We start from the raw sequence: 55997 nt of genomic DNA, 5'->3' as shown, positions 1-55997 counted from the left end.
GCACGTAGAGCACGCCGCCGCGCGCGCGCACTTCCTGCAGGTTGCTCTTGAGCTTCTCGAGCAGGGTGTCGTTCGGGGCCACCGCCACGACCGGCATCTCGCTCGTGACGAGCGCGAGCGGGCCATGCTTGAGCTCGCCGGCGGCGTAGGCCTCGGCGTGGATGTAGGTCACTTCCTTGAGCTTGAGCGCGCCTTCAAGCGCGATCGGATAGTGCAGGCCGCGGCCCAGGAAGAGTGCGTTGTCCTTGCGCGCGAAATCCTCGGCCCAGCCAATGATCTGCGGCTCGAGCGCGAGCACCGACTGCAGCGCCACGGGCAGGTGGCGCATTTCCTTCAGGTAGCGCGCCTCGTCGGCCTCGCTGAGCCGGCCCTTGCTCTGCGCAATGGCCAGCGTCAGCAGGAACAGGCCGGCCAGTTGCGTGGTGAAGGCCTTGGTCGAGGCCACGCCGATCTCGACGCCTGCGCGCGTGATGTAGGCGAGCTTGCATTCGCGCACCATGGCGCTGGTGGCCACGTTGCAGATGGTGAGCGTCTGCTCCATGCCGAGCGAGCGCGCATGCTTGAGCGCGGCGAGCGTGTCGGCGGTCTCGCCCGACTGGCTGATGGTGACCACCAGCGTCTTCGGGTCGGGCACCGATTCGCGGTAGCGGTATTCGCTCGCGATCTCGACCTGGGTCGAGATCTTCGCGATGCCCTCGAGCCAGTACTTGGCGGTGCAGCCGCTGTAGTAGCTGGTGCCGCAGGCGAGGATGAGGATCCTGTCGATGTCCTTGAAGACGCGGTGCGCGCTCGCGCCCGTGGCGCCGTCCTGGCCGATGCCGTCGAACAGCTCGGGCACGATGCCGGCCACCCCTTCGAGGGTGTCGCCGATCGCGCGCGGCTGCTCGAAAATCTCTTTCTGCATGTAGTGGCGGTACGGGCCCAGCTCGGCCGCGCCGCTGTGCGCCAGCACCGTGCGCACGGTGCGCTGCACGGGCTTGTGGTGGCGGTCGACGATCCAGTACTTGCCGGGCTGCAGGTCGACGACGTCGCCCTCTTCGAGGTAGACGATCTGGTCGGTCACGCCGGCCAGGGCCATGGCATCGCTGGCAAGAAAGTTCTCGCTGCCGTCCTTGCCCGCGCCCAGGATCAGCGGCGAGCCGGCGCGCGCGCCCACCACGCGCTGCGGCTCGTCGCGGCAGATCACGGCAATGGCGTAGGCGCCGTGCAATTGCAGCACCGCGGCCTTCACGGCGTCGAACAGATCGCCGTCGTAGAGGCTGTCGACGAGGTGGGCGATGACCTCGGTGTCGGTCTGGCTCTCGAAGACGTAGCCTTTGGCTTCGAGCGCTGCGCGCAGCGGCTCGTGGTTCTCGATGATGCCGTTGTGCACGAGCGCGACGCGGCCCGGCCGCGCGCCCTGCGCATCGGCGCCCGGGCCGTGGCTGAAGTGCGGATGGGCGTTGTGCACGGCCGGCGCGCCGTGCGTGGCCCAGCGCGTGTGGGCGATGCCGGTCAGGCCTTCGACGTGGTCCTCGCGCACCTGCGTCTCGAGCTCGGCCACGCGCGAGGTGGTGCGCGATCGGGCCAGGCCGCCCGCATGCACCGCCACGCCGCAGGAGTCATAGCCGCGGTATTCGAGCCGCTGCAGGCCCTGGACGAGGACCGGAACGATGTTGCGATGGGATGCCGCGCCGACGATGCCGCACATGGTGTTGCCTTTGACAAGTATGAGAGCTGAACCGAAACAGCCGTCGATGGTAGGCAGCATCACAAGAAATATGCATTCAAAAACGAATGCATACCTGGTTATTTATCCCACGTCACCGGTGATCTGAAGTTTTATTTCATAATCTACTGATATATGGAACTGGACACCATCGATCTCCGCCTGCTTGAAGCACTCCAGCGCGACGCCTCGCGCACCAACCAACAACTGGCTGCCGACGTGGGCGTCTCGCCGCCCACCTGCCTGCGCCGCGTGCAGCGACTGCGACAGGAAGGTCTGATCGAGCGGCAGGTGGCCTTACTCTCGCCCGACCGCCTTGCGGCCGCGCAGGGCCACGGGCTGCAGGCGGTGGTCGAGATCTCGCTCGACCGCCAGGACGCCGCCGCGCTCGACGCCTTCGAGGCCCGCGTGATCGAAGACGACGCGGTCCAGCAGTGCTGGCGCGTCTCGCCCGGGCCGGATTTCGTGCTGGTGGTCGCCACGCGCGACATGCCCGGCTACGGCGCCCTCGCGCAGCGGCTCTTCACGGCCGATGCCAACGTGCGCAACGTCAAGGCCTTCTTCAGCCTGAAGCGCGCGAAGTTCGAGCCCCGGCTGCCTATTTCTTCTTTTGCGGCCGCTGCCAGTCCGGGAAGCTGACGGGCTTGCTGCGCGCCACCGTGAGCGCGCCGGGCGCGGTCGACTTGTTGACCGTCGAGCCGCCGCCGATGGTGCCGCCCGCGCCGATGGTGACGGGCGCCACCAGCACGCAATTGCTGCCCACGTGCACGTCGTCCTCGATGATGGTGCGGTGCTTGTTGGCGCCGTCGTAGTTGGCCGTGATGCTGCCCGCGCCGTAGTTGACGCGCCGGCCCACGGTGGCGTCGCCCAGGTAGGCCAGATGATTGGCCTTGGCGCCTTCGGCCAGGGTCGAGTTCTTGACCTCCACGAAGTTGCCGATGTGCACCTCGGCGCCGAGCTGGGCACCGGGCCGCAGCCGCGCGAAGGGGCCGACGAGGGCGTTCTCGCCGACCGACACGCCCGCCTTCTCGCCGTCGATGTGGGTGAACGGATGGATCACCGCACCCGCCTCGATGCGTGCATTGGCGATCACGCAGTTGGCACCGATGCGCACGCCCTCGCCGAGGAACACCGCGCCTTCGAACACGCAGTTGACGTCGATCTCGACGTCGGTAGCGCAGGCCAGCGTGCCGCGCAGGTCGAAACGCGCCGGATCGGCGAGCCGCACCCCCTGCGCCATCAGCGCATCGGCCTGCCGCAGCTGCCAGGCGCGCTCGAGCGCGGCGAGCTGCGCGGGGCTGTTGATGCCGGCGACCTGCAGCGCATCGGTGGTGACGTGCGCCACCACGGGCACGCCATCGGCGGCGGCGAACTTGACGATGTCGGTGAGGTAGTACTCGCCCTGTGCATTGCGGTTATCCAGCCGCGCGAGCCAGCCCTTGAGCAGCGCCGCGGGCACGGCCATCATGCCGCTGTAGACCTCGCGGATCGCGCGCTCGGCCTCGCTGGCGTCCTTCTGCTCGACGATGGCGCGGACCTCGCCCCCGCCCTCGTCGCGCACGATGCGGCCGTAGCCCGTGGGGTCGGCGAATTCGATCGTGAGCAGCGCGAGCCGCCCGCCCGCGCTGGCGGCGATCAGCGCGCGCAGCGTGTCTTCGGCGATCAGCGGTACGTCGCCCGAGAGCACCAGCACGGTGCCGTCGTCGGGCAGCAGCGGCATGGCCTGCTGCACCGCATGGCCGGTGCCGAGCTGCGGTTCCTGGCGCGCGAACTGGAGGGTGCCGCCGGCGGCGGGGGCGGCCATGGCGGCCTCCACCTCGGCCGCACCATGGCCGGTGATCACCACCACATGGCGCGCGCCAAGGCGCGCCGCGGTGTCGGTCACGTGCGCCAGCAGTGCGCGCCCGGCCAAACGATGCAACACTTTGGGCAGCCTGCTCTTCATGCGCGTGCCCTTGCCGGCTGCCATGACGACCACGTCGACCGGCCCCTGGTTCTCTTGCGAAATCTGATTCATGCGTCTTTCTACTCGAATGTCGTGTTGCCCCAAGCTGGCGCGAATTATCGGCGTGCTGCTGGTGGCCGCCGCGCTCGGAGCCTGCAGCACGGTACGCCTGGCCTACAACAACCTGCCCGAACTGAGCTACTGGTGGCTCGACGGCTACCTCGATTTCGACGGCGCGCAGACACCGAAGGTGCGCGACGAACTCGCGCGCCTGCTCGAGTGGCACCGCCGCAACGAGCTGCCGCGCGTGGCCGCCCTGCTGCAGGATGCGCAGGCGCTGGCGCCGGGCGAGGTGAGCGCCGACCAGGCCTGCCGCATGGCAGAGCAGATCCGCGAGCGCCTGCTCGCGGTGGCCGTGCAGGCGGAACCCGCGATCGCCGACATCGCGCTGGGCCTGGGTGACGCGCAACTGCAGCAGCTCGAACGCAAGTACGCGAAGATCAACGCCGAATACCGTAAGGAATGGCTGGACCGCAGCAAGGCCGAGGTGCACGAGCGGCGCTACGACCGCTTCCTCGAGCGCCTGGAAGACTTCTACGGCCGGCTCGAACCCGCGCAGCGCGACCTGCTTCGGCGCCAGATCGCCCAGTCGGTGTTTGACCCGAGGCTTGCCGATGCGGAACGCCGCGTGCGGCAGCGGGAGATGCTGGCGCTGCTGCGCGGCTTCCAGGCCGAGCGGCCGCCTGCCGCCGAGGCACGTGCCGCGGTCCATGCGCATGTGTTGCGCATCGCCGATCCGCCGCCCGGCCCCTGGCGCGAGCACCAGCAGGCGCTGCTCGAGGAGGGCTGCCGCAATCTGGCGGCGCTGCACGCCACGGCCAGCGCGGGCCAGCGCGACAAGGCGGTGCAGCGGCTGCAAGGCTATCGGCAGGACATCAGCCTGCTCATGGCGCGTTGACGTGCGGTGATGCGCGGCACAGCGGCGGCGCGGGCCTCGGCCAGGCGTTCCTATCTTCGGCAGTTGGTCGGCATCATGCGCCGCCGGCACGCAGACGCTGCAGTTCGGCTTCGGCCAGATCCAGCCGCACCGCACCCTGACTCACCAGCGCACGCGCCACATGTTCGATCTCGTCGCCCACAGCGCCCGCCATCATGGCGATGTTCTGTGAATGCAGGGCCATATGGCCCTTCTGGATCCCCGCCGTCGCCAGCGCCTTCAAGGCCGAGAAGTTCTGCGCCAGACCGACAGCCGCGATGATCCGCGCCAGCTCCTGCGCCGAAGTGACGCCCAGGATCTTCAGCCCCAGCCTGGCGGTGGGATGCAGCTTGGTGGCGCCGCCGACCAGACCCACGGCCATCGGCACCTCGATGGAGCCAGCCAGGTCCCTCTCGGCCGTGACTTCCCAGCGTGTCAGGCTGCCATAGCGACCCTGGCGAGCCGCATAGGCATGGGCACCGGCCTCCACCGCGCGGGTGTCGTTCCCCGTCGCCAGCACGACGGCGCTGATGCCGTTCATGACACCCTTGTTATGGGTCGCCGCCCGGTAAGGATCGGCGTCGGCGAAGTGGTAGGCCGAGATCATGGCGTCACGCACAGCTTCGCCGCCGATGTCGGCCAGTCGCCAGGTACAACGCGCCCGCGCCAGGCGCCGATCGGCAAGGTTGGAGAGGATGCGCAGGTTGGTCTTGCCGCCGGTCCAGCCGGCGATGCGTGGCGCCAGCTTCTCGGCCATGGTGTTCACGGCATTCGCGCCCATGGCATCGCGCGTATCGACCACCAGGTGGGTGATGACCATGGGTCCACCCTGGGTCTGGATCACGCGTACCTCCAGATCACGGAAGCCGCCGCCCAGCCCCACCAGCACCGGATCGCAACTGTCGCAAAGGGCCTGGATCTCGTCCCTTTGCTCGAGGATCCTGATGCGCGCGTGCTCGGGGTCGCCGACGCCGGTCAGCTGGATCTGGGCAATCATCTGCGTGCCGGACATGGACGTGACGAACCCTCCACTGTCATAGGACTGGCGCGCGGCATTGCAGACCGCCGCCACCACCGAAGACTCTTCGGTCGCCATGGGAATGAGGCGATCGACGCCGTCGATCTTCATGTTGGTGGCGATGCCCACCGGGATGTTCATGGTCCCGATCACGTTCTCGATCAGGTGGTCCGCCAGGTCGGCCGACAGGTTGCCGGTGTCGAGCAGGTGGGCCTGTTCTGCGGCGTCGAGCGCAGCGAACGCTGCCACGGCCTCGATACGTTGCGGCATCGGCAGCTTGTGGAAACCGCCGATGCGGCTGCTTGGAGCTTGTGTGTTCATGGTCTTCAGGGGGTGGTGAACGCTCAGCGCGCTGTCATGAGCTTGGGAAGGAACGTGACGAGATCGGGGAAGGCGGCACAGATCAGCAGGCCGACGAACTGCAGCGCGAAGAACGGAAGGATGCCGCGGTAGACCGCACCCATGCCGATGTTTCGAGGCAGCGTGCCCTTGATATAGAAGAGCGTGTAGCCGAATGGCGGGCTGATGTAGCCCATTTGGATGGTGATGGCGTAGAGCACGCCGAACCAGAGTTCGTCGAAGCCGAGCAGGCGCACGATCGGCAGGAACACCGGCACCGTGAGCAGGATGATCCCGAGTTCGTCGAGCACGGTCCCCAAAAACACCAGCAGCAGCATCATCGCGCCAAGGATCAGCCAGCGGTTGACCTCCAGCCCCTTGATGATTTCGAGCAGCGTGTCCGCCCCGCCCAGGCCTGTGAAGATGGCCACATAGGCCTTGGCACCGAGCGTGATCCACAGGATCATCGACGTGGCCTTGAGCGCATCGAATCCTGCCTCGCGCAGCATGCCCAGGCGGCGCTTGAGAGCGGCTGGAATCAACGCGCCGGCCACGCCCACCGCGGCCGATTCGGTGGGCGTGGCGACACCGAAGAAGATCGATCCGAGGATGATCACGATCAGCATCGTCGGGAACACCAGCGCCTTCAAGGCCAACAGCTTCTCGGGCCACGTTGCGACATGGGCGCCTTTGTCGAGCGGTACCCACTCCGGCTTGAGCCAGCTCACGATCAGGATGTAGGCGATGTACAGGCTGGCCAGGATCAGGCCGGGAACGAGTCCGGCAATCAGCATCTGGCCGATGGATATCTGCGCCGTGACGGCGTAGACGATGGTCAGCACCGAAGGCGGAATCAGGATCCCGAGCGTTCCCGATGCGCAGATGGTTCCAAGTGCCAGTTCGGGCTTGTATCCCCGGCGCAGCATCTCGGGCAGCGCGAGGATGCCCATGGCCGTGACGGCCGCGCCGACCACGCCGGTCATCGCGGCCATGACTACGCAGATGATCACGGTCCCGATGGCGAGCCCTCCGCGCAGGCGGCCGAACCAGAGTTCCATCGCCTTGTAGAGGTCTTCGATCACGCCGGCGCGCTGCAGGATGCAGGCCATCAGGATGAACAACGGAATGGCCAACAGCGCTTCCGACTTCATGGTGTCGAAGATCTGCAGGACCAGAACGATCACCGCATTCGGCTCCCACAGCGTGACCGTGAAAAGCAGCGACAGGCCGCCAAGCACGAAGGCGATGGGCAGTCCGCTGAGCATGAACAGCGTGAGACTGCCGAACATCATCAGCAAAATGAGATTGGCACTCACAGCGCGACCCCCTCACGCGCTGCGGCCGCGTCCAGCGGGTGGCCGAACCAGGCATACACCCACTCCGCGAGCGCCTGCAACAACATGAAGGCCAACGCCAGGGGCACGGCCGCCTTGACCGGCCAGATCGGCGGATTCCATGCCGAGAAACTGGTTTCCCGGTAGGTCCAGGCGCTCCACGCAGAGGGCACGCTGAAGTACAGCAGGATGGCGCAGAAAATCACGATCACGGGGTAGTTCACCAGGTCCAGGCGGCGCACCCAGGCGGCGCTCAGCCGCTGGCGCACGAGATCCAGAGCGACATGGCCCTTGAGGTGCAACAGGTAGGGCCCCCCGAACAGGAAATAGGGGCCGAACAGCAGCACGGCCAATTCCATGCCCCAGACGGTAGGCGCGTCGAAGACATAGCGCGCCACCACTTCATAGAGCATGACGGGAACCACCACGGCCATCAGCCACACCGTGGCCTGAAACAGCCAGCGGTTGAAGGTGGTGATGGCCGAGGCGGGAACGGACAGCCAGACGGGCATGCCGAACTCCTCGAAAAGGGAATGAAGACCGGCACCCGGGTGTGCCGATCGGTGAGGCGTCAGGTCAGGCCAGCAGGCCCAGTTCCTTCATGAAGGCGATCTGGCTGTCCAGAATCTTCGTCGCCAGCGGATCGCCCTTGGTAGCCGAGCGCCAGGCCTCCATCGCCTTGGGCCGGGCCGCGGCGATGTCGGCCGCGCTGAAGCGGATGATCTCGCATCCCTTGGCTGCGTACTTGCTCAGCACCGTTGCATCGCTCACCAGGATGTGCTGACGCAGCGCGGCGGACACCTCGCGCGCGGCAACTGCCAGCGCCGCCTTGAACTCGGCAGGAAGTTTCTCGTGGGCCGCCCGGTTGGCGACGTAAGCGGTCGCGGTGGTCGGTTGATGAAACCCGGGCACCACCACGTACTTCGCCACTTCGGCCAGTCCGGCCTCGAAGTTGGCCGTCAGATCGCCCCGGTCCGCCATGTCGATGACGCCCTTGTCGAGCGCCGAATACACCTCGCCCGTGGGCAGCGGCGTGACGGACACGCCCATGGCGCCCATCACCGCCGACGCCAGCCCGACGAAACGACCTTTCTTGCCGGCCAGATCGGAGATCTTTCGGATCGGCACCTTGGAGTGCAACGGCTCCTGCCCGTAGACAGTGGGCGCGATGTAATGCAGGCCGGCCGGTGCGTACGCCTGTCGCGCCATCGCCAGGCCGCCACGCTCGTAGAACCAGGCCTCGTACTCGTCGCTTTCCGCGAAGCCGAACGGAATGGTACTGGTGAAGGCGAAGGCCGGAATCTTGCCGGCTTCGTAGCCATCGAAGGTCTTCATAAGCTCGAAGGCCCCGCCGCGCACGGCATCGAAGGCCTGCGCCGCCGGAACGATCTGACCCGCGGCGAACAGGTTGATCTTGAAGCGGCCACCCGTCAGCTCGGCAACGCGGGCCACGAAACGCTCCTCGAATTTCTGCGGTGTCGTTCCGCCGTCCCACAACGCCTGCATGCGCCACGTCACGCTGGCGCCTTGGGCCTGCGCCAACAGAGGGGTGGCCACAACGGTCGCGGCGAGAGCGGATTTGATGATCTGGCGGCGAGCCATCGGCGGTTGGGTCATGTCACTGTCTCCGTAGGATGATGGATCCCCGATCGGATGCCGGGGCTTCGCGTCGCAGCGTCCACGGTGGGGCAAGCCCCGTCCTCGCTGCGATCGCGGCCAGTCTATGAGACAACGCAGCCCGGAAGGGATACAGTTTGGGCACAGTTCGATGAACTGTATCCACCCACCAATGGGAACAGTCCACTCCCTTCACGAAGTCTCCATGGTCACCCCACCATCCGGCACGAAGGTCGAGGCGCTCACGCAGAAGCTGCTGCGCGCGATCGAACACGACGACCTGCCCGCCGGCGCCCGCCTGCGCTCGGTGCGAGACACCGCCCGCGTGGAAGGCCTCGGCATCAACACGGTTGTCGAGGCCTACAACCGGCTCGTCGCCCGCGGCCATGCCGAGTCGCGACCCGGGTCCGGCTACTACGTCCGCAAGATCACGCGCACCCGCGCCTCGGCCCCGGCGCCGCACGTGGCGGCGGCCGTGGACGTGGTGTCGCTGCTGCGGGAGCAGCTGGAACAGCACTACGAGGTGCGCGTCGGCGATGGCCGCCCGCCCGCGTCGTGGATGGAGGGCTCCGAGCTCGGCAGCCACCTGCGTCGCGCGCGTGCGCATGGCCTGTCGGACATCGAGCACGGCTATGGCACGCCGTGGGGCTACCTGCCCCTGCGCGAGACGGTGGTCCGCCTGCTCGGCGAACGCAGCATCCAGGTGCATGCGCGACAGGTTCTGCTCACGCAGGGCGCAAACCATGCACTCGACCTGATCGTGCGCCATCTGCTGGAACCGGGCGACAAGGTGCTGGTGGACTCGCCCGGCTACTACCCGCTCTTCGGCAAACTGAAACTCGCCAAAGTGGAGATGCTGGGTATTCCTCGCATGTCCGACGGGCCGGATCTCGATCTCCTGCAGAAGTACCTGCATCTGCACCGGCCCAAGGTCTTCTTCACCCAATCGCTCGCGCACAACCCCACGGGCGGCTCGATCAGTCTGCCGAAGGCCCACAAGCTGCTGCAGCTTGCGGCGGAATTCGACTGCCTCGTCGTGGAGGACGACCCGTTTGCCGATCTGCTACCCGCGTCCGCCCCTCGCCTGGCCGCGCTGGATCAGCTCGAACGCGTGATCTACGTGAGCAGCTTCTCCAAGACCTTGTCGGCAGGTCTTCGGGTCGGCTACATCGCAGGCGCCGTCGAACGCATCGCCGCGATCTGCGACCTCAAGATGGTGACCGTGGTGTCCACTTCGGACTTCGTGGAAAGGGTGGTGCACCAATTGATTTCGGCCGGGCAGTACCGGCGGCACCTGAATCGACTCAAGACCCGCCTGGCCGAAGTGCACCGGCCCGCCATCGGAGCGCTGGCGCGCGCAGGCGTTCGCGTGCATGCGGCCGATTCGAACGGCTACTACCTCTGGGGCGAATTGCCTGCGTCCGTCGACGAACTCAAGCTCACGCGCGAAGCCGCTGCCAAGGGCATATTCCTCGCGCCGGGGTCCGTGTTTTTTCCCGATCGAAACAATCATCCGCCGGCATTGCGAATCAATGTGGCCTATGCGAGCGACGCGCGCTTCCTGCGCTTTTTGCGGTCGGCGCTCGGGCAATGAAGGCGCCGGCGGCGTTCGCTCCTCCGGGCAGCTTCTGCGACAGCACCTAGCGCCCGAGCGCGACGAGCTTGAACACGGCGCGCGCCGTACAGACCACCTCGCCCGCACTGTCACGCACATCGCCTTCGCAGAAGACGGTGCGCGCGCCGCCGCGCAGCACGCGCGCTTCGATCAGCAGGTCGGTCGTGGCGGCAGCAAGAAAATGGGTGCTCATCTCGACGGTGATCACGCCCTGCCCAAGCGGATCGTGCGAGCGGGCGGCCGCGCTCAGCGTGAAGTCGAGCGCGCTCATCATGGCGCCGCCATGCCCATGACCCCGGCTGTTGACCAGCTCGGGACGCATCGGCAGCCGCGTGCGTGCGCAGCCGGGCTCGAGCCCCACGGCCTCCAGGCCGATGTGCCGCATGAACGGCACGTCGATGCCGAAATAGCCTGTCTCGGCGACGCTCATCCGAGCTCCGCGATGGCCTGGCCCTCCGCGATCCGGTCGCCGACGGCAACGAGCAGCCGGCGCACGACGCCGGCTGCCTCGGCCTCCACCGGGATCTCCATCTTCATCGACTCGACGACGATGAGGACCGCACCGGCTTCGACGGCGGCACCTTCGCTGGTTTCGATGGCGGCAACAAGGCCGGCAATGGGGCTTTCGACTGTGGTCATGGCAGGTTCACTGAGGGAGAAGATGGGATGGCGGCCACGCGCTGGGCGATGCCGGTGTCGATGCGGCCGGCCCGAAAGTCAGGGTCGACCAGCACGCGCTGGATGAACGGGATGTTGGTCTTCACGCCTTCGATGCGGGTCCGTGCCAGTGCCGCCTGCAGGCGCGAGATGGCCTCGGTCCTGTCGTGGCCGTGCGCGACGAGCTTGGCCACCATCGGGTCGTAGAACGGCGTGACGCAGCTGCCCTCGGCATAGCCGGTCTCCACCCGCACGCCCTCACCCGAGGGCAGCGCGACGCGCGTCAGCCGCCCCGGCGAGGGCAGGAAGCGCACCGGGTCCTCGGCATAGATGCGCGCTTCGATCGCATGGCCGCTGGCCTGCGGCGGTGCAGGCAGCACGCGCTGCATGGGCTCGCCGGCCGCGAGCCGGATCTGCGCCTCGACGATGTCGATGCCGGTGATTTCCTCCGTCACCGCATGCTCGACCTGCAGGCGGGTGTTCATCTCGAGAAACATGAACCCGTCCCGCGGCGTGTAGAGCGTTTCGACCGTGCCGATCACGTCGTAGCCGATGCGCGACAGCAGCGCCGACAGCAGTCGCCGCATGTCGGCCAGCTGCGCCTCGGGAATGCCTGCGGGGCGCGCCTCTTCCACCACCTTCTGGTGGCGGCGCTGCACGGAGCAGTCGCGCTCGAACAGGATGCGCACCTCGCCGTGGCGGTCGGCCAGCACCTGGAATTCGATGTGGCGTGGTGCCTCCACCAGTTTTTCGAGGTACAGCTCGGCCGATGCGAAGAACTTGGCAGCGATGCCGCTGGCCTTGGCCCAGGCGGCCGCCAGTTCCTGCGCATCACGCGCGGGGAGCATGCCGATGCCGCCGCCACCGCCGGCCGGCTTGACCAGCACCGGGTAGCCGAGGCGCACCGCCGCGGCCAGGGCCTCGTCGCTGCTCGCGAGCACACGCGAGCTGGCGGCCTGGGGCATGCCCTGCGCGGCCATGAAATCGCGCGCCTGCGTCTTGTGCCCGAGCACGCGCAGCCAGTGCGGCGACGGCCCGACGAAGCACAGGCCCCGCGCCTGCACGGCCTCGGCGAAATCGGCGTTCTCCGACAGGAATCCGTAGCCCGGATGCACCGCGTCGGCACCGCTCCGGTGCGCCACTTCGAGCAGGCGCGCCTGGTTCAGGTAGCTCTCCCGGGCGGGCGCAGGGCCGATCGCGAAAGCCGCGTCGGCAAGGCGCACGTAGGGCAGCTCGGCGTCGACCTCGGAGTAGACGGCCACCGCCTCGATGTTCATGCGCTGCAGCGTGCGGATCACGCGTGCGGCCACCGCGCCGCGGTTGGCGACCAGCACACGGCGGGGAAGGCGTGGTGCGTTCATGCGGCCTCCCCCGCCGCCACGGCCGCCACGGCATCGACGATGACCGGGGTTGCCGCCCCGCGCGCCACCAGCACCGGGTTGGCGTCCACCGACTGCACGTGGCCGGCCTGGGTCAGCATCCAGTCACCCAGGCGCACCATCATGTCGGCCAACGGCGCCAGCGCCACGGCCTGCATGCCGCGAACGGCGGCGAAGGCCGGCGCCAGCCTCAGCCGCTGGATGGCGGCGAGCGCCTGGTCGCGGCTGAACGGCGCGACGAGGAACTGCACGTCCTTGCGCACCTCGACCAGCACACCGCCGTGGCCGATCATCACGACCACGCCGAACGACGGATCGACATGCGCACCCAACGCCATTTCGAAATCGGCCTGGTGCTGGGCGCCCAGCAGCAGGCCGCCGTCCTGCGCGCCGAGGTCGCGCAAGGTGGCGGCAAAGTCGCGCCATGCCTGCACGGCCTGGGCCGGTTCGCGGATGTTCAGCCGCACCAGCCCGTGCTCCGACTTGTGGGCCACGTCGGCCGAGATGCCCTTGGCGACGAGCGGTGCCGGCAGGGTGTCGAAGGCGGCACGCACCGCTTCTTCGGTCGTGGCGACCGCATGGCGCATCACGGGCAGCCCTGCGGCTTGCAGCAGCGCCAGCGTGGACGGCTCGTCGAGCATGACCGCAGGCCGCTCGGCAATCGGGAGCGCGACGCCCACCGGGGAGGCCGACCCGGCCTGCGCGGCGAGCAGCGCGAGGCCGCGCAGGGCGGCACGCTCGCTCCAGAAGGTCGGCACGCCTCGCGCCTGGAAAGCCGCCGCCACCCAGTCCTGGTTCACGCTGACGGCCACGGGCACGCCGCTGTCCTGCGCGAAGCGGCTGGCCTGCGCGGCGAAATCCGCGAAGTCGTAGCCCTCGCCGCCGATCGGGAACCCGACGTGCACCAGGTCGACGGCACCGCTGCCGGCAAGCGCAGCCAGCGTGTTGCCGAAGGTCTCGGGCTTGCCCAGCAGGGCCGTGGTCATGTCGATGGGATTGCGCGCGTTCACGTACGGTGGCAAGGCCTGCTTCAATCTCGCGAGGGTGGCAGCGTCGAATGGCGCCATGCACAGGCCGAACTCCTCGGCCGCATCGGCCGACAGCACGCAGGTCGCACCCGAGTTGCTGATGCTCACCACGCGCTTGCCGCGTGCAGCAGGCTGCGACAGGAACAGCGGTGCGTAGTCGATCGCTTCACGGAAGTCGGCGAGCCGCCGAATGCCGTGCTGGCGCAGGAAAGCGTCGGCCAGCGCGTCTTCGCCCGCCAGGGCACCGGTGTGCGAACTGGCCGTCGCCTGGCCGGCGCTGGTGCGCCCCGCCTTCACCACGAGGATCGTCACACCGCGCTCGCGCCCCCTTCGCGCCGCTTCAGCGAGGCGGTCGGCGCGGCTCAGGGTCTCGACGTAGAGCACGACGAGTCGGATCTGCGGGTCGTCCATCAGCGCCAGCACGGCTTCTGCGGCGCAGACGTCTGCTTCGTTGCCGGTGGAGACCATGTAGCGCACGCCGACGCCTGCGCGGCGCAGCCCGCCATAGAGGATCGCGGCCCCCGCGCCGCTCTGGCTCACGATCGCCACCGGACCGTCAGCGGGCGGGCTCTCGTTGATCATGGTCGAGAAATTGAGGATGGCCCCCGTGGCGAAGTTCGCCACGCCCTGGCAATTGGGGCCGAACAGGCGCAGGCCGCCGCGCCGCGCACGGGCGACCAGGTCAGCCTGCTGCGCGCGCCCGGCTTCGCCCATCTCGGCAAAACCCGACGAGTAGATGACCGCCGCCCTGGCACCCGCGGCGGAGCAGTCGTCGATGGCGGCCGCCACGTCCTCGCCGGCAACGCTGATGACCACCACGTCCGGTGCCTGCGGCAGCGCCTTCAACGACGCGTAGGCGGGCAGGCCCTGCACCTCGCTGCGGTTCGGGTTGATCGGGAAGACGCGGCCCGCATAGCCATGGCGGCGCATGTAGTGGATCGGCCGGCCACCCGGCTTAATGGGGTTGTCGGAGGCGCCGAGGATGGCCACGGCGCCGGGGCTCAAGGTTTGCAGCAAAGACACGCGAACCTCGTTTCAGTCCAGCGAGATGGCTTCGCGCTGGATCACCTGCTTCCAGTCGGCCACTTCCTTGGCGATCCGTTCGCCGAAAGGCCCGGGCGGCAGCATCGCCATGTCGCCCTGGCTGGTGAGCACGTTGCGTGCGCGCTCGTCCTTGAGCATGCCCTGCGTCGCCTCGTACAGGCGCTCGACGATGGCCGGCGGCGTTCCGGCCGGCGCGAACAGGCCGGCCCAGAAGGTGACGTTGAAGTCGGCATAGCCCGCTTCGGCCATCGTGGGCACGTCGGGCAGCTGCTTCATGCGCTTGGGCGCGGTGACGGCCAGCGGCACCAGCTTTCCAGCGGCGATCTGCGGCAGCGCGCTCCAGGTGTCGAACTGAAGGGCCAGCTCGCCGCTGAGCACCGCCAGCTGCGCCTGCGAGGCGCTCTTGTAGGGCACGTGCGTCGTCTTGACGTCGGCCCGGTTGCTCCACGACGCGAAGGCCAGATGCGCGATGTTGCCCGGGCCCGCCGAGCCATAGCTGATCTTGTCGGGATTGCGCCGGGCGTATGCGATCACGTCCTTGGGTTCGCGGATCTGGTTCTTGCTTGCCCAGGCGGGGTTGGCCGCCAGGATGAAAGGCGCGTCGAGCAACATGGCGACGGGCGCGAAGTCCTTCGGCTGGTAGGTGATCTTCTTGTAGATCTGCGGATTGATCGTGATGCTGCTCGAGTTGGTGACCAACAGTGTGTAGCCGTCGGGCGCAGCCCGCGCGGCCTCGCCCACGCCGATGGCGCCGTTGGCGCCGGGCTTGTTCTCCACCACCACCGGCTGGCCCAGTTGCCTGCCGAGCTGGTCCGCCACGCTGCGGGCGATGGTGTCGGTGAACGAACCGGCCGGAAAGCCGACCAGGATGCGGATCGGCTTGCTCGGCCAGTTGTCCGCCTGCGCCTGCGCCGGCGCAATGGCCAGGCACGAGGCGGCCAGGCCCAGCGCGGCGAGGATGCGGCGCGTGGACGGACGGCGATGCGTTTCGGTCATGTTCTTGTCTCCTTCTTGGTTGTTGATTCAGGGGCGCAGGCCGAAGCGGGGAGCTCCCGGCTCGCGCAGCGGCGCGGCCAGATGGACGAATTCGCCCAGCAGCCGGCGCGTGTCGCGCGGGTCGATCACCTCGTCGATGCCGAAGGCTTCGGCGGTCCGGAACGGCGAACTGAGGCTGCGCACGCGCTGCTCGATCTCGGCGCGCTTTTGCACCGGGTCGTCCGCGCCTTCGATCTCGGCCTTGTAGGCCACCTCGAGCCCGCCCTCGATCGGCAACGAACCCCAGTTGGCCGACGGCCAGGCGTAGCGGAAGTTGAAGCGCCCCATGTGCTGGTGGCCCGCCGCGGCCACGCCGTAGGCCCGCCGGACGATCAGGCTGCACCACGGCACCGTGGCCTGGTACACCGCCGCCAGCGCGCGCACGCCGTAGCGCATGATCCCGGCCTTCTCGGCCTCCACGCCGATCTGGAAGCCGGCGATGTCCACCAGGTTCACCACCGGCAGATGGAAGGTCTGCGCCAGGTCGACGAAGCGCGTGAACTTCTCGGCCGAGAGGCCATCCCAGCCGCCGCCATAGAAATACGGGTCGCTCGCGACCACGGCCACGGGCCAGCCGTCGATGCGCGCCAGTCCGGTGACGATGGCGCGGCCCCACTGGCGGCCGGTCTCCAGGAACGAACCGCTGTCCACCAGGCATTCGACGATCGGCCGGACCTTGTAGACCTTGCGGCCGTCGCGCGGAATGGCGGACAGCAGCCATTCGTCGCGGCGCGCGGGGTCGTCGCGCACCTCGCCGCGCGCGGGCAGTTCATGCACGGAAGACGGCAGGTACGAGAGAAAGCCGCGCACGCGTTCGAAGGCCTCTTCCTCGGTCGCCACCTCGTCGTCGACCACGCCGTTGCGCGTGTGGATGTGGCTGCCGCCGAGTTCGTTCTTGGTCACCGTCTGACCGATGCGCGCCACCACGGGCGGGCCCGCGTTGAACACCTGAGCGGTGTCCTTGACCATGACCGAGTAGTGGCTCGAGGCGACCCGTGCCGCCCCCATGCCCGCCACCGAGCCCAGCGCGAGCGACACGACGGGCACGGTGGAGAGGTTCTCCACCACCTGGCTCCAGACCTTCATGGTCGGCACGCTGGTGTAGCCCTTGGTCTCGATGTTGCGCACCGAACCGCCGCCGCCCGTGCCGTCGACCAGCCGGACCATCGGCAGTCGCAGGTCGTGCGCCATCTTCTCCGCGAAGATGAGCTTGTCGCCCACGGCGCCGTCGTTGGCGCCCCCGCGGACCGTGAAATCGTCCCCCACCACGACCACGGTTCGCCCGCCGATGCGCGCGCGGCCCATGACGAGGTTGGACGGCGTGAAATCCACCAGGCGGCCCAGGCTGTCGTACTGGCCCGAGCCCGTCAACGAGCCCACTTCCACGAACGACTCCGGGTCGGTGCAGCCGGCGATGCGTTCGCGCACCGTCAGCTTGCCTGCAGCTTTGTGCCGCGCCACCTTGTCCTCGCCACCGAGCTTCGCGGCCAGCGCGCGGCGGTAGGCGATCTCGTCCACTTCGGGTTGCCAAGTCATGTGTGTATGTCTCCTGGCCATTGCTGCGCAGGGACCGTGCCAACCGTGTAAGTCGTTGATTTCAAAGGCGACTGCTGGGCGGGCGCGCGAGACACGTCCACGACAAGGACACAACGAAGACACTGCTAGAGTGGGTGTCCGCAGCAAACACACGCCGCAAAGACATGCCCGTTCATCCCACGGACCACCGTTTCGGCCTGCTCGCCTGGCATAGCGGCGAGCAAGCGCCGGCCGTGCAGCTGGGTTCTGCGCGCGAACCGCTGCTGCGCGCGGCCGTGGCCAAGGCCGTCGCGAGCGCGCGACTGGCGCAGGCCGACCAGGGCCAGCCGTCCGGCGCGGGGCGCCTGCTGCATGTGGAAACGCCAGGGCCACGCGGCATGTCGCGCCATGTCGTCGTCTGGCTGGCGGATGCGGACACGGAAGTCGCGCTGGTGCGGCCGGCCGACGAATCGGCCGCGCTGTTCGACCTCGCGGCGAGCGTGCCTTTCGCGTACGCCATCCTCAACATGTTCCTGACCAATCCGTACCAGGCCATCACCGTGGCCGACCTCGACGGGCACATGCGCTACATCAGCCCCGTGCACGAGAAGTTCTTCGGCCTGGCGCCGGGCGTGGCGGTGGGGCGCCGTGCGGAAGACGTGATCCCCAACTCGCGACTGCCCCACGTGGCACGCAGCGGCAGGGCCGAGATCGGCGAGCTGCAGGAACTGGGGCGCGGCGTGAGCCGCATCGTCAATCGCATGCCGATCTTCGAGGGCGGCGCCGTGGTCGGTGCGGTGGGGCAGGTGAGCTTCAGCGGCGTGGAGGCCGTCAACCGCATGCAGCAGCGCCTGAACCAGCTGCGCGACGAGGTGCAGCACTACAAGCGGCAACTCAGCGAACTCCAGGGCGGAACGGCCGCGGCAACCATCATGGTGGGCAGCAGTGCGCCCATGCAACGGCTCTCGCGCGAGATCGACGCCGTGGCGAGGCTCGACGTGCCCGTGCTCATCCTCGGCGAGAGCGGCAGCGGCAAGGAACTGGTCGCGCAGGCCCTGCATGCACGTGGGCGCAGCGCCGATGCGCCATTGGTCAGCCTGAACCTGGCCGCCCTGCCCGCCACCCTCATCGAATCCGAGCTGTTCGGCTACGAGGCCGGCGCTTTCACGGGCGGCAAGAAGCAGGGACAGCCCGGCAAGCTCGAGCAGGCCGAAGGCGGCACGCTCTTTCTCGACGAAGTGGCCGACATCCCGATGGAGATCCAGGTCAAGCTGCTGCGCGTGCTCGAAGACCGCCAGGTGCAGCGACTCGGAAGCCAGTTGAGCCGGCGCATGAACTTCAGGATCGTGGCGGCCACGCACCGCGACCTGCGGGCGCTGATCGACAGCGGCCGCTTCAGGCTCGACCTGTTCTACCGCCTCAGCGGCGTGGTGCTGAACGTGCCGGCGCTGCGCCAGCGCCTCGAGGACATTCCCGCACTGGTGCAGCGCTTCATGCAGGCGTTCTGCGAGCGCAACGGCATCGCCCAGCCAGGCATCGCGCCCGGCGTGATCGGCTACCTGGCGCAGCAGCGCTGGCCCGGCAACGTCCGCCAGTTGCGCCAGCGCGTGGAAGAAGCGCTGGTGTTCTGCGACGGCAAGCTGCTCGGCGTGGCGGACTTCGCCCGCCATCAGGATCCGCTCGCCGATGCGCAGCGGATACCGGCGCAAGATCTTTCGTCCGTGTCTGTGACGCGGGCCGGGTCGCCGGCCGGCGGGGCAGTGGCACCGCTGCGGCAGGTCGAATGCCAGGCCATCCTCGATGCGATCGCGCGCTGCGGCGGCAACAAGAAGCTGGCGGCGCAGGAGCTCGGCATCTCGCGCTCGTACCTCTACAAGGTGCTGGGCAGCAGCGCGCGCGCCTGACCGCGGCCTCGGGCCCCTAGATCAGCGGCGTCGGCCGCATCGGCCGTTCGAAATAGTCGCCCAGCCTTTCGAGCGCATGCGGCTCCAGGATGCGCAGCCAGCCGGCATCGAGCTTGTAGAGCCCGAGCGCCTGCAGCTTGCGCAAGGTCTTGTTGGTGTGCACCAGCGACAGTCCGAGCGCATCGGCGATGTGCTGCTGGTTGAACGGAAACTCGACCCAATCGTCGCGCACCATGCCCACACGTTGCGCGCGCCGGTACAGGTGCATCAGCAGCATGGCCACGCGCTCGACCGCGTTGCGGCGGCCCGCGGTCACGAGGTTGTCGTCGACGAGCTTTTCCTCGCGCGCGGCGAGCCAGGTGATGCTGTAGCCGAGCTTCGGCTGGCCATGGAAGAGTTCCCACAGCCGGGCGCGCGAAAAGGCGCACAGCGTGGTGTCGGTCACGGCCTCCACGCCGTGCGTCTGCCCATCGGCGAATTCGTCCTGCAGCCCGATGAAGTCGCCAGGCAACAGGAAGCTCAGGATCTGGCGCCGGCCGTCGCTGAGCGTCTTGTAGCGGAAGGCCCAGCCGGCGTAGAGCGTGAACAGCTCGGGACTGGGCCGGTGCTCCTCGATGATCGCGCGCCCGGCCGCGACCTGGCGCGAGCCGATCCTGAAGGACTGGATGGTGGCGAGCTCGTCCTGCGATGCCGGCAAGAAGGCGTCGAGCCGGCGCAACGCGCAGTCGTCGCACGGGTTCGGGCCCGCGGGCGGCGGTGCAGGGATGGCGTAGTCCTCGAATTTCACGCCGCACTATAGGTCTTTTGCCTATGTCTTTTCACATTTCGCGACACTTCGGAGGTGCCTAGACTTCATACGTCCCTTGCCTCCGAACGCATGACAGATCACCAAGCACTTCACGAAATCTTCTACTGCAGCCTTCTGACGCAAGACCTGCCGCCGACGGCCGTCGGCACCATCGTGACCCAGGCCCGCGCTCGCAACGCAGAACACCGGATCACCGGCCTGCTGGTGTTCGACGGCATGCGGTTCTGCCAACACCTCGAAGGACCCGTGGAAGCCGTGGAGACGCTGATGCACCGCATCGCGCATGACCCGCGGCATACGGAGGTGCGGGTGCTCTACCGCGGCGCATTGGACAGCCGCCGCTACAGCGGCTTCGGCATGGGCCTGGCCGAGAGCGAAGGCCCCGACCTGATGGCCGGCGTCCATGCGCTCGACGGCGAGGCGGCGCTGAAGCACTTCCTGGCGCTGCGGCCCAGCTTCGACATCAGCATCTGAATTCCGGGCAGCCAAAAAAAAAGGCGGCCGAGGCCGCCTTCCGTCCGTGGGAAACACGCGCTGCCCGACGGGCGGGCTCAGGCCGGGTCCCACGAATAGGTGGCGCCGTAGCCGTCCCAGGCTTCCATCACGATGCGCCGGCCCCCAGCCACCGTGAGCGACTCGCCCGGTGCGAGCACGAGGTCTTCGCTTGCGCTGGCCGCGTTGGCGTCGGCCGTGACCCAGACGCGGCCCTGCTTGATGCGCAGCACACTGGCGGTGCGGGCACGCAGGCTCATGGCCTCGCCGGGTGCGATCTGCCAGGCGCCACGGCGCACGGCCGGCGGCACGGCAGCGTTGGTGCGGGCAGCACCTGGCAGGGAAGCGAGCGATTCATTGGTGCAGACGGCGGTGGACATAAAAGACTCCTTGGCTGGGCCGATGCGCGATGACAGGACGGGAAGAAACAGGAATTGGCGCAGTTCGGGAATGAATGATCGTTTCCGGGCCGTTGGCAGTCCAATGAAAACGAAGTAGCCTACTGATTCCGAATCCGCATCAATGCCCGGCATCCACCCTTCCCCATCCATGCAGCACTCGCAAACCCACCTGCGCTCCCGCCCGATCTCGGCCGGCCACCTGCGCGCCTTCGAGGCGGTCGCGCGCCACCTGAACTTTCGCGCCGCCGCCGAGGAAATGGCGCTCACCCAGTCGGCGGTCAGCCGCCAGATCCAGTCGCTCGAGGAAGAGGTGGGCGTGGCGCTGTTCCTGCGCCACACGCGCGCGGTGGAGCTCACGAGCGCCGGTGCGCAGCTGCTCCTCGCGGTGCAGCAATCGCTGCCGCGCATCGACATGGCGGTGCGGCAGATCCGCCAGAGCGCCGGGCGCAAGAACGTCTCGCTCACGACCTTCGCATCGTTCGCATCGATGTGGCTGATCCCGCGGCTCGAGGCTTTCCAGCGCGACAACCCCGAAATCGACATCCGCATCGACGCCAGCGACGTCGCGGTCGACCTCGAAGTGGCCGACGTGGACATCGCGCTGCGCTACGGTCCGCGCGAGAGCATGCCGGCCTCGGCGCTGCGCCTTTTCGGCGAAACGCTCACCCCGGTGGCGAGCCCGTGGCTGCTGAAGAGCAGCCCGCCGGTCAAGACGCCGGCCGACATCGCGCGCTTCACGCTGATCGAAGCGGGCGACGCGCACCGCTCGCACCTCGAATGGCTGACCTGGCGGCGCTGGTTCGAAGTCAACGGCCTCGAGCGGGCGCAGCCCCGGCGCTGGCTCTATTTCAACTACGCCTACCAGATGGTGCAGGCGGCGCTCACCGGCCAGGGCGTGGTGCTGGCGCGCAGCTCGCTGATCGCCGAAAGCCTGGCCAACGGCGACCTCGTCGAGGTGCTGCCGCAGCACCGCATGGATTCACCGATGGCCTACTGGCTCATCGCCGGCCCGCGCCAGGCGCTGCGGCCCGAGATCAAGGCGTTCTCGGACTGGCTGCAGGCGCAGGCCGTCACCACGCGCGAAACAATCGGCGAGGTGCCCGACCCCGACACGGTCGACAACATCGACTGAAACCGGCGTTTTAGCCGACGGGCCAAACGACGCCGTTGTCATTCAGGATCGCGTCGAGCGGCAAGTCGTGCGGCTCGGGCTGGTAGTCCTCGAGAAACGCATTCGTGAAGCCGAGGCCGACCGTGAAGGGCCGCGGCTCGAGCGCGTCCAGCGTGCGGTCGTAAAAGCCGCCGCCGTAGCCCAGGCGGTAGCCGCCGGCGCTGTAGCCCACGCAGGGGACGAACAGCAGCGTGGGCACGATGAGTTCGGTGTCCTTGGGTTTGGGAATGCCGTAGGCGTCCTCTTCCATCTGGCAGCCCGGGTACCAGGCGTGGAAGGTCAGCGTCTTGTGGACCTTGTTCATCACGGGCAGGCCGATGCGGCGGCGCTGCGGCTCGTCCATCAGCTCGCCGTCTTCCTTCCAGCGGTGCAGCGCGGGCAGCGGATCGAACTCGCCCTTGATCGGCCAGTAGGCGCCGATCACCGTGTCGGGCCGCCCCACGAGCCAGATGCGCATCACGCGCTGCAGCAGGTCGGCCCTGGCCAGCCGGTCGGGCATCGCGAGGCGCTGCTCGATGAGCGCCTTGCGCAGTTGTGCCTTGAGAAAACTTGCGGTCGCCGAGGTGCCGGCATCCTGTGACTTGTCCATAATCCCCCGATGCAGTTCCCGAGCATTTTGGCACCCAAGCACCGCGGCCCGCGCCGAGCGGCCTCCGCGCTGGTCTTTTCCACCGTCCTGGCCACCGCCGCCCTGCTCGCGCAGGCGCCCGCGGCAGCGCAACAGGCCAACAGCAACGACGACCTGTTGGTCCAGATGAAGCAGGCGTTCCAGCGCGGCGACAAGGCGCGGCTGGCCGCGCTGCTGCCGCAAGCCCGCGGCCATGCGCTCGAACCCTGGGCCGCCTACTGGGAGCTCAAGGCGCGGCTGAAAGAGGCCCTGCCGAACGAAGTGCAGGACTTCTTCGCGCGCTATCCCGGCTCCTACCAGGAAGACCGGCTGCGCAACGACTGGCTGCTGCTGCTGGGCGAGCGCCGCGACTGGGACGGCTTCTCGGCCGCCCTGCCGGGCTTTCGCATGAACGACGACCCGCAGGTTCGCTGCTACGCGATCCTCGTCGAGTCGCTGCGCACCGGCACCGCCACCCAGGCCCAGGCCGACGAGGTGCGCCGCAACTGGCACGGGCAGAAAGAGGCGGACGACGGCTGCCTCACCGCGGCCGACCGCATGGTCGCAGCCCGGCTGATGTCGCCCAACGACGCCTGGAAGAAGGCGCGCCTGGCCATGGAAGCCAATCGCGCGCAGGCCGCACGCGGCGCCGTGGCCATCGCCGCACCCGACGCGCTGCCGCTGTTCGAAGAGGTCAATGCCAGCGCCGCGAAGTTCCTCGCGGGCCGCGCCTTCGTGGCCGCCAAGTCGCGCAAGGAAATCGTCGTGCTGGCGCTGATCCGCATCGCCATGGCCGACCCCGAGCAGGCGGCCTCGCAACTCGACGGCAAATGGGGGCCGATGCTCTCGGCCGAAGAACGCAACTGGGTCTGGGGCACCATCGGCCGCCAGGCCGCGAACAAGCTCTCGCCGCTGGCCGGCAGCTACTTCGCCAACGTCACGAAGAACAGCGATCTCTCCGACGACATGCTCGGCTGGCGCGTGCGCGCCGCACTGCGCGCCAGCCAGTGGAAGGAGGTGGCGCCCGCCATCAACGCCATGAGCGAGAACGCCCAGCTGGAGCCGACCTGGATCTACTGGAAGGCGCGTGCGCTCAGCGCGGCGGGCGGTGACGAGCGCCGCGCCCAGGCGCGCGAGCTGTACCAGAGCATCGCCGGCACGCGCGGCTTCTACGAAATGCTCGCGCTCGAGGAGATGGGCCAGCGCATCTTGGTGCCCACGCGCCCGGCGCCGCTCACGGCCGAGGAGAAGAACGCCGCGCGCACCAATCCGTCGCTGGCGCGTGGGCTCTACGCGATCTCGATGGGGCTGCGCTCCGAAGGCGTGCGCGAGTGGAACTACGCCACCAACCTGCACGACCGGGGCGGCATGGACGACCGCTCGCTCCTGGCCGCGGCCGACCTGGCCTGCCAGCGCGAAGTCTGGGACCGCTGCATCAACACCAGCGAGCGCACCAAGGGCGCGATCGATGCCGAGCAGCGCTTTCCGATGCCCTTCCACGACACCGTGCTGCGCAAGAGCCAGGAGATCGGTCTCGACCCGGCCTACGTCTACGGCCTGATCCGTCAGGAAAGCCGCTTCATCATGGACGCCCGCTCGGGCGTCGGCGCCTCGGGCCTGATGCAGGTCATGCCCGCCACCGCGCGCTGGACGGCGCGCAAGATCGGCATGACCGATTTCACGCCGGGCCGCATCAACGAGCGCGAGACCAACATCACCATCGGCACCGCCTACCTCAAGCTCGCGCTCGACGACTTCGACGGCTCCATGGCGCTGGCCGCTGCCGCCTACAACGCCGGCCCCGGCCGGCCGCGCAACTGGCGCAACGGCCCGGTTCTCGACGCCGCGATCTGGGCCGAGAACGTGCCCTTCAACGAGACGCGCGACTACGTGAAGAAGGTGCTCGCCAACACCACCAACTACGCGGCGCTGATCAGCGGCCGTCCGCAGTCGCTCAAGGAGCGCCTCGGCCAGGTCGGCCCGCGCAATGTGGCCGAACCCGAACCCAACAAGGATCTGCCCTAGATGAGTTGGACCACCGAGGTGCTCGACACGGTTGCGGCCGAGTTCTCGGACGCGGCCGATGTCGCCCAGCTCACGCGCATCGTCGTGCGGCTGATGCTCGCGGCGGTGCTCGGCTTCATGCTCGGGTTCGAGCGCGAACAGCACGGCAAGGCGGCCGGCGTGCGCACCCACATGCTGGTGGCGATCGGATCGGCGATGTTCGTGCTGATCCCGCAGCAGTCGGGCATCGAGCCGGCCGACATGAGCCGCGTCATCCAGGGACTGGTGGCGGGCGTGGGCTTTCTCTGCGCCGGCACCATCCTCAAGCAGGGCCGGAACGAACACCAGGTGCAGGGCCTGACCACCGCGGCCGGGCTCTGGATGACGGCGGCCATCGGCATGGCCTGCGGGCTCGGGCGCGAGGTCACGGCGGTGACGAGCGCGCTGCTGGCGCTGGCGGTGCTTTCCGTGGTGCCGCGCCTGGTCCACCTGGTCGAGCGCCTGGTCGGCCCGCCGCGCGACCCGGGCAAGCGGCGCGTGATCGCTGCGCCCGAGGACGAGCCGCCGCGCTGAAGCGCGCATGCGCCGGGCGCGCACCGCGCATCAATCTGCCGCGGCTTCGGCATCAATGCGGACGCGCAGGCTCGTTAGCATCGAGGGCCTTCCTTTTCCTCTGATCCGCAGGACCACACCATGCGCAAGCTCTACGTCGGCAACAAGAACTACTCGTCCTGGTCGATGCGGCCCTGGGTGCTGATGAAGCAGGCCGGCATTCCGTTCGAAGAGGTCAAGGTGCGCTTCGATTCCTTCGAGGCCGATTCGCAGTTCAAGCAGATCATCGCCAGGCTCAATCCGGTCGCCAAGGTGCCGGTGCTGGTCGACGGCGAACTCGTGGTGTGGGACAGCCTGGCCATCGCCGAATACCTGGCCGAGACTTTTCCCGAGAAGCAGCTCTGGCCGAGCGCCGCGGCCGATCGCGCCCGTGCGCGCAGCATCTGCGCCGAAATGCATGCGGGCTTCGGCAACCTGCGCACGCTGTGCGGCATGAACATCGAGGCCTCGCTTGCGCACGTGGGCGCGCAACTGCTCAAGGACCATCCCGCGCTCGGCGCCGAGGTCGAGCGCATCGTGCAGATGTGGAGCGGCCTGCTCGATGCGCACGGCGGGCCGATGCTGTTCGGCGAATTCGGCATCGCCGACGCCTACTACGCGCCGGTCGGCGTACGCATCAAGACCTACGGCCTGCCGGTGCCGGCCGCCATCACCGCCTACATCGCGCGCGTGCAGGCGCTGCCCGGCGTCAAGGCCTGGATCGACGACGCGCTGGCCGAGAAGGACTTCCTCGACTTCGAGGAGCCCTACCGGCAGCAGCGCTGATGCGCCGCTGGATCGACGCTCAGAACCTGTAGGTCGCCGACAGGTAGGTCACGATCGGATTGAGCTTCAGCCGCGCCTCGCTGGTGGCGATCGGCAGCCCGCCGAGCGACGTGGTGGTGAGCGTGGCCTTGGTCTTCAGCGGGATGTACGAGACCGAGAACGAGACGCCCCAGTGCTTGTCGAACTGGTAGGACGCGCCCACGTTGAACACCGGCGCGAACGAGCTGTCGAGCTCGGCCGTGGTCGAGGTCGACATCGGCGGCCGGCGCAGCTGGCTGCCGAGCGCACCCTGCAGCCCCGGCGTGAGCTTGACGTCGCTGTACCAGACATAGGTGGCGCCCAGGCCCACGAACGGGCGGAAGGCATCGTTGGCCTGGTTGAAGTAGTACTTGCCGAGGATCGTCGGGCTCCACTGGCGCGCCTCGCCGAGTTCACCCACGCGGCCGAGCGTGCCCTTGCCGTCGAGCTTGAATTTCGGCGGCACACCCAGCACGCCTTCGACTGCCCAGTGGCTGTCGATGAAATACACCGCGCTCAGGCCCAGCGTGTCCGAGTCGCTGACCGATGCGCCCGAGCCGGCGACCACGCTGCGCACCGGCGCGGTCAGCGTGAGCGGCTTGCTCGAATCCTGCGGTGCCAGGTGGAGCCAGCCCGCACCGACGACCCAGTCGCCCGCGTTCTGCGCCCATGCGCCGCCCGACGCCAGCGCACCGCATGCCGCCAGGGCCCACATGTTTTTCTTCATCATCTGTTCGCTCCTTTTGGTTAAGAACTTTGTAGTAAGCAGCCTTGCCAGAGACGGCGACTGCGTTCCGCGAGAAACGGCGAAGGATCGTCCGAGGCATCAACAAATTATCGAACGGTCGTTCTATTTTTACATATGGGATATCCCTAAACTTGGCGCCATGAAAACCTACCTCGTCGGCGGCGCGCTGCGCGACCGGCTGCTCGGGCGCCCCGTGACCGACCACGACTGGCTGGTGGTCGGCGCCACGCCCGAGGAGATGAACGCGCGCGGCTTCCTGCCCGTGGGCCGCGACTTCCCGGTGTTCCTGCACCCCGAAACGCGCGAGGAATACGCGCTCGCGCGCACCGAGCGCAAGAGCGCGCCGGGCTACCGCGGCTTCACCATCCACGCCGCGCCCGACGTCACGCTCGAGCAGGACCTCGCGCGGCGCGACCTCACGGTCAACGCGATCGCCATGCCGGCCGAGTTCGTCGAGGCCGACGGCAGCTTCGAGCCCACCCCCGACAAGCTGGCCGATCCCTTCCACGGCCGGCGCGACCTCGCGCAGAAGCAGCTGCGCCACGTGACCGACGCCTTCCGCGAGGATCCGGTGCGCATCCTGCGCGTGGCGCGCTTCGCGGCGCGCTTCGATGACTTCGCGGTGGCGCCCGAGACCATGGCCCTGATGCGCGAGATGGTCGAGGCCGGCGAGGCCGACGCACTGGTGCCCGAGCGCGTCTGGCAGGAACTGTCGCGCGGACTCATGGAAGCGCGCCCCTCGCGCATGTTCGAGGTGCTCCGGGCGTCGGGCGCGCTGGCGGTGCTGCTGCCCGAGGTGGACCGACTCTGGGGCGTGCCGCAGCCCGCGGCGCACCATCCGGAAATCGATGCCGGCGTGCACCTGATGATGGTCATCGACACGAGCGCGCGGCTCGGGGCGCCACTCGCGGTGCGCTTCGCCTGCCTCATGCACGACCTCGGCAAGGGCACGACCGCCGCCGACATGCTGCCGCGCCACATCGGCCACGAGAAGCGCAGCGCCGAGTTGCTGCGCGCGGTGTGCGACCGCTGGCGCGTGCCCGTGGAGATCCGCGAGCTGGCCGATGTGGTGGCGCGCGAACACGGCAACATCCATCGCAGCGGCGAACTGGGCGCTGCGGCGCTGGTGCGGCTGCTGGAGCGCTGCGACGCCTTGCGCAAGCCGGCGCGCTTCGCCGATGCGCTGTTGGCCTGCGAATGCGATGCGCGCGGCCGGCTCGGGTTCGAAGACCGCGCCTACCCGCAGCGCGAGCGGCTGCTGCGCGTGCTGGCGGTGGCGACCGGCGTGGCGACCGATCCGGTCGCACGCGCCGCGCAGCAGGCCGGCGCCGCGGGACCGCAGATCGGCGAAGCGATCCACCGGGCGCGCGTGGAAGCGGTCGCGGCCGCGCTCGACTGACAACTTTGTAAGCGCTCGCGCCCGCCTCCGGGCACGTCCGGCTTTGGCCGACATGGAACCTGCTAGGCCCGTGTTATGGTCGTTGCCAGATGCCAATGTCTTCCAAGTTGCCACCTCCGTTGGGCCAAGACGGCGCCCTCTTTCTCGATTTCGATGGCACCCTGGTCGGCCTCGCGCCAACCCCTGAATCGATCGAGATTCCTCCCGCGCTGGTTCCACTGCTCGAAGATCTGAGTGACCAGCTCGGCGGTGCGCTGGCGGTGGTTTCGGGCCGCCAGATCGACGCCATCGACCGCTTCCTTGCACCGCTGCGGCTGCCTGTCGCGGGCGAGCACGGCGTGCAGCGCCGCGACGCCAAGGGGCGCATGCAGGAGCAGCGCCCACCCGATCTCATTCCCATCCTCGATGCCGCCAACGAGTTGGCGCGCGTGCACGAGGGGCTGCTGGTCGAACGCAAGCACGCGGCCATCGCGCTGCACTACCGCCTGGCGCCGCAGCTCGAGGCCGTGTGCCGCGACGCGATGTCGCGCGCCATCGCCGACCGTCCGCTGCTCGAACTCATGCATGGCAAGTTCGTGTTCGAGATCAAGCCCACGGGCGTCAACAAGGGCACCGCGATCGACGCCTTCATGACCGAGGCCCCGTTCGCGGGGCGCGTGCCGTTCTTTGCCGGCGACGACACCACGGACGAAACCGGCTTCGCGGTGGTGCAGCCGCGCGGCGGCATCGCCATCAAGGTCGGCGCGGGGCCGAGCATTGCACAGCACCGCCTCGAGTCGCCGCGCGCCGTCTACGAATGGCTGGTGCAGATGCGCGACCAACTGGCTGCAGCCCCGCACAAGAAGAACGAAGATACCTGAGCAGAGGAGCGACCGGATGAGTGAACTGCAGTTGCCGAAGGCGCCCGAGGACCGCGCGGGCACTTCGCTCGCGGGCGCGGCCGGGCCCGCCGACAAGGCCCCGGTCGATCCCCGCGCCGCCACCTCGGCCGTGCCGCGCGGCTTCGCCCCGCCGGCCGAGCCTTCGCTCGACGTCGGCGTGATCGGCAATTGCGCCTACAGCGCGCTGGTCGACGCCCGCGGGCGCATCGTCTGGTGCTGCCTGCCGCGCTTCGACGGCGACCCGGTCTTCAATGCCCTGCTGCACCCGGGCGACGAGGCCGGCGCCTGGGCCATCGAGATCGAGGACTTCGCCTCGAGCAAGCAATGGTACGAGCCCAATACCGCCGTGCTGCGCACCCAGCTGTTCGACAGCGCCGGCCAGGGCATCGAGATCACCGACTTTGCGCCGCGCTTCTACAGCCGCTCGCGCTACTTTCGCCCGCTCATGCTGGTGCGCCGCGTGCGGCCGCTCGCGGGTTCGCCGCGCATCCGCGTGTCGCTCGATCCGCGCTTCCAGTGGGGCGCCTCGGCGCCGGTGGAGGTCACGCGCGGCAGCAACCACATCCGCTACGTCGGGCCCGACGTGACGCTGCGGCTCAACACCGACGCCTCGATCTCGCACATCCTCGCGCGCCAGCCGTTCGTACTCTCGCGCGAGTACAACTTCATGTTCGGCGTCGACGAGACGCTGCTCGACGGCATTGCCGATACCGCGCGGGCCTTCGAGCAGGAAACCATCGCTTACTGGCGCACCTGGAGCAAGCGGCTTGCGATTCCGTTCGAATACCAGGACGCGGTGATCCGCGCCGCGATCACGCTCAAGCTCTCGCTCTACGAGGACACCGGCGCCATCGTCGCCGCGATGACCACGAGCATCCCGGAGGCGCCGGGCAGCCAGCGCAACTGGGACTACCGCTACTGCTGGCTGCGTGACGCCTTCTTCGTGGTGCGCGCGCTCAACTCGCTGAGCGAAGTGGGCACCATGGAGGACTACCTGCGCTGGCTCGGCAACGTGGTGATCGGCTCGCACGGCGAGCACATTCAGCCGCTCTACGGCATCGGACTCGAGCGCGAACTGCCCGAATCCATGGTCGAGCACCTGCCGGGCTACCGCGGCATGGGGCCGGTGCGCGTGGGCAACCAGGCGCAAGAGCACTTCCAGCACGACGTGTACGGCAACATCGTGCTCGGCGCGGCGCAGGCCTTCCACGACCAGCGCCTGCTGAGCCCCGCGGGCGTGGCGGAATTCCCGCACCTCGAAGCGGTGGGCGAGCAGGCGATCCGCGTCTACGGCACGCCCGATGCCGGCATGTGGGAGCTGCGCACCCGCGCCCGCGTGCACACCAGCTCGGCCCTGATGAGCTGGGCCGCCTGCGACCGGCTCGGCAAGATCGCCCATGCGCTGGCGCTGCCCGAGCGCGCCGCCTACTGGCAGGGCCATGCCGCGCGCATGAAGGAAGAGATCCTGGACAAATCGTGGTGCGAGGAGCGGCAGGCCTTCGCAGAGAGCTTCGGCGGCCACGAACTCGATGCGAGCATTTTGCTGATGGTCGAGGTGGGCCTGATCGACGCGCGCGATCCGCGCTTCGTCTCCACCGTCGACGCCATGGAGAAGTCGCTCTGCGACGGCCCCTACATGCGCCGCTACGAAGCGGCCGACGACTTCGGCAAGCCCGAGACCGCCTTCAACATCTGTACCTTCTGGCGCATCGACGCGCTTGCCAAGATCGGCCGCAAGGCCGAAGCACGCCAGATCTTCGAGACCATGCTCGCGGCCCGCAATCCGCTCGGCCTGCTCTCCGAAGACACGCATCCCGTCACCGGCGAGATGTGGGGCAACTTTCCGCAGACCTATTCCATGGTCGGCATCATCAACGCGGCGATGCGGCTCTCGGCGCCCTGGGACTCCGCCATATGAACCGTCTTGTCGTCGTATCCAACCGCGTGGCCGACCCACGCAAGCCCGCGGCCGGCGGCCTGGCCGTGGCACTCGGCGAAAGCCTGCAGCAAAGCGGGGGGCTCTGGTTCGGCTGGAGTGGCCAGATCGTCGAGGAAGGTCCCACCGGCGAAGGCGAGCTGCATGTGCAGCAGGCCGGCAAGGTCACGCTGGCCACGCTAGACCTGAGCCGTGACGACCACGACAGCTACTACCTCGGCTACAGCAACGACGTGCTGTGGCCGGTCTTCCACAACCGGCTCGACCTTGCCCATTTCGATGCCGGCTTCATCGGCGGCTACCGGCGAGTGAACCAGCTGTTCGCGCGCAAGCTCATGCCGCTGCTGAAGGAAGACGACATCATCTGGATCCACGACTACCACCTGATGCCGCTCGCGGCCGAACTGCGCGCGATGGGCTGCAAGCAGCGCATCGGCTTCTTCCTGCACATTCCGCTGCCGCCGCAGATCATCATCGCGGCAGTCCCGCAGCATGAATGGCTCATGCGCTCGCTGTTCTCCTACGACCTGATCGGCTTCCAGGCGCAGCAGGACGTGCAGCACTTCGAACACTACGTGCGCAACGAAGCCAACGGCGAATACCTCGGCGACGACATGTACCGCGCTTACGGGCAGACGGTGCGCTGCAGCGCGTTCCCGATCGGCATCGACGTGGACGAGTTCACGCGGCTCACGCATGCCAAGGAGTCGCGCGACATGTTCGACACCATGCGGCGCGAATACTCGCAGCGGCGACTGCTGCTGGGCATCGACCGGCTCGACTACTCCAAGGGCATTCCGCAGCGCGTGCGCGCCTTCAGCGAACTGCTCGCCAACTACCCCGAGAACCGCCGCAGCGCCACGCTGATCCAGATCGCCTCGCCCACGCGCGAGACGGTCGACGCCTACGGCGACATCCGGCGCGAACTCGAGTCGCTGTGCGGTGCGATCAACGGCGACTACGGCGAACTCGACTGGATGCCGGTGCGCTACATCCACCGCATGGTGGCGCGCAAGCGCGTGCCGGGGCTGTGCCGTGCCGCCGCCGTCGGACTCGTGACGCCGCTGCGCGATGGCATGAACCTCGTCGCCAAGGAGTACATCGCGGCTCAGGACCCGGAGGATCCGGGCGTGCTGGTGCTCTCACGCTTCGCAGGTGCGGCCGAGCAGCTCAAGGAGGCGCTGCTGGTCAACCCCTACGACACGCACCGCACCGCCGAGACGGTGCAGCAGGCACTGCAGATGCCGCTCGAGGAGCGCCGCGAGCGCCACACGAAACTGCTCGCGCGCATTCGCGAGCAGGACATCCACTGGTGGCGCCGCAGCTTTCTCGATGCGCTGCGCCAGGCAGCCAGCCAGCGCTAGCGTCCGCTTCAGCCGCCGGCCAGCCGGCGTAGCCACCGGACCGCTGGTGATGCCTGCACCGACGGTGCGGGCGCATGGAGGCGCAGGCGCACCGCCGTCAATGCAACCAGCTCGACCCAGCCGCCACGTGCCATGCGGTGCACCTCGCCCTCGCCCAGCCTCGTCTGCGCGGTGAACACCGTCTCGCCGAGCCACGACGGCGGCGCGACAAGCAGCACCGAGCCCTGCCGGACTTCGAGCCAGGTCGCGCGGTCGAGCGCGGTGCGCAACGCCTCGCCCGGCTGCAGGGCGATGGTAGCGGGAGGAGGTTCGAGCGTGAGGGGTGACATGGGCTGCGCCTTGTGGATTCGGATGGTCCATCGTAGGAAGCCGAGCCCTTCCGAAACAGGCACACGCCAGGGCGATTCGCACCGGAACAGCGCTGCCTCCGGGCCATCTGTTATGGTCGTTTTCCCCCACAACTGCATCTGTTTCCGAACGCACGATCGAGGGACCATCGACGCCATGGACTCGCTACCGCTCTACCGCCAGCTTGCAGCGCACTACGTGGATGCGATTCACACCGGCTCGCTCCGGCAGGGCGACAAGCTGCCCTCGCTGCGCCGCCTGATGCAGCTGCACGACATCAGCCTCTCGACCGCGCTGCAGCTGTGCCGCACGATGGAGAGCGACGGCTGGGTCGAGGCGCGCGACCGCTCCGGCTACTTCGTGCGCCGTCCGAAGCGGCTCGCGATCGCGCCGCTGGAGGAGCCTGCGGCCGGCGTACCGCCGGACCCGGCGCAGTACGTGGGCATCCACGCCAAGGTGTCGGACTTCGTGGCGCGCCGCCGGCAATTGCCCGAGAAGCTCAACCTTTCGATCGCGCGCGGCGCGCCCGAGCTGTATCCCGCAGAGGCGCTCCGCAACGCGATGACCCGCATGCTGCGCCGGCACCCCGAAATGCTCACGGTCGCGGCGCAGCTCAAGGGTCATCGCCAGTTCCGCGAGGTGGTCGCCCAGCGCAGCCTGCGCGTGGGCATGACGATCTCGCCCGACGACGTGCTGGTCACCAACGGCTGCATCGAGGCGCTCAACCTCGCGCTGCGCGCCGTCGCGCAGCCCGGCGACACCGTCGCCGTGGAATCGCCCACCTTCTATGGCCTATTGCAGGTGCTCGAAAGCCTGGGCATGCGTGCGCTCGAGATCCCGACAAGTCCGCAGACCGGCCTCTCGATCGAAGCGCTGGAGCTCGCGATCCGCACCTACGACAACATCAAGGCCGTGGTGGTGGTGCCGCACCTGCAGAACCCGCTCGGCAGTGTGATGCCCGATTCCCACAAGGCGCGGCTCGCGCTGCTGTGCGAGCGGCATGCGATCCCATTGATCGAGGACGACACCTACAGCGAACTCGTCGATGCGCAGGGCCCGCCGCGCGCTTTGAAGTCGTGGGACACCGTCGGCAACGTGATCCACTGCGCGTCGCTGCACAAGATTCTCGCGCCCGGCCTGCGCCTGGGCTGGATCACCGCGGGCCGCTGGCAGGCGCGCGTGGAGATGCTCAAGTATGCGCAGACGCGCAACAACGAGGGCCTGTCGCAAAGCGCGGCCGGGCTCTTCATGGCCACTGGCGCCTATGACCGCCACCTGCGGCACCTGCGCGCCTGCCTGAAGACGCAGCGCGAGCAGACCGCCGATGCGATCGCCAGCCACTTCCCCTCGGGCACGAGGATCAATCTGCCGCCCGGCGGGCTGCAGCTCTGGATCGAGCTGCCCGAGCGGCTTTCGTCGTCGCGCGTGTTCGATGCTGCGCTTGCAGAGCGCATTGTGGTGGCGCCCGGCACGCTGTTCTCCAACTCCTCGCGCTTCGACCACTACCTGCGGATCAATTGCGGCTGGCCGTACGGCGAGGCAGTCGCCACGGGCCTCCGCCGGCTGGGCCAGATCACCGAGGCGCTGCTGCGCGGCCACAGCGCCGCGGTGCCGCAGCCCGCGGCGCACCGGCTTCAGTCCAGCAACGCAAGCGCCGCGTAGTCGCCGATCGTGTCGCCGAGCCCTGCGGGCACCAGCAGCACGCCGCGCGTGAGCGGTGCGAGCCTGCCGTCGACCTGCGCCTGGAGCCGCGGCAGCAGGAAATCGCGGTGATGCCAGAACACGCTGCCGCCGAGACTGATGCGCTGCAGGTCGAGCGTGACCACGAGGTTGTAGAGCATGCGGCCCAGCACGCGGCACAGCGCATCGACCACTTCGGTGGCATGCGGCTCGCCGGCCGACGCGGCCGTGAACAGGTCGGGCGCGGACTGCCCGAAGCGTCGCGCCATCGAGTTGCCGGCCACCAGCGCCTCGACGTCGCCGAGGTTGCCGCAGCCGCAGAGGGCACCACTCGCATCGTCCACCACGAAGCTGTGGCCCGCATGGCCCGCATTGCCGTTCTTGCCGCGCAGCGCGCGTCCGTCCACGCACAGGCCCACGCCCACGCCGGTGCTCCAGGTGACGTAGGCGCAGTGGTCCAGTCCCTTCAGCGCGCCCCAGTGGCGCTCGGCCTCGAGCGCGGCCACCGCGTCGTTCTCGACCCGCACGCTGCGAAAGCGCTGTGCAAGCGGCGCCTCGACGATGGCCGTCATCCAGTCATTCGGCAGGCCGCGCGCCGGGCCTGCGATGCCGCCGCAGATGTTCGGCGTGGCCAGTTCGACCATGCCGTCGCGCAGCTCGAAGGGTCCGGTGGACGACACGCCCACACGGTCGATGTCGGCGGCGGAGATGCCCTGCTCGGCGCAGACCTCGTCGATCATGCGAATGATTTGCACCGCCACGGCATCGTTGTCGCCGGTCTTGGCGGTCGGCTCGCTGCGCCGGCCGACGAGCGGCGCATCGCTCGAAGCGGAAAGGCTCACGGCAATCTTGGTGCCGCCGATGTCAACACAGGCTCTCATGCGTCGTTCTTCCCTTTGTCTCTCGGTTGTCTATATCAGGCGCGAAACCAGCGCCGCGATCATGCTGAGCACCAGCGTGCTGGCGATCGGCAACTGCCAGTCGCGGCCGAACGCGCGGAACTCGAAATCGCCGGGCAGCCGTCCGAAGCCGAACCGGCGCAGCCAGGCGGTGAGCCCGCTCATGAGCACCAAGGCGAGGACGACGACGAGCAGCCAGCGGATCATGGTGACAGTCTAGGCCGCCAGGCCCGCCAGAACGGCCAGGGCTTGCCGGTGGAGTTCGGGCGTGGCCGCGGCGATCACGCGGCAGTCGGGCGTGAGCCCCAGCGGACGGCCTTCCCAGTCGGTGACGATCCCGCCTGCGGCCTCGATCAGGCCTGCGGGGCCGAGGTAGTCGTAGGGCTGCAGGCCGGTCTCGACCACGAGGTCGATGGTGCCGCCCGCGAGCTGGGCATAGCCGTAGCAGTCACCGCCGAAACGGCGCATCGCGCACTGGCGGCTCAGCCGGTCGAAAGCCTGCCAGTCGGCCGGCGCAAAGATGTCGGGCGATGTGGTCACGATGCGCGCCCGGGCCAGCTCGGTGCAGCCGCTTGCGCGCACCGGCTCCCCATTGCGCGTGGCACCCTGGCCGGCCTGGCCGATCCAGCGCTCCGCGAGCACCGGCATGTCGACCATGCCGAGCACCACGCGGCCGCCTTGCAGCACGCCGATCAGCGTGCCCCAGAGCGGCGATCCGGTGATGAAGCTGCGCGTACCGTCGATGGGGTCGAGCACCCAGATGCGCTCGGCGTCGAGCCGCTCCTGGCCGTGTTCCTCGCCGAAGATGCCGTCGGCCGCCGCCCGGGCCAGCAGGATCTCGCGCATCGCCGTCTCGGCCGCGCGGTCGGCGAGCGTCACGGGGCTCTCGTCGGCCTTGGTGATGATGTCGAGCGGCGTGCGGAAATACGGCATCGACTGTGCCGCGGCGGCATCGGCCAGGGCATGGGCGATCGACAGGAGATCGGGCGTGGAAGGGCTCATGGGGCAGGAACTTTGCGCGGGCCAAAAATGCGATTAGACCCGAGCCGGGGCCGTTCGAGGCGGGGCCCAGCCGCTCAGAGCTTGTGGCTGCGGTCACCTTCCGCGAACCCAACCGCATCCCAGGCCCCGCCCGCAGCAAACCCGATCACCTTGAACAGCTCGCCCATCTCATGCTCATGCACGAGCCGCGCCGCCATTGCGCGCTCGGCCACCGAGCCGGCCTCCATGCGCGCAAGCAGGCCGCAGTTCAGCAGAAAGCGTGCCTGGCTCGTGTAGCCCAGCACCTCGAGCCCCGCGTCCTGCCCCGCCAGCGCGATGCCGGTGAAGTCGACGTGGGCCGTGATGTCCTTCTGGCCCACGTCGGACAACGGATCGCCGTCGACCTGATGCGCGCGGTGGCACATCACGGTGCCCATGTGGCGCTGCGGGTGGTAGTACTCGTGCTCGGGAAAGCCGTAGTCGATGAAGAATGCCGCGCCTTTTTCGAGCCGGTCGGCGAGCGTGGCGATGAAGGCCCGCGCCTGCGGATGGACCTCGGTCAGATAGTCGTGCGCGCCCTCGACCTCGACGGGCGGACGCAGCGGCGTCTCGCGATCGGCCCAGGCCCAGCCCTCGTTGCCGGCCTGGCGCACCACGCCACGCTCGAACCACTGGCCTCCCACGCGCGCGAGCAGTTGCACCGGCATCGCATCGAGCACCTCGTTGCCGACCACCACACCTTGCATGGAGTCGGGCAGCGCGTCGAGCCACTCGACCTGCCCCGCATGGCCCGCGAGCGCCTGCTGCTGCCGCTCGCGCAGCGTGCCCGACAGGTCGACGATGCGATAGCGCACGTCGCCGCGGCCCAAGCCATCGAGCGCATGCAGCAGCTGCACCGCGAGCGCGCCCGAGCCGGCTCCGAATTCCCAGACGGTGTCGGTGCCCGTGCTCTCGAGCGCCTCGGCCACCTGCACCGCGAGCGTCGCGCCGAACATCGGCGTCAGTTCGGGGGCCGTCACGAAGTCGCTGCCCGAGGCCGGCATGTGGCCGAACTTGGCGAGCGTGTTGGCGTAATAGCCGAGGCCGGGCGCGTAGAGCGCCAGCGCCATGAAGCGGTCGAACCCGATCCAGCCGCCCGCGCGTTCGACCGAACGCGCGATGAGATGGTCGAGGGCGATGGGTAAACTGCCGGGGGATGTCGTCGTCGTCACGGCGCCATTCTCCACCCTCTCACTCGCCCTCTTCCTTCGTCGCTTCCCCGCATGAGCCCCGCAACGCCCTCCGCCGACCGCCGCACCGTTCTCGTCACGGGCGCAGGCCGCAGGCTGGGTCGTGAGATCGCGCTGGCGCTCGCCGCCGGCGGCTGGCAGGTCGCGGTGCACTATCGCCACTCGCGCGCCGAGGCCGAGCGCACGGTGGCCGACTGCGCCGCGCTTTCGGGCGACTCGGCCCTGTTCGCGGCCGAGCTCGAGGACGAGCAGGCCACGCGCGCGCTCCTGCCCCGCGTGGTCGCGCGCTTCCGCGGTGTCGACGCCGTGGTGCACAGCGCCGCCCTGTTCGAGCACGACGCGGCCGCCACCTTCGGCTACGCGCTCATGGAGCGCCATGCCCGCAGCAACACGGGCGCGGCGATCCTGCTGGCGCAGGCGCTGCACGAGCATGTCGCGGCGCGTGGCACCCAGGGCGCGGTGGTGCACATGCTCGACCAGAAGCTCTGGAACCCGAACCCCGATTTCCTGAGCTACACGCTCTCGAAGGCGGCCCTCGAGGCCGCGACGCCGATGCTGGCCCAGGCGCTCGCGCCGCATGTGCGCGTGGTGGGCGTCGCGCCGGGGCTCACGCTGCCGAGCCACATGCTCGACGACGCGAAGTTCGCGCAGTTGCACAAGCTGTCGCCGCTCGGGCGCTCCTCGACGCCCGAAGACGTGGTCGCGGCCGTGAAGTTCGCGCTCGAGAATCGCTCGATCACCGGCACCACTCTGCTGGTCGACGGCGGCCAACACCTGATGAAATTCGAGCGCGATTTCTCGCTCATGTGAGAAGACAAGAAGAAGGCACGAGGCACCCACCATGTCCAACCCCACGCCACCGCCCCCGCTGGGCCGCCAGACCCTCACGCTGCAGGGCCTGCGCTTCGACGCCAACCTCGGCATCCTCGACCAGGAGAAGGCGGCGCCGCAGCCGATCCAGGTCGATGCCGAGCTCAACCTCGGTGCCCAGCCGCTGCTGCCGCAGGACGACGACATCTTTCACGTGCTCGACTACCGCAAGGTGCGCCGCATCATCATCGACGAGTGCACCGCCGAGCACGTCAACCTGCTCGAGAGCCTGATCGGCAAGCTGGTGCAGCGCCTGCTGCAGCTGCCCGGGGTGCAGGGTGTGCGCGTGAAGATCGCCAAGCTCGAGATCTTCGACGACTGCGAAGTCGCGATCCGCATGGAATCCGGCGAGTGGTGAACGGCCAAACGCGCTGAGCGGCGTCTTCCTTTTTCAGGCGGCCGAGCCGCAGGCCGCTGCACCCCTGCCACCCGCGGGCCACAACCGCACCGCGAGCGCACCGAGCCCCGACAGCACGCCGAGCAGCGCCACCGCCGGCCAGCCCCACTGCGCGAGCACCAGCGCGCCGAGTGCGGAGCCCGCCGCCATGCCGATGAACACGCCCGTGAAGAACACCGCATTGAGCCGGCCGCGCGCCGCGGGATCGATGCCGTAGACCACGGTCTGGTGCGCAATCAGCGCGGCCTGCAGCCCGAAGTCGAAGCCGATGGCGCTGGCCACGATCAAGCCGAGCCGCGCCGCGGGCGCCATCAGCGGCGCGAACAGCATGGCCGCGAAGGACACGGCCACGAGCGCGGCGCCGATGCGGATCACCAGCTCGGGACCGCGGCGATCTGCCAGGCGCCCGGCCAGCGGTGCCGCCAGCGCGCCCGCGGCACCGGCCAGCCCGAAGGCGCCGGCCGCCGCGCTGCCGAGGTGGAACGGCGCGCCGTGCAGCATCACGGCCAGCGTCGACCAGAAGGCGCTGAAGCCCACCGAGAGCAGCGCCTGCGCGAAGGTGGCGCGGCGCAGCGCGCCATGGCGCTGCCACAGCCTGGCGAGCGAACCCAGCAACGCGCCGTAGCCCAGCTGCGTGGTCGGGCGCAAGTGCGGCAGGCCGCGGGCCACGGCGATGCCGACCAGCGCGATGCTGGCGGCCGCCGCCACGAACATCGCGCGCCAGCCGAAGTGCTCGGCCACGAAACCGCTGAGCACGCGCGACAGCAGGATGCCCAGCAGCAACCCCGTCATCACCGTGCCCACGATGCGGCCGCGGTGCGCCTCGGGCGCCAGCGTGGCGGCGGCCGGCACCACGTCCTGCGCCAGCGTGGCGGTGAGGCCGATCACGAGGCTGGCGGCCAGGAGTGGCACGATCGACGGCGAGAACGCCGCGCCGAGCAGCGCGAGCACCAGCACCGCGGCCTTGGCCAGGATAAGGCGGCGGCGGTCGAAGCGGTCGCCGAGCGGCGCCAGCAGCAGGATGCCGAGCGCATAGCCGAGTTGCGTGAGCGTCGGCACGAAGCCGACCGTGCGCGCCGGCGCGCCGATGTCGGCCCCGAGCACGCCAAGCATGGGCTGGCTGTAGTAGAGCGCCGCCACCCCGAGGCCAGCGCTGGCCGCCAGCAGCAGGATCAGCGACCTCGGGAGCTGATCATGCGAAGGTTGAATAGGAGACATGGTATTTACCCTTGGTTTTCGAAGCATGGACGGAGTGTGAAGCCCAATGCCCGCTGCGGGTAGCCGCCCGCGCCGCAGAACTGATATACGCTGTGCGTATGAGCAAACGTCTTCTGAGTGGTACGCCGGCGCATGCGGTGCCCGGCCCTGTCGACCGGATCGAGTTGATGCAGACCTTCGTTCGCATCGTCGAGGCTGGCAGCCTCTCGGCCGCGGCCCTGCAGATGGGAACCACCCAACCGACCGTGAGCCGCCGCCTGCAGGCGCTCGAGCGCTCGCTGGGGGTGCGGCTGCTGCAACGCTCGACCCATGCGATGAAGCTCACCGAAGACGGCGAGCGCTGCTTCGACCGCGCCAAGGACCTGATCCTCGGTTGGAGCGCCTTCGAGGCCGATCTGCGCGGTGCCGGCGACCAGCCCGAAGGCCGGTTGCGCGTGGTGGCGCCGCATGCGTTCGGCCAGCAGTTGCTGGTCGGGCCGCTCGCGGCCTACCTGCACCGGCATCCGAAAGTGACCGTCGAGTGGCTGCTGCACGACAGCCCGCAGGACAGCACGCCCGATTTCATCGCCGAGGGCGTGGACTGCGCGATCCGCGTCGGCGAGGTGACGGACCCGGCGCTGGTGGCTATCCGGCTGTCGCAGGTGCCGCGCATCGCTGTGGCCGCGCCGGCGCTCTTCGAAGGCGTTGAAGGCGCGGCGGCAGCGCCGGTGCCGGCCCACCCGCGCGAACTCGCGGCGCTGCCGTGGCTGGCCGCGCGCAACTTCTACCGCACCGAGGTCGTGCTGACGCACGAGCGCACGGGCGAGACGGCGCGGGTGCCGATCCGCCCGCGCCTGCTGACCGACAGCCTCTACGCCCTGCGCAGCGCGGCGGTGCTCGGCCTGGGTGCGGGCGTGGCCTCGGCCTGGATGCTGACCGACGACATCGCCGCGGGGCGGCTCGTGCACCTGGTGCCTGAGTGGCGCGCCATGTCGGCGCCGGTCTACCTGGCCTATCCGTATGCGCGCTTCTATCCCGCGCGGCTGCGCCTCTTCGTGGAGGCGATGCGCAGCGCGTTCCCGCCCGACTGAGCCGGGATTGCCGCGCCGCGCGGCATGCGAGATGGGGATCGGGGACAATCGGGGCCCTTCCCCGACCCCCGAAGTAGCCAGCCATGAACGCCGTCTGGATCGACGAAGCGCCCGCCGACGCCGGTGCCGCCCCTGCCAACTCCCTGAAGATCGAGCGCGAGACGCACAAGCTCGAGAAGCGCCTGTGCCGCGAGGTGGGCCGCGCCATCGTCGACTACAACATGATCGAGGAAGGCGACAAGGTGATGGTGTGCGTCTCGGGCGGCAAGGACAGCTACGCCCTGCTCGACATCCTGCTGAAGCTCAAGGCGCGCGCGCCGATCCACTTCGACATCGTCGCCGTCAACCTCGACCAGAAGCAGCCCGGGTTTCCCGAGGAAGTGCTGCCGCGCTACCTTAGCGAGCTCGGTGTCGACTTCCACATCGAGAACCAGGACACCTACAGCATCGTCAAGCGCGTGATCCCCGAGGGCAAGACCACCTGCGGCCTCTGCAGCCGGCTGCGCCGCGGCATCCTGTATCGCGTGGCCGACGAGCTGGGCGCCACCAAGGTCGCGCTGGGTCACCACCGCGACGACATGCTCCAGACCTTCTTCCTCAACATGTTCTTCGCCGGCAAGCTCAAGAGCATGCCGCCCAAGCTCGTGAGCGACGACGGCCGGCACATCGTGATCCGGCCGCTCGCCTACGTGGCCGAGAAGGACCTGGTGCGCTGGGCCCAGCACCGCGCGTTCCCGATCATTCCGTGCACGCTCTGCGGCAGCCAGGAGAACCTGCAGCGCAAGCAGGTCGGCGAGATGCTGCGCGAATGGGACCGCAAGTTCCCCGGCCGCGTCGAGAACATGTTCAACGCGATGCAGCACGTGGTGCCTTCGCACCTGCTCGACGGAACGCTGCACGACTTCAAGGGTCTGAAGGCGACCGGCGTGGCGGACGATGACGGCGACAAGGCCTTCGATCCGCCCTCTTTCGACTTGCTCTCCCAGGCACCGGCGGCCTTGCGCATCGCGCAGGGCTGAGGCGGCAACCCAGGGGAATTTGGGGCCAGCGGGCCCGGAGACCCTCCATGAAACGTGCGTTCCTCGCTCTTTTTCTGATTGCAGTGCTGAGCGGCTGCGCCACCCGCTGGGTGGTCGACAGCGACGTGAAGAGTTTTTCGTCCCTCGGCGGCACGGTGCCGCCCGGCGCCGGCTACCGTTTCGAGCGCCTGCCATCGCAGCAGGCCGATTCCGAACGGCAGGCATCGCTCGAAGCCATGGCGGCCGCGGCGCTCGCCAAGGTCGGGCTGCGCCGCGACGACGAGCGCCCGAGCTACAGCGCGCAGATCTCGGCGCGCGTCACGGCGGGGCTCTCGCCCTGGGCCGACCCGTGGTTCTTCGACGGGCCCTGGGGCTATGGCTACGGCTACCCGGGCCATGCACGCGGCTGGTACGGCGGTGGCTGGTATGGCGGCCCAGCCTTCACGCCGCCCGCCAATCCCTGGTACGAGCGCGAGGTGAGCATCGTGCTGCGCGAGGCCGGCACCAACCGCGTCGTCTACGAGACCCGTGCACGCAACGACGGCCCCTACAACCGCAGCGCCACGATCCTTCCGGTGATGTTCGATGCGGCGCTGCAGGGCTTTCCGAACCCGCCGCCCGGCGAGCGCCGCGTGAACATTGAGCTCGCTCCGGCGAAGAAGCCTTGAGCGGCTTCTAGAATCCGGCCCGATGGAAGACACCACCCGACTGATTGCCGTTCGCCATGGCGAAACCGCCTGGAACGTCGACACGCGCATCCAGGGCCAGCTCGACATCGGGCTCAATGCCACGGGCCTGTGGCAGGCGCGCCGTGTCGGCCAGGCGCTGGCCCACGAGGAGATCGGCGCGATCTATGCGAGCGACCTGTCGCGCGCCTGGCAGACCGCCGAAGAGATCGCCAAGCCGCACGGGCTGACCGTGCAGTCCGAGCCGGGCCTGCGCGAACGCGCGTTCGGCCGCTTCGAAGGCATGAGCTTCGCCGAGATCGAGGCCACGCTGCCCGAGCAGGCCCGGCGCTGGCGCCAGCGCGACCCCGAATTCGAGCCAGAGGGCGGCGAAAGCCTGCTGGTGTTCCGGGAGCGGATCACGCGCATCGCCGCGCAGTTGGCGGCGCGCCATCCGGGCCAGCTCGTGGCGCTGGTGGCGCACGGCGGCGTGATGGACGTGCTCTACCGCGCCGCCACGCGCCAGGAACTGCAGGCGCCGCGCACCTGGCAGCTTGGCAATGCGGCCATCAACCGCATGCTGTGGACGCCCGAGGGTTTCAGCCTCGTCGGCTGGAGCGACACGGCGCACCTCGTGGGCGACGCACTGGACGAGACGACGACCTGAGTGCGCCCTGCCGGCTCAGGCGTGCGAGTGCTGCGACACCTCGGCCTGCGCTTCCTTCGGCAGGTCGATCATCGGCCCCGTGCCGCTGTAGCGGTCGAGCGCGAGGTAGATCGCGGGCGTGATGTAGAGCGTGATCACCTGCGAGAAAATCAGCCCGCCGACCACCGCCACGCCGAGCGGCTGGCGCAGTTCGGCGCCGGCACCCAGGCCCAGGGCGAGCGGCAGCGCGCCCATCAGCGCGGCCAGCGTGGTCATGAGGATCGGGCGGAAGCGCAGCCGGCAGGCCTCGCGGATCGCATCGACCGGCTTCATGCCCTCGGTGCGCTGCGCATCGAGCGCGAAGTCGATCATCATGATCGCGTTCTTCTTCACGATGCCGATCAACAGCAGGATGCCGATGGTCGCGATCAGCGTGAGGTCGAAGCCGAAGATCTTCAGCGAGATCAGCGCACCGATCGCCGCCGAGGGCAGCCCCGCGAGGATGGTGAGCGGGTGGATGTAGCTCTCGTACAGCACGCCCAGCAACACGTAGATCACCAGCACGGCCAGCACCAGCAGCACGGCCTGGCTCGACTGCGAGCTCTGGAACACCGCCGCGTCGCCACCGTAGGTGGTGATGATCGAGGGCGGCATGTCCAGCTCGTCCTTGAACTGGGCGATCCGGGCGGTCGCGTTGCCGAGCGGCACGTCGGGCGCGAGGTTGAACGACACCGTCACCGCCTGCAATTGGCCCTGGTGGTTGACCGAGGTCGGGCCGACGGTGCGCCGCACGGTCGAGAACGCCGACAGCGGCACCAGCTGCCCGCTGGTGCTGCGCACCGACAGGCGCGCGACGTCGTCCTCGAACTGGCGGTCGCTGTCGGCGGCCGAAAGGATCACCTGGTAGGTGTTGCTTGCGGCATAGATGCTGCCGATCTGCCGGTCGCCGTAGGCGTTGTAGAGCGCGGTGCGCAGGTCGCCCACGGCCACGCCGAGCACGCCCGCCTTGTCGCGGTCGATGTCCAGCGTGGCCTGCAGGCCGCGGCTCTGCGAATCGCTGGTGACGTCGCGGAACATCGGGTCGGCGCGCATGCGCTCCATGAGCCGCGTGGCCCACGGCAGCATCTGGCCGGCATTGACGCTCTGCAGCGTGTACTGGAAGCGCGCCTTGCTCGCGCGGCCGCCCAGGCGCAGGTTCTGCACCGGCTGCATGTAGACCGCCACGCCCGTGATCTCGCGAAAGCGCTGGCGCAGCGACTCGAGCACGACCGGCATCGCGGGGCGTTCGCCGCGCGGCTTGAGCACCGCGAACATGCGCCCGGCGTTCTGGGTGGCGGTCGGGCCACCGACGCCGACGAACGAGCTCACGTAGTCCACGCTCGGGTCGGCCCGGAGCGCCTCGCCCACGCGGTCCTGCAGCGCCTTCATGGCCGTGAACGAAATGTCTTCGGCGGCCTCGGTGGTGATCTGGATCTGCCCGATGTCCTCCTCGGGGAAGAAGCCCTTCGGAATGGAGATGAACAGCCAGGCGGTGAGCACGAAGGTGGCGCCGGCCACCACGAGCATCAGGCCGCGGTGGTCCAGCGTCCAGTCGAGCGTGCGCATGTAGGTGCCGTGCACCCAGCGGTAGCCGCGCTCGAAGCCGCGGCCAATGGCGGTGCCCGGCTCCGGATGCTCTTCCTCGTGGTCGACGCCCGACCCCTCCTTGCGCGGCACCTGCTTGAGCAGCCGGCTCGCGAGCATCGGCACCAGCGTGAGCGACACCACCGCCGACACCAGCACCGCCAGCCCCACCACCACCGCGAACTCGTGGAACAGCAGGCCGATCACGCCCGGCATGAAGAAGATCGGGATGAACACCGCCACCAGCGAGATCGAGATCGAGACGATCGTGAAGCCCACCTCGCGCGCACCGCGCAGCGCGGCGGCCATGGGTTCCATGCCTTTCTCGACGTAGCGCATGATGTTCTCGAGCACCACGATGGCATCGTCCACCACCAGGCCCACGGCCAGCGTGATGCCCAAAAGCGACACGTTGTCCAGGCTGTAGCCGAAGGCGTAGAGCAGCGCCACCGCGCCGATCAGCGAGATCGGGATGGTCGCGGCCGGAATCAGCGTGGCCACCAGCCGGTGCAGGAACAGGAAGATCACCAGCACCACCAGCGCGACGGTGCCCAGCAGCGTGAGCTGCACGTCATGCACCGCCTCGCGGATGGACAGCGAGCGGTCGTTCACCACGTTGAGTTCGACCGACTGTGGCAACTCCGACTTGAAGCGCGGGATCAGCGCGCGCACCGAATCGACCACCTGTACGGTGTTGGCATCGGGTTGACGCTGCACCGCGAGCGTGATGGAGCTCTGGCCATTGAAGCTGCTCGCGGTCTTGACCGACTCGAAGCTGTTCTCGATGGTGGCCACCTCGTCGAGCCGCACCGGCGCGCCGTTGCGCTGGCCGATGATGAGCTTGGCGAAGTCTTCGGCCTTGGTGAGCTGGCGGTTGGCCTGGATGGTGAGCGTCTGGCGCGGCCCGTCGAGCACGCCGACCGGCGTGTTGGCGTTGGCCGAATTCACGGCGCGGGCCAGCTCGTCGAGCGTGATGTTGCGCGCGTTGAGCAGGTCGGCGTTGGCCTTGATGCGCACCGCGAACGCCTTGCGCCCGTACACCGCCACCTGCGCCACGCCCTCGATGGTCGACAGCGTGGGCGCGATCAGGTTCTCGGCATAGTCGTTGAGCTCCGCCGGGTTCATCGACGGCGAGATCAGCGCGATGAAGAGCACCGGTGCATCGGCCGGGTTCACCTTGCGGTACGACGGCAACTGCGTGAGCTCTTGCGGCAGCTGGCGCTGCGCGCGCAGCAGCGCGGCCTGCACGTCGACCGCGGCATCGTCGATGTTGCGGCTGCTCACGAACTCCAGCGTGATCGAACTCACGCCCTGCGTGTTGACCGAGCTGATGGTCTGCAGGCCCGGAATGGTCGAGAACTGCTTTTCGAGCGGCAGCGCCACCGACGACGCCATGGTGTCGGGGCTCGCGCCCGGCAGCTGCGCGTTGACGTTGATGACCGGCGTGTTGTAGCTCGGCAGCGCGGCAACGGGAATGCTGAGGTAGGCAAAGATGCCCGCCACCACCACCGCCGCCGACAGGAGCACCGTCATCGCGGGACGACGGATGCAGAGCTCCGAGATGTTCATGCGCGTTCCCGCGGGACGGCGGTGTCCGACGAGGCCGCGCTGCCGGGCGTGACGCCGGTGGTGCCGGGCGGCACGGGCTTGGCGTCGATGCGCACCTTGCCGCCGGGGCGCACGTTCTGGCTGCCCTCGATGACCACGCGCTCACCCGGCTCGAGGCCGCTGACCGCGGCCTTGGTGCCGAAGGTGTGCAGCACCTGCACCTTGCGGCGCGTGGCGGTGCCGGCCGCCTGGTCGACCACGTAGAGCGTGGCGCCCTCGGGCAGCATCACGAGCGCCGCCGCCGGCACCACCGTCACGCCGGCGAGCGTGCGCACCGTGACGCGGGTGGCGACGAACTGGCCGGGCCAGAGCGCCTGGTCGGCATTGGCGAACTCGGCCTTGGCACGCACGGTGCCGATCTGCGGATCGACCGCGTTGTCGACGAAGTTCAGCACACCGTTCAGCGGCTCCTTGCGGCCGGGCACCAGCGCCTCGATGCGGGCACCACTGCGCGCCGCCGCGAGCAGGTCCTGCAGGTTGGCCTCGGGCACCGGGAAGCTCACCGCGATCGGGTCGAGCTGCGTGATCGTGACAAGCGACAGCGTGGGCTGCACCAGCGTGCCCGGGTAGATGTTGATGGCGCCGATGCGCCCGGCGATCGGCGCGCGCAGCGTGGCGTAGTCGAGCGCCACCTGCGCCGACTGCACGGCCGCGCGGTCGGCCGCGACCGCGGCGCGTTGCGCCTCGAGCTGCGAGAGCGTGGCGTCCACCGCGCTTTTGGAGATGAAGTTCTGCGCCAGCAGCTCCTGGCTGCGGCGGTACTGGCGTTCGAGGTCGGCCAGCGTGGCTTCGTCGCGCTTCTGCTGGGCGCGGGCGCGCGCAATATTGGCCTGGTCGGCGCGGTCGTCGAGCGTGAAGAGCAGTTGCCCTGCCTTGACGAACTGGCCTTCCTTCACGTGCACCGCGCGCACCGTGTTGGTCACCTGCGGGCGCAGGTCGACGCTGTTGAGCGAGACCACGCTGCCATTCACCTGCACCGTGACCGGCACATCCTGCCGCTCGGCGGTGGCCAGCGTCACGAGCGCAGCCGGCGCGCCCTGGCCGGGCGCCGAGGTCGCGGCAGTCTGCGCTGCCGCACGGTCGCCGGACGCGCCCCACCACCATCCCGCGACAGCGACGATCAGCACCCCCGCGAGGGCGAGGACGATTTTTTTCTTCATGGGTTCTTGAGCACTTTGGGCTGACAGCCGGTTATTGGAGCAGCGGCCGAACCGAAGTGTCCACGAGTGCCGTAAAGATAAGTAAAGAGACTCCTAAATGCCCCTTTGCCGATAACAAAGACGCACCCGGCCCCCTGGCTAGAATTGCCACTCCACAGCCTCTGGATATACCCCATGAACCGCTGCAAGAAACCCACGAATGCTCTCACTTTCATAGCAGTTTGCACAGGGGTTGCCTGCCTTTTTTCGGTCGGCGCGGCAGCCCAGTCCGAACTGCCCCGGCCCCAGACGCAAAACGAGTCGCTCGTCGGCGGGCGGACCTTCCCGGTCGGCACCCTGCGCGGCAAGTTCATGGTCGTCGACGGCGTCGATGTCGAACTCGATGGCAAGCCCGACCGCATGGCACCCGGCGCGCGCATCCGCAGCCCGCAGAACATGCTCGTCATGTCGGGTGCGATCACGGGGCAGAAATACCTCGTCAACTACACGCGCGACGCCGCCGGCCTGCTGCGCGAGGTCTGGATCCTGACGCCCGACGAAGCCGTCGCCCGGCGCGAGTCGCTCGACAAGCCGCTGCTCAACATCTGGCCGTTCGCCAGGAACGACACCCTCAACACGCAATAAGAATGCCAGCGGGCGCCCTGCCCGCTGTGCGCCGCAGCCCGCACCGCAGGGCCGCACCCGCCTTCCCGCCAGGGAGGGCCAGGAAAGTCCCATGAGCAAGAAAGTCTTTATCAAAACCTTCGGCTGCCAGATGAACGAGTACGACTCGGACAAGATGGCCGACGTCCTGAATGCCGCCGAAGGCTACGAGCCGACGCAGAACGTCGAGGAAGCCGACCTGATTCTTTTCAACACCTGTTCGGTGCGCGAAAAGGCCCAGGAAAAGGTGTTCTCCGACCTCGGCCGCGTCAAGCACCTGAAGGCCCGCGGCGTGAAGATCGGTGTCGGCGGCTGCGTCGCGAGCCAGGAGGGCGCGGCCATCATCGCGCGCGCGCCCTACGTCGACGTGGTGTTCGGGCCGCAGACGCTGCACCGCCTGCCCGAGATGCTCGCCGAGCGCGAGCGCCTGGACCGCCCGCAGGTGGACATCCGCTTTCCCGAGATCGAGAAATTCGACCACCTGCCGCCCGCTCGCGTGGAGGGCGTGACCGCCTTCGTCTCGATCATGGAAGGCTGCTCCAAGTACTGCAGCTACTGCGTGGTGCCCTACACGCGCGGCGAAGAGGTGAACCGGCCGCTCGACGACGTACTGGTGGAAATCGCGGGCCTGGCCGACCAGGGCGTGCGCGAGGTCACGCTGCTGGGCCAGAACGTCAATGCCTACCGCGGCCGCATGGGGGACACGGCCGAGATCGCCGACTTCGCGCTGCTGCTCGAGTACGTGGCCGAGATCCCCGGCATCGAGCGCATCCGCTACACCACGAGCCACCCGAACGAGTTCACGCCGCGGCTCATCGAGGCGTATGCCAAGGTGCCGCAGCTCGTGAGCCACCTGCACCTGCCGGTGCAGCACGGCAGCGACCGCATCCTGATGGCGATGAAGCGCGGCTACACGGCGATGGAATACAAGAGCACGGTGCGCAAGCTGCGCGCCATCCGCCCCGAGCTCGCGCTGTCGAGCGATTTCATCGTCGGCTTCCCGGGCGAGACCGCCGAAGATTTCGACAAGATGATGAAGCTCATCGACGACTGCCAGTTCGACAACAGCTTCAGCTTCATCTTCAGCCCGCGCCCCGGCACGCCGGCCGCTGCGCTGCACGACGACACGCCGCACGAGGTGAAGCTCGCGCGGCTGCAGACCCTGCAGAAGGTGATCGACGGCAACGTGCGCCGCTTCGGCGATGCGCTGGTCGGCAGCACGCAGCGGGTGCTGGTCGAGGGCGCCTCGCGCAAGGACGCGAACGAACTGATGGGCCGCACCGCGTGCAACCGCGTGGTCAACTTCGAAGGCCCGCCCCAGTTGGCGGGCCGGCTCGTCGGCCAGATGGTCGATCTGCGCATCGCGCGCTCGCTGGCCTACACGCTGCGCGGCGAAGTGGTCCTGCGCGAATCGTCCACAGTGCCGAGTTCGAGCGCAGGCGCTGCGCTCCCCGTCTGATGGCGAAGCAGTCATCGAGACGGGGCTCGTTCCAGCAGCTCCTGCTTTTCGCCTTCCTGCTGATCACCGCGCTGCTCGTGGGCGTGGCGCTGCGCTCGGTGTTCCAGTACGACGCGCTCATGACCCAGAGCCGCGACGCCGCGGCGCGCGCACTGCGGCTGTCGGGCGCGGCCCAGTCGCTGGCCGAGCGCAGCGCCGCCATGGAGCGCGCCGGGCGCCAATCGCTGGTGCTCAACGACGCGGTGCTGCGCCGCCGCTTCGACGACGCCGCGCGCGAGGCCAACCAGGTGCTCGAGCGCATGGCGGGCAACGGCTTGGCGCCGGCCGGCATCGAGATGTGGCGCGCCCAGCTCGGCGTAATCCAGAGCCTGATGAGCGGCAACCCCGAAAGCGCCCTGTCGCGCGAGAGCAGCATGGCGATGCAGTTTCGCGAACTCGATTCGCTCAACACCAACCTGGCGCAGCAGGCCCAGTTCCTCATCGAGCTGCAGAACGACGCGCTGGCCAAGCGCATCGAGAACGCGCGCCGCCGGCTGATGCGCGAAGTGGTCGCGGCGAGCGTACTCGCCGTATCGCTGGCGCTGGCCTTCGGCATCTGGCTCGCGCGGCCGTTCAAGCGGCTCGAGCACGCGATCGTCGGCCTGGGCCAGAACCGGCTCGACGAGCCGATCGACATCCGCGGACCGGCCGACGTGCGGCGCCTTTCGCAGCAGCTCGAGTGGCTGCGGCTGCGGCTGACCGAGCTCGATGCCGACAAGGCGCGCTTCCTGCGCCATGTGTCGCACGAGCTCAAGACGCCGCTGGCGGCGCTGCGCGAGGGGGTCTCGCTGCTCGAGGACGGTGTCACCGGGCCCTTGAACCCGGCGCAGCTCGAAGTGGCGCAGATCCTGAACCAGAACACCGTCGCGCTGCAGGGCCAGATCGAGGCCCTGCTGCGCTTCAATGCGGCCGCCTTCGAGGCCCGGGAGCTGCGCCGCGAGCGCACCGAACTGCTGCCGCTGATCGAAGAGCAGATCGAGGCGCAGCGCCTGCAGTGGCAGGCCCACGGCCTGCGCGTGCGGGCCGAGGGCGAGCCGATCGCGCTCGCGGTGGACCGCACCAAGCTGGGCACGGCGATTGCCAACCTGCTGTCGAACGCGATCCGGTATTCGGCGCGCGGCGGGGTCATCACGATCGCCGTCTCGGGCACGCCCGACGCAGCCTACATCGATGTCAACGACGCTGGCCCGGGTATTGCCGAAGGCGACCGGGACCGCATTTTCGAGCCGTTCTTCAGGGGTGAACGCCAGCCCCAGCACGCCGTCAAGGGCACGGGCATCGGTCTTTCCATCGTGCAGGAGTACATTGCTGCCCATGGGGGCCGCATCGCCCTGCAGGCAGGCGGGCCCGGCGCACGGTTTCGCATCGAACTGCCGCGCACGGCCTGAGCCTTCCCCCTCGAGCCTTTTTGGCGTCCACTCCTCAGAAAAACACCGCGTCTTGATCTTTCTTCGCCGATCCATGCCCTTTCCGTTCGTCCGCAGCTCGCCCCTTCGCGCAGCGGTGGTGCTGCCTTTCGCCCTGCTGCTGGCCGCCTGCGCGACGCAGCCTCCGCCGCCCGCCGAGGCCGAGGCCCTGCCGCCGCCGCCCGCGGCGCCGCGCGTGATGCCGGTCGAAGCCGAGCCCAAGGCGCCCGCCACGCAGCCGGCATCGCTCTTCACGCTCATGACCCAGGGCCCGGTCGCGGCCATGCTGGCCTACGCCGACAAGGTCCGGCCACTCGGCGGCAACGAACTCAATGCCGAGATCGCCCGCGCTGGCGACCCGGGCGATTCGCCCACCGCGCAGATGCAGCTCGCGCTGCTGCTCGCGCAGACGCGCGTGCCGGCCGACCTGGCGCGCGCGCTGGGCCTGCTGCAGCGCGTGATCGCCAACCCCTCGCCCGAAGCGCAGCCGCTGCACCCGCTCGCGCGCGTGCTCGCCGCCCGCTACATCGAGCAGCGCCGCGTCGAAGACGACCGCGAGAAGCAGGTGCAGCAGGTGCGCGAAAGCCAGCGCCGCATCGACCAGCTCAACGACCGCATCGAAGCGCTGCGCGCCATCGAGCGCAGCTTCGCGCGGCCCAACACAGCGCCGGCGCCGGCCCTGTCGCCGCCGGCCAACCCGCGATGAGCACGACCGGCGCACGCCTGCTCGTGGTCGACGACGACCCCGACATGCTGCGGCTGCTGTCGATGCGGCTGAGTTCGGCCGGCTACCAGGTCACGGCCGTGACCTCGGCCGAAACCGCGCTCACACAGCTCGAGATCGAGCATCCGCAGCTGGTGCTCAGCGACGTGCGGCTGCCCGGGCGCGACGGGCTCCAGCTGTTCGACGAGATCCGCAAGCGCCATCCCTCGCTGCCGGTGATCCTGCTGACGGCACACGGCACCATTCCCGACGCGGTCGAGGCCACCGCGCGCGGCGTCTTCACCTACCTCACCAAGCCCTACGACGGCCGCGAACTGCTCGAGAAGATCGCGCAGGCGCTCGCGCTCGGGGCGCCCGCGAGCACGCCCGCCCGGTCGGGCGACGAGAGCTGGCGCGCCGAGATCGTGAGCCGCAGCAACCGCATGTCCGAACTGCTGGCCGAGGCGCGCATGGTCGCCAAGTCGGATGCCTCGGTGCTGCTGCGCGGCGACAGCGGCGCCGGCAAGGAGCTGCTGGCACGCGCCATCCACCGCGCCAGCGCACGCGCCGACAAGCCCTTCGTGGCGGTCAACTGCGGCGCCATTCCCGAGGCGCTGCTCGAATCCGAGCTGTTCGGCCACATGAAGGGCGCCTTCACCGACGCCCACGCCAACCACAAGGGCCTGTTCCAGCAGGCCGACGGCGGCACGCTGCTGCTCGACGAAATCGGGGACATGCCGCCCGCGCTGCAGGTCAAGCTGCTGCGCGTGCTGCAGGAGCGCGCCGTACGCCCGCTCGGCGCGAGCCAGTCGATCGAGGTCGACGTGCGCATCATCTCGGCGACCCACCGCGACCTCGACGCGGCCATGCTTGCCGGCCAGTTCCGCGAAGACCTGTATTACCGGCTCAACGTGGTCACGCTCACGCTGCCGCCGCTGTCGGCCCGGCGCGAGGACATTCCGCTCCTGGCCAACCATTTCCTGCAGAAGCTCTCCACCAAATACGGCAAGCGGCTGTCGGGCTTCGCGCCCGAGGCGCTCAAGGCGCTCGCCACTGCGGCCTGGCCCGGCAACGTGCGGCAGCTCTACAACGTGGTCGAGCAGGTCTGCGCGCTGTCGAGTTCGCCGCTGATCTCGCTGGCCCTGGTGCAGCGGGCGCTGCGCGTGCCCACGGTCGAGGTCCAGACCTATGCCGAGGCCAAGCAGCGTTTCGAGCGCGACTATCTCGTCGGGCTGCTCAAGCTGACCGATGGCAACGTGGCCGATGCCGCCCGCCTGGCCGATCGCAACCGCACCGAGTTCTACCGCCTGCTGCAGAAGCACGAGCTCACGCCTGGCCACTTCAAAGCCGACGTTGTCGCTGGCCCCGGGGAGTCCGTCGCCGACGAGCGACAACCCTAAGTCGTTGATTTTTAAAGATATTGTGCAGACGCCTCCGGCACTTGTCGGGGTTCGGCGACAAAAAGAGGGGTTTCCGGCCCCGCGCGGCGCCTGCGGCGCCCCGAAAAGCCTCCGGATCGCGCCAAGCCGTTGATCCATAAGCGCTTTTCGAAGCTGGCACAGGGTTTGCCCCTGTACTGGCATGACAGCACTCCACAGCCCATCTTTCGCACTGCGTCCGCAGCGCGACGGCCTGCGTCAAAAGCAGTTTTCCCCCGTCCGGCCCCGTGCCGGCGGGCATTCGCCGGCCGCGTTCCCGGGCTCGGCGGGCGCTGAACCGGATTGCGTGATCAAGCGCTTTCCTGCCATTGGCGACACCTCTTCTTCCTCCCTCGACAAGCAACGTTGGTAAATCACATGAAGCCGAACGACTTCTCCCAACTGAATGTGCTGGCCGACATCGATTTCTCGCACCGCAGCCCGGTGCGCGAAGAACGCCATCCCAATTCGGTGACCGCACCGCCAATGAACCGCGGTTCCATGGCCCCGCGCCCCTGGCGCGGCTTCTGGAACAGCATGGGCACCGCCCTGCTGGTCAAGCTCGGCGCCGGCGGCGCGCGCGCCAAGGCCGCGCCGGCCGAAGCCACGCTGCCCTGGCAGCGCGCCGCAGCCCGCCGCCGCAACGCCTTCATGCTGCTCACGGTGCTGAGCACCCTGGTAGCGTCGGCGCTGTTCGCCGGCGTGCAGCCCGATTACGACAACGTCTGGCTCGAATACGGCCAGATCGGCCTCTACGGCCTGCTCTCGGGCTGGGTCGTCACCGGCTTCGTGACCGCGCTCATGGGCTTCTACGTCTCGCTGCGCGGTGACAAGCATTCGCTCTCGGCCAAGCAGGTGGCGGACCACCCGATGAATCCCGAGGCGCGCACCGCGATCATCATGCCGATCTGCAACGAGGACGTGGCCACGGTGTTTGCCGGCCTGCGCGCCACCTGCGAATCGGTCGCGGCCACCAGCCACGCGCAGCAGTTCGACGTGTTCGTGCTGTCCGACAGCTACAACCCCGAGACGGCCGCCGCCGAGCGCGCCGCCTGGGAAGACCTGCGCGCCGCGCTCGCCGAAAGCCCCAACCAGCCCCAGGTCGAGGTCTACTACCGCCTGCGCACCCGCCGCACGCACCGCAAGGCCGGCAACGTCGCCGACTTCTGCCGCCGCTGGGGCAAGGACTACCGCTACATGGTCGTGCTCGACGCCGACTCCGTGATGAGCGGCGACTGCCTGACCTCGATGGTCAAGCTGATGGAAGCCAACCCGAACGCCGGCATCATCCAGACCGCCACGCAGGCCATCGGCCACGTGACGCTGCATGCCCGCGCACAGCAATTCGCTTCCCGCGTGACGGGCCGCCTGTTCACGCTGGGCATGCAGTTCTGGCAACTGGGCGAATCGCATTACTGGGGCCACAACGCGATCATCCGCGTCGAGCCCTTCATGAAGCACTGCGCGCTCGCGCCGATCAAGGGCACCGGTGGCATGTCGGGCGGCATCATGTCGCACGACTTCGTCGAGGCCGCGCTGATGCGCCGAGCCGGCTACAACGTGTGGCTCTGCGCCGACCTCGTCGGCAGCTACGAGCAGCAACCGCCGGACCTGCTGGCCGAACTGCAGCGCGACCGCCGCTGGTGCCAGGGCAACCTGCAGAACGCCCGCCTGATGGCTGAACCCGGCATTCACCCGGTGCACCGCGCCATGTTCGTGACCGGCACCATGGCCTACGCCTCGGCACCGCTGTGGCTCGCATTCCTGACGCTCGGCACCGCACTGTGGCTCAACGGCTCGAGCCTGATCTCGAGCTGGAGCGTGCTGCCGGCGGAACTGGCCGGCCTCTGGGTCTGGACCCTGTGCCTGCTGTTCCTGCCGCGCCTGCTGGGCATCATTGCGGTGCTGATGCGCAAGGAGCAGCGCCAGTACGGCGGCGTCTGGGGCCTGGTGAAGAGCTCGGTGCTCGAGAGCGCGCTGGCGATCGTGCAGGCGCCGGTGCGCATGCTGGCCCACTCGCTGTTCGTGGTGGTCGCCCTCACCGGCATCAAGCTCGACTGGAAGTCGCCCCCGCGCGAAGCCGCTGCCGTGCCGTGGAAGATCGCCGCGTCGCAGCTCGCCCCGATGAGCCTGGTGGTCGGCGCGCTGGCCCTCGGTGTCGCGATGATCGATGCGAGCGCGCTGCTGTGGCTCATGCCGGTCGGCCTGCCGCTGCTGCTGGCGATCCCGCTCACCGTGCTGACGAGCCAGATCGCGCTGGGCACGTCGCTGCGCGACCGCGGCTTTCTGCTGATTCCCGAGGAATCGCGTTCGCCGGCAGTGCTGCGCCGTGCCTGGATGCATGCGCTGCGCCTCGCGCGCCCGGCCGCCCTGGCGGTGGCCTGATGCGCTGACCTCCGACGCTCCGCGAGGAGCGCACAAGAAAAAGCCGGCCCCTGTCAGTCTGTGTAAATAGGCTGCCGCCCGCTTAGATCGAGATGCCCCGCGAGAGCGGGGCATTTTTCGTTAGGCGAGCGATTCCCCCAAGGGCCTCAGCCCCCCAGCGCCCGGAGCATCCAGGGCGCTCCCTTCATGTTGAACACCCGCTTGAGGTTGTA

Annotated in this window: 50 protein-coding genes (1 of these 50 running past the window's edge); 26 read left to right on the top strand and 24 right to left on the bottom strand. The window is 68.8% G+C overall.

All coding sequences use genetic code 11. The features are described 5' to 3' along the window. Window positions 1-1690 carry the 5' portion of a glutamine--fructose-6-phosphate transaminase (isomerizing) gene (glmS, locus tag AC3A6J_RS25915; protein ID WP_487862878.1) on the bottom strand. The gene continues 191 nt to the left of window position 1, outside the view, so the window shows 1690 of its 1881 coding nt (coding positions 1-1690); its start codon is at window positions 1688-1690; its stop codon lies off the left edge, out of view. 153 nt (window positions 1691-1843) lie between these two features. Between glmS and AC3A6J_RS25910 the strand changes: the two genes are divergently transcribed. Further along, the gene (locus tag AC3A6J_RS25910) at window positions 1844-2347 is read left to right on the top strand and encodes an Lrp/AsnC family transcriptional regulator (protein WP_487862877.1); all 504 of its coding nucleotides are present in this window, start codon (window positions 1844-1846) and stop codon (window positions 2345-2347) included. Here AC3A6J_RS25910 and glmU read toward each other — a convergent pair. Then, on the bottom strand, window positions 2307-3725 hold the full coding sequence (gene glmU, locus AC3A6J_RS25905) for a bifunctional UDP-N-acetylglucosamine diphosphorylase/glucosamine-1-phosphate N-acetyltransferase GlmU (protein ID WP_487862876.1): 1419 nt from the start codon (window positions 3723-3725) through the stop codon (window positions 2307-2309). The genes AC3A6J_RS25910 and glmU overlap by 41 nt on opposite strands. On the opposite strand from glmU, the gene AC3A6J_RS25900 reads away from it, so the two are divergent. After that, a complete protein-coding gene (locus tag AC3A6J_RS25900; RefSeq protein WP_487862875.1) occupies window positions 3724-4611 on the top strand; it encodes a DUF6279 family lipoprotein in 888 nt (295 codons plus the stop codon). The two genes, glmU and AC3A6J_RS25900, sit on opposite strands and share 2 nt — an antisense overlap. A gap of 73 nt (window positions 4612-4684) precedes the next feature. On the opposite strand, the gene AC3A6J_RS25895 is transcribed toward AC3A6J_RS25900, so the two are convergent. From AC3A6J_RS25895 to dctP, 4 genes are all read right to left on the bottom strand, one after another. Then, window positions 4685-5995, bottom strand: a complete 1311-nt coding sequence (locus AC3A6J_RS25895; protein ID WP_487862907.1) for a hydroxymethylglutaryl-CoA reductase, degradative — start codon at window positions 5993-5995, stop codon at window positions 4685-4687. Beyond that, entirely contained in the window at window positions 5992-7302 is a 1311-nt protein-coding gene (locus tag AC3A6J_RS25890; RefSeq protein WP_487862874.1) for a TRAP transporter large permease, read from the bottom strand. The genes AC3A6J_RS25895 and AC3A6J_RS25890 overlap by 4 nt, the downstream gene beginning before the upstream one ends. Further along, window positions 7299-7832: a TRAP transporter small permease subunit gene (locus AC3A6J_RS25885; protein ID WP_487862873.1), complete on the bottom strand. Its 534-nt coding sequence runs from the start codon at window positions 7830-7832 to the stop codon at window positions 7299-7301. The genes AC3A6J_RS25890 and AC3A6J_RS25885 overlap by 4 nt, the downstream gene beginning before the upstream one ends. A 64-nt stretch (window positions 7833-7896) precedes the next feature. Then, window positions 7897-8937, bottom strand: a complete 1041-nt coding sequence (gene dctP / locus AC3A6J_RS25880) for a TRAP transporter substrate-binding protein DctP (RefSeq protein WP_487862872.1) — start codon at window positions 8935-8937, stop codon at window positions 7897-7899. 205 nt (window positions 8938-9142) lie between these two features. On the opposite strand from dctP, the gene AC3A6J_RS25875 reads away from it, so the two are divergent. After that, a complete protein-coding gene (locus tag AC3A6J_RS25875) occupies window positions 9143-10531 on the top strand; it encodes an aminotransferase-like domain-containing protein (RefSeq protein ID WP_487862871.1) in 1389 nt (462 codons plus the stop codon). Window positions 10532-10577: 46 nt separating this feature from the next. Here AC3A6J_RS25875 and AC3A6J_RS25870 read toward each other — a convergent pair whose 3' ends face one another. Genes AC3A6J_RS25870 through AC3A6J_RS25845 form a run of 6 tightly spaced genes read right to left on the bottom strand, consistent with a single transcriptional unit; the run spans window position 10578 to window position 17231 of the window. Next, window positions 10578-10982: a PaaI family thioesterase gene (locus AC3A6J_RS25870; RefSeq protein ID WP_487862870.1), complete on the bottom strand. Its 405-nt coding sequence runs from the start codon at window positions 10980-10982 to the stop codon at window positions 10578-10580. After that, entirely contained in the window at window positions 10979-11191 is a 213-nt protein-coding gene (locus tag AC3A6J_RS25865) for an acyl-CoA carboxylase biotin carboxyl carrier protein subunit (RefSeq protein ID WP_487862869.1), read from the bottom strand. Before AC3A6J_RS25865 ends, AC3A6J_RS25870 begins: the two co-directional genes overlap by 4 nt. Next, the gene (locus AC3A6J_RS25860; protein WP_487862868.1) at window positions 11188-12570 is read right to left on the bottom strand and encodes an acetyl-CoA carboxylase biotin carboxylase subunit; all 1383 of its coding nucleotides are present in this window, start codon (window positions 12568-12570) and stop codon (window positions 11188-11190) included. The genes AC3A6J_RS25865 and AC3A6J_RS25860 overlap by 4 nt, the downstream gene beginning before the upstream one ends. Further along, window positions 12567-14639, bottom strand: a complete 2073-nt coding sequence (locus AC3A6J_RS25855) for an acetate--CoA ligase family protein (RefSeq protein ID WP_487862867.1) — start codon at window positions 14637-14639, stop codon at window positions 12567-12569. Before AC3A6J_RS25855 ends, AC3A6J_RS25860 begins: the two co-directional genes overlap by 4 nt. A gap of 12 nt (window positions 14640-14651) precedes the next feature. Beyond that, on the bottom strand, window positions 14652-15656 hold the full coding sequence (locus AC3A6J_RS25850) for a Bug family tripartite tricarboxylate transporter substrate binding protein (protein WP_487862866.1): 1005 nt from the start codon (window positions 15654-15656) through the stop codon (window positions 14652-14654). Window positions 15657-15683: 27 nt separating this feature from the next. Next, a complete protein-coding gene (locus tag AC3A6J_RS25845) occupies window positions 15684-17231 on the bottom strand; it encodes an acyl-CoA carboxylase subunit beta (protein WP_487862865.1) in 1548 nt (515 codons plus the stop codon). Between the two features lie 164 nt (window positions 17232-17395). On the opposite strand from AC3A6J_RS25845, the gene AC3A6J_RS25840 reads away from it, so the two are divergent. After that, window positions 17396-19114 carry a sigma-54 interaction domain-containing protein gene (locus AC3A6J_RS25840; RefSeq protein ID WP_487862864.1) on the top strand — a complete coding sequence of 573 codons (1719 nt, stop codon included), beginning with the start codon at window positions 17396-17398 and terminating at the stop codon, window positions 19112-19114. 16 nt (window positions 19115-19130) lie between these two features. On the opposite strand, the gene AC3A6J_RS25835 is transcribed toward AC3A6J_RS25840, so the two are convergent. Continuing rightward, complete coding sequence (locus tag AC3A6J_RS25835) at window positions 19131-19901, bottom strand: Crp/Fnr family transcriptional regulator (RefSeq protein WP_487862863.1); 771 nt, start codon at window positions 19899-19901, stop codon at window positions 19131-19133. Window positions 19902-19991: 90 nt separating this feature from the next. Between AC3A6J_RS25835 and AC3A6J_RS25830 the strand changes: the two genes are divergently transcribed. Beyond that, complete coding sequence (locus AC3A6J_RS25830) at window positions 19992-20396, top strand: BLUF domain-containing protein (protein WP_487862862.1); 405 nt, start codon at window positions 19992-19994, stop codon at window positions 20394-20396. A gap of 77 nt (window positions 20397-20473) precedes the next feature. Here AC3A6J_RS25830 and AC3A6J_RS25825 read toward each other — a convergent pair whose 3' ends face one another. Further along, window positions 20474-20794: a DUF2917 domain-containing protein gene (locus AC3A6J_RS25825; RefSeq protein ID WP_487862861.1), complete on the bottom strand. Its 321-nt coding sequence runs from the start codon at window positions 20792-20794 to the stop codon at window positions 20474-20476. A 169-nt stretch (window positions 20795-20963) separates the two neighbouring features. Here AC3A6J_RS25825 and AC3A6J_RS25820 point away from each other — a divergent pair, with 169 nt between their 5' ends. Then, on the top strand, window positions 20964-21947 hold the full coding sequence (locus AC3A6J_RS25820; protein WP_487862860.1) for a LysR substrate-binding domain-containing protein: 984 nt from the start codon (window positions 20964-20966) through the stop codon (window positions 21945-21947). Window positions 21948-21957: 10 nt separating this feature from the next. On the opposite strand, the gene AC3A6J_RS25815 is transcribed toward AC3A6J_RS25820, so the two are convergent. Beyond that, window positions 21958-22575: a 5-formyltetrahydrofolate cyclo-ligase gene (locus AC3A6J_RS25815; protein ID WP_487862859.1), complete on the bottom strand. Its 618-nt coding sequence runs from the start codon at window positions 22573-22575 to the stop codon at window positions 21958-21960. A 9-nt stretch (window positions 22576-22584) separates the two neighbouring features. Between AC3A6J_RS25815 and AC3A6J_RS25810 the strand changes: the two genes are divergently transcribed. From AC3A6J_RS25810 to AC3A6J_RS25800, 3 genes are all read left to right on the top strand, one after another. Continuing rightward, window positions 22585-24618: a lytic transglycosylase domain-containing protein gene (locus AC3A6J_RS25810; RefSeq protein ID WP_487862858.1), complete on the top strand. Its 2034-nt coding sequence runs from the start codon at window positions 22585-22587 to the stop codon at window positions 24616-24618. Further along, the gene (locus tag AC3A6J_RS25805; RefSeq protein ID WP_487862857.1) at window positions 24619-25170 is read left to right on the top strand and encodes an MgtC/SapB family protein; all 552 of its coding nucleotides are present in this window, start codon (window positions 24619-24621) and stop codon (window positions 25168-25170) included. It abuts the gene before it with no gap. Between the two features lie 120 nt (window positions 25171-25290). Beyond that, on the top strand, window positions 25291-25974 hold the full coding sequence (locus AC3A6J_RS25800; protein WP_487862856.1) for a glutathione S-transferase family protein: 684 nt from the start codon (window positions 25291-25293) through the stop codon (window positions 25972-25974). A 19-nt stretch (window positions 25975-25993) separates the two neighbouring features. Here the strand turns inward: AC3A6J_RS25800 and AC3A6J_RS25795 are convergent, their stop codons facing one another. After that, window positions 25994-26719, bottom strand: coding sequence for an OmpW/AlkL family protein (locus AC3A6J_RS25795; RefSeq protein WP_487862906.1), 726 nt, complete (start codon window positions 26717-26719; stop codon window positions 25994-25996). A 160-nt stretch (window positions 26720-26879) separates the two neighbouring features. On the opposite strand from AC3A6J_RS25795, the gene AC3A6J_RS25790 reads away from it, so the two are divergent. The 4 genes from AC3A6J_RS25790 to otsA all read left to right on the top strand — a co-directional run bounded on the left by AC3A6J_RS25790 (window position 26880) and on the right by otsA (window position 32320). Further along, window positions 26880-28139: a multifunctional CCA addition/repair protein gene (locus AC3A6J_RS25790; RefSeq protein WP_487862855.1), complete on the top strand. Its 1260-nt coding sequence runs from the start codon at window positions 26880-26882 to the stop codon at window positions 28137-28139. 89 nt (window positions 28140-28228) lie between these two features. Further along, window positions 28229-28999 (top strand): trehalose-phosphatase, encoded by a 771-nt coding sequence (gene otsB / locus AC3A6J_RS25785; protein ID WP_487862854.1) that lies wholly within the window; start codon window positions 28229-28231, stop codon window positions 28997-28999. Window positions 29000-29015: 16 nt separating this feature from the next. Further along, window positions 29016-30938, top strand: a complete 1923-nt coding sequence (locus tag AC3A6J_RS25780) for a glycoside hydrolase family 15 protein (RefSeq protein ID WP_487862853.1) — start codon at window positions 29016-29018, stop codon at window positions 30936-30938. Next, a complete protein-coding gene (gene otsA / locus AC3A6J_RS25775) occupies window positions 30935-32320 on the top strand; it encodes an alpha,alpha-trehalose-phosphate synthase (UDP-forming) (protein ID WP_487862852.1) in 1386 nt (461 codons plus the stop codon). Before AC3A6J_RS25780 ends, otsA begins: the two co-directional genes overlap by 4 nt. An 8-nt stretch (window positions 32321-32328) precedes the next feature. On the opposite strand, the gene AC3A6J_RS25770 is transcribed toward otsA, so the two are convergent. Next, window positions 32329-32649 (bottom strand): hypothetical protein, encoded by a 321-nt coding sequence (locus AC3A6J_RS25770; RefSeq protein ID WP_487862851.1) that lies wholly within the window; start codon window positions 32647-32649, stop codon window positions 32329-32331. 175 nt (window positions 32650-32824) lie between these two features. Between AC3A6J_RS25770 and AC3A6J_RS25765 the strand changes: the two genes are divergently transcribed. Next, entirely contained in the window at window positions 32825-34330 is a 1506-nt protein-coding gene (locus tag AC3A6J_RS25765; RefSeq protein WP_487862850.1) for an aminotransferase-like domain-containing protein, read from the top strand. Here the strand turns inward: AC3A6J_RS25765 and AC3A6J_RS25760 are convergent. The 4 genes from AC3A6J_RS25760 to AC3A6J_RS25745 all read right to left on the bottom strand — a co-directional run bounded on the left by AC3A6J_RS25760 (window position 34303) and on the right by AC3A6J_RS25745 (window position 37439). Next, the gene (locus tag AC3A6J_RS25760) at window positions 34303-35229 is read right to left on the bottom strand and encodes an ROK family protein (protein WP_487862849.1); all 927 of its coding nucleotides are present in this window, start codon (window positions 35227-35229) and stop codon (window positions 34303-34305) included. The genes AC3A6J_RS25765 and AC3A6J_RS25760 overlap by 28 nt on opposite strands. A gap of 30 nt (window positions 35230-35259) precedes the next feature. After that, window positions 35260-35454, bottom strand: coding sequence for a DUF2905 domain-containing protein (locus AC3A6J_RS25755; protein WP_487862848.1), 195 nt, complete (start codon window positions 35452-35454; stop codon window positions 35260-35262). Between the two features lie 9 nt (window positions 35455-35463). Beyond that, entirely contained in the window at window positions 35464-36249 is a 786-nt protein-coding gene (gene hisN, locus AC3A6J_RS25750) for a histidinol-phosphatase (RefSeq protein ID WP_487862847.1), read from the bottom strand. A 74-nt stretch (window positions 36250-36323) separates the two neighbouring features. Beyond that, window positions 36324-37439, bottom strand: coding sequence for a class I SAM-dependent methyltransferase (locus tag AC3A6J_RS25745; protein WP_487862846.1), 1116 nt, complete (start codon window positions 37437-37439; stop codon window positions 36324-36326). Between the two features lie 51 nt (window positions 37440-37490). On the opposite strand from AC3A6J_RS25745, the gene AC3A6J_RS25740 reads away from it, so the two are divergent. Together AC3A6J_RS25740 and AC3A6J_RS25735 are read left to right on the top strand one after the other, a co-directional pair. Further along, window positions 37491-38267, top strand: a complete 777-nt coding sequence (locus tag AC3A6J_RS25740) for an SDR family oxidoreductase (RefSeq protein WP_487862845.1) — start codon at window positions 37491-37493, stop codon at window positions 38265-38267. 31 nt (window positions 38268-38298) lie between these two features. Further along, on the top strand, window positions 38299-38685 hold the full coding sequence (locus tag AC3A6J_RS25735; RefSeq protein WP_487862844.1) for a dihydroneopterin aldolase: 387 nt from the start codon (window positions 38299-38301) through the stop codon (window positions 38683-38685). 33 nt (window positions 38686-38718) lie between these two features. Here AC3A6J_RS25735 and AC3A6J_RS25730 read toward each other — a convergent pair whose 3' ends face one another. Next, window positions 38719-39942 (bottom strand): MFS transporter, encoded by a 1224-nt coding sequence (locus tag AC3A6J_RS25730; protein WP_487862843.1) that lies wholly within the window; start codon window positions 39940-39942, stop codon window positions 38719-38721. A gap of 98 nt (window positions 39943-40040) precedes the next feature. Here AC3A6J_RS25730 and AC3A6J_RS25725 point away from each other — a divergent pair, with 98 nt between their 5' ends. The 4 genes from AC3A6J_RS25725 to AC3A6J_RS25710 all read left to right on the top strand — a co-directional run bounded on the left by AC3A6J_RS25725 (window position 40041) and on the right by AC3A6J_RS25710 (window position 43363). Further along, window positions 40041-41012 (top strand): LysR family transcriptional regulator, encoded by a 972-nt coding sequence (locus tag AC3A6J_RS25725; RefSeq protein WP_487862842.1) that lies wholly within the window; start codon window positions 40041-40043, stop codon window positions 41010-41012. 83 nt (window positions 41013-41095) lie between these two features. Continuing rightward, window positions 41096-42031: a tRNA 2-thiocytidine(32) synthetase TtcA gene (gene ttcA, locus AC3A6J_RS25720; protein WP_487862841.1), complete on the top strand. Its 936-nt coding sequence runs from the start codon at window positions 41096-41098 to the stop codon at window positions 42029-42031. Between the two features lie 47 nt (window positions 42032-42078). Further along, complete coding sequence (locus tag AC3A6J_RS25715; RefSeq protein WP_487862840.1) at window positions 42079-42699, top strand: DUF4136 domain-containing protein; 621 nt, start codon at window positions 42079-42081, stop codon at window positions 42697-42699. Window positions 42700-42721: 22 nt separating this feature from the next. After that, window positions 42722-43363: a histidine phosphatase family protein gene (locus tag AC3A6J_RS25710; RefSeq protein ID WP_487862839.1), complete on the top strand. Its 642-nt coding sequence runs from the start codon at window positions 42722-42724 to the stop codon at window positions 43361-43363. Window positions 43364-43378: 15 nt separating this feature from the next. Here the strand turns inward: AC3A6J_RS25710 and AC3A6J_RS25705 are convergent, their stop codons facing one another. Both AC3A6J_RS25705 and AC3A6J_RS25700 read right to left on the bottom strand, forming a co-directional pair. After that, window positions 43379-46534, bottom strand: a complete 3156-nt coding sequence (locus AC3A6J_RS25705; protein WP_487862838.1) for an efflux RND transporter permease subunit — start codon at window positions 46532-46534, stop codon at window positions 43379-43381. Beyond that, the gene (locus AC3A6J_RS25700) at window positions 46531-47733 is read right to left on the bottom strand and encodes an efflux RND transporter periplasmic adaptor subunit (RefSeq protein WP_487862837.1); all 1203 of its coding nucleotides are present in this window, start codon (window positions 47731-47733) and stop codon (window positions 46531-46533) included. Before AC3A6J_RS25700 ends, AC3A6J_RS25705 begins: the two co-directional genes overlap by 4 nt. 174 nt (window positions 47734-47907) lie before the next feature. Between AC3A6J_RS25700 and AC3A6J_RS25695 the strand changes: the two genes are divergently transcribed. The 6 genes from AC3A6J_RS25695 (at window position 47908) to mdoH (ending at window position 55785) form a co-directional block, all read left to right on the top strand. Next, window positions 47908-48357, top strand: a complete 450-nt coding sequence (locus AC3A6J_RS25695) for a hypothetical protein (RefSeq protein ID WP_487862836.1) — start codon at window positions 47908-47910, stop codon at window positions 48355-48357. A gap of 91 nt (window positions 48358-48448) precedes the next feature. Continuing rightward, window positions 48449-49834: a tRNA (N6-isopentenyl adenosine(37)-C2)-methylthiotransferase MiaB gene (gene miaB, locus AC3A6J_RS25690; RefSeq protein WP_487862835.1), complete on the top strand. Its 1386-nt coding sequence runs from the start codon at window positions 48449-48451 to the stop codon at window positions 49832-49834. Further along, window positions 49834-51261, top strand: a complete 1428-nt coding sequence (locus tag AC3A6J_RS25685) for a sensor histidine kinase (RefSeq protein ID WP_487862834.1) — start codon at window positions 49834-49836, stop codon at window positions 51259-51261. The genes miaB and AC3A6J_RS25685 overlap by 1 nt, the downstream gene beginning before the upstream one ends. Window positions 51262-51334: 73 nt before the next feature. Next, complete coding sequence (locus AC3A6J_RS25680) at window positions 51335-51985, top strand: hypothetical protein (protein ID WP_487862833.1); 651 nt, start codon at window positions 51335-51337, stop codon at window positions 51983-51985. Further along, window positions 51982-53382: a sigma 54-interacting transcriptional regulator gene (locus AC3A6J_RS25675; protein WP_487862832.1), complete on the top strand. Its 1401-nt coding sequence runs from the start codon at window positions 51982-51984 to the stop codon at window positions 53380-53382. The genes AC3A6J_RS25680 and AC3A6J_RS25675 overlap by 4 nt, the downstream gene beginning before the upstream one ends. Window positions 53383-53778: 396 nt before the next feature. Next, window positions 53779-55785, top strand: a complete 2007-nt coding sequence (gene mdoH, locus AC3A6J_RS25670) for a glucans biosynthesis glucosyltransferase MdoH (protein ID WP_487862831.1) — start codon at window positions 53779-53781, stop codon at window positions 55783-55785. Window positions 55786-55997: the final 212 nt, after the last annotated feature.

This window comes from Variovorax sp. Soil_C_39, from assembly GCF_057656815.1.
The sequence above is the reverse complement of the archived record's forward strand: the minus strand, read 5'-3'. Positions and strand labels throughout refer to the sequence as shown.

Excerpts from the sequence above, each read along its gene's own strand:
- AC3A6J_RS25730 (WP_487862843.1), bottom strand. The coding sequence starts at position 39,942 with ATGTCTCCTATTCAACCTTCGCATGATCAGCTCCCGAGGTCGCTGATC.
- AC3A6J_RS25870 (WP_487862870.1), bottom strand. The coding sequence starts at position 10,982 with ATGAGCGTCGCCGAGACAGGCTATTTCGGCATCGACGTGCCGTTCATG.
- AC3A6J_RS25675 (WP_487862832.1), top strand. The coding sequence starts at position 51,982 with ATGAGCACGACCGGCGCACGCCTGCTCGTGGTCGACGACGACCCCGAC.
- AC3A6J_RS25800 (WP_487862856.1), top strand. The coding sequence starts at position 25,291 with ATGCGCAAGCTCTACGTCGGCAACAAGAACTACTCGTCCTGGTCGATG.
- otsA (WP_487862852.1), top strand. The coding sequence starts at position 30,935 with ATGAACCGTCTTGTCGTCGTATCCAACCGCGTGGCCGACCCACGCAAG.
- AC3A6J_RS25875 (WP_487862871.1), top strand. The coding sequence starts at position 9,143 with ATGGTCACCCCACCATCCGGCACGAAGGTCGAGGCGCTCACGCAGAAG.
- AC3A6J_RS25740 (WP_487862845.1), top strand. The coding sequence starts at position 37,491 with ATGAGCCCCGCAACGCCCTCCGCCGACCGCCGCACCGTTCTCGTCACG.
- hisN (WP_487862847.1), bottom strand. The coding sequence starts at position 36,249 with ATGAGCCCTTCCACGCCCGATCTCCTGTCGATCGCCCATGCCCTGGCC.
- AC3A6J_RS25910 (WP_487862877.1), top strand. The coding sequence starts at position 1,844 with ATGGAACTGGACACCATCGATCTCCGCCTGCTTGAAGCACTCCAGCGC.
- AC3A6J_RS25840 (WP_487862864.1), top strand. The coding sequence starts at position 17,396 with ATGCCCGTTCATCCCACGGACCACCGTTTCGGCCTGCTCGCCTGGCAT.
- AC3A6J_RS25760 (WP_487862849.1), bottom strand. The coding sequence starts at position 35,229 with ATGAGAGCCTGTGTTGACATCGGCGGCACCAAGATTGCCGTGAGCCTT.
- AC3A6J_RS25850 (WP_487862866.1), bottom strand. The coding sequence starts at position 15,656 with ATGACCGAAACGCATCGCCGTCCGTCCACGCGCCGCATCCTCGCCGCG.
- dctP (WP_487862872.1), bottom strand. The coding sequence starts at position 8,937 with ATGACCCAACCGCCGATGGCTCGCCGCCAGATCATCAAATCCGCTCTC.
- AC3A6J_RS25710 (WP_487862839.1), top strand. The coding sequence starts at position 42,722 with ATGGAAGACACCACCCGACTGATTGCCGTTCGCCATGGCGAAACCGCC.
- AC3A6J_RS25795 (WP_487862906.1), bottom strand. The coding sequence starts at position 26,719 with ATGAAGAAAAACATGTGGGCCCTGGCGGCATGCGGTGCGCTGGCGTCG.
- mdoH (WP_487862831.1), top strand. The coding sequence starts at position 53,779 with ATGAAGCCGAACGACTTCTCCCAACTGAATGTGCTGGCCGACATCGAT.
- AC3A6J_RS25805 (WP_487862857.1), top strand. The coding sequence starts at position 24,619 with ATGAGTTGGACCACCGAGGTGCTCGACACGGTTGCGGCCGAGTTCTCG.
- AC3A6J_RS25780 (WP_487862853.1), top strand. The coding sequence starts at position 29,016 with ATGAGTGAACTGCAGTTGCCGAAGGCGCCCGAGGACCGCGCGGGCACT.
- AC3A6J_RS25885 (WP_487862873.1), bottom strand. The coding sequence starts at position 7,832 with ATGCCCGTCTGGCTGTCCGTTCCCGCCTCGGCCATCACCACCTTCAAC.
- AC3A6J_RS25790 (WP_487862855.1), top strand. The coding sequence starts at position 26,880 with ATGAAAACCTACCTCGTCGGCGGCGCGCTGCGCGACCGGCTGCTCGGG.
- glmU (WP_487862876.1), bottom strand. The coding sequence starts at position 3,725 with ATGAATCAGATTTCGCAAGAGAACCAGGGGCCGGTCGACGTGGTCGTC.
- AC3A6J_RS25815 (WP_487862859.1), bottom strand. The coding sequence starts at position 22,575 with ATGGACAAGTCACAGGATGCCGGCACCTCGGCGACCGCAAGTTTTCTC.
- AC3A6J_RS25900 (WP_487862875.1), top strand. The coding sequence starts at position 3,724 with ATGCGTCTTTCTACTCGAATGTCGTGTTGCCCCAAGCTGGCGCGAATT.
- AC3A6J_RS25735 (WP_487862844.1), top strand. The coding sequence starts at position 38,299 with ATGTCCAACCCCACGCCACCGCCCCCGCTGGGCCGCCAGACCCTCACG.
- AC3A6J_RS25680 (WP_487862833.1), top strand. The coding sequence starts at position 51,335 with ATGCCCTTTCCGTTCGTCCGCAGCTCGCCCCTTCGCGCAGCGGTGGTG.
- AC3A6J_RS25830 (WP_487862862.1), top strand. The coding sequence starts at position 19,992 with ATGACAGATCACCAAGCACTTCACGAAATCTTCTACTGCAGCCTTCTG.
- AC3A6J_RS25685 (WP_487862834.1), top strand. The coding sequence starts at position 49,834 with ATGGCGAAGCAGTCATCGAGACGGGGCTCGTTCCAGCAGCTCCTGCTT.
- AC3A6J_RS25865 (WP_487862869.1), bottom strand. The coding sequence starts at position 11,191 with ATGACCACAGTCGAAAGCCCCATTGCCGGCCTTGTTGCCGCCATCGAA.
- otsB (WP_487862854.1), top strand. The coding sequence starts at position 28,229 with ATGCCAATGTCTTCCAAGTTGCCACCTCCGTTGGGCCAAGACGGCGCC.
- miaB (WP_487862835.1), top strand. The coding sequence starts at position 48,449 with ATGAGCAAGAAAGTCTTTATCAAAACCTTCGGCTGCCAGATGAACGAG.
- AC3A6J_RS25820 (WP_487862860.1), top strand. The coding sequence starts at position 20,964 with ATGCAGCACTCGCAAACCCACCTGCGCTCCCGCCCGATCTCGGCCGGC.
- AC3A6J_RS25810 (WP_487862858.1), top strand. The coding sequence starts at position 22,585 with ATGCAGTTCCCGAGCATTTTGGCACCCAAGCACCGCGGCCCGCGCCGA.
- AC3A6J_RS25725 (WP_487862842.1), top strand. The coding sequence starts at position 40,041 with ATGAGCAAACGTCTTCTGAGTGGTACGCCGGCGCATGCGGTGCCCGGC.
- AC3A6J_RS25765 (WP_487862850.1), top strand. The coding sequence starts at position 32,825 with ATGGACTCGCTACCGCTCTACCGCCAGCTTGCAGCGCACTACGTGGAT.
- AC3A6J_RS25695 (WP_487862836.1), top strand. The coding sequence starts at position 47,908 with ATGAACCGCTGCAAGAAACCCACGAATGCTCTCACTTTCATAGCAGTT.
- AC3A6J_RS25825 (WP_487862861.1), bottom strand. The coding sequence starts at position 20,794 with ATGTCCACCGCCGTCTGCACCAATGAATCGCTCGCTTCCCTGCCAGGT.
- AC3A6J_RS25700 (WP_487862837.1), bottom strand. The coding sequence starts at position 47,733 with ATGAAGAAAAAAATCGTCCTCGCCCTCGCGGGGGTGCTGATCGTCGCT.
- AC3A6J_RS25845 (WP_487862865.1), bottom strand. The coding sequence starts at position 17,231 with ATGACTTGGCAACCCGAAGTGGACGAGATCGCCTACCGCCGCGCGCTG.
- AC3A6J_RS25705 (WP_487862838.1), bottom strand. The coding sequence starts at position 46,534 with ATGAACATCTCGGAGCTCTGCATCCGTCGTCCCGCGATGACGGTGCTC.
- AC3A6J_RS25770 (WP_487862851.1), bottom strand. The coding sequence starts at position 32,649 with ATGTCACCCCTCACGCTCGAACCTCCTCCCGCTACCATCGCCCTGCAG.
- AC3A6J_RS25860 (WP_487862868.1), bottom strand. The coding sequence starts at position 12,570 with ATGAACGCACCACGCCTTCCCCGCCGTGTGCTGGTCGCCAACCGCGGC.
- AC3A6J_RS25755 (WP_487862848.1), bottom strand. The coding sequence starts at position 35,454 with ATGATCCGCTGGCTGCTCGTCGTCGTCCTCGCCTTGGTGCTCATGAGC.
- AC3A6J_RS25715 (WP_487862840.1), top strand. The coding sequence starts at position 42,079 with ATGAAACGTGCGTTCCTCGCTCTTTTTCTGATTGCAGTGCTGAGCGGC.
- ttcA (WP_487862841.1), top strand. The coding sequence starts at position 41,096 with ATGAACGCCGTCTGGATCGACGAAGCGCCCGCCGACGCCGGTGCCGCC.